At 72.2% G+C, this 55,858-nt stretch carries 54 protein-coding genes, 1 tRNA gene and 1 riboswitch (1 of these 56 cut by a window edge); of the genes, 35 read left to right on the top strand and 20 right to left on the bottom strand.

Translation table 11 applies throughout. The annotated features are described in order from the left end of the window. Positions 1–605, bottom strand: the 5' end (the start) of a protein-coding gene (locus ACFYUS_RS37175) for a YfhO family protein (RefSeq protein ID WP_388862403.1). It extends 1,762 nt beyond the left edge of the window; the window shows 605 of its 2,367 coding nt (coding positions 1–605); its start codon is at positions 603–605; the stop codon falls past the left edge of the window. Positions 606–731: 126 nt separating this feature from the next. Between ACFYUS_RS37175 and ACFYUS_RS37170 the strand changes: the two genes are divergently transcribed. The 3 genes from ACFYUS_RS37170 (at position 732) to ACFYUS_RS37160 (ending at position 3,431) form a co-directional block, all read left to right on the top strand. After that, positions 732–1,715, top strand: a complete 984-nt coding sequence (locus ACFYUS_RS37170) for a glycosyltransferase family 2 protein (RefSeq protein WP_388862400.1) — start codon at positions 732–734, stop codon at positions 1,713–1,715. An 80-nt stretch (positions 1,716–1,795) separates the two neighbouring features. Next, positions 1,796–2,446, top strand: coding sequence for a SurA N-terminal domain-containing protein (locus ACFYUS_RS37165; RefSeq protein WP_388862397.1), 651 nt, complete (start codon positions 1,796–1,798; stop codon positions 2,444–2,446). 19 nt (positions 2,447–2,465) lie between these two features. Beyond that, positions 2,466–3,431 carry a nucleoside triphosphate pyrophosphohydrolase gene (locus ACFYUS_RS37160; protein ID WP_388862395.1) on the top strand — a complete coding sequence of 322 codons (966 nt, stop codon included), beginning with the start codon at positions 2,466–2,468 and terminating at the stop codon, positions 3,429–3,431. Here the strand turns inward: ACFYUS_RS37160 and ACFYUS_RS37155 are convergent. Further along, positions 3,428–4,636 (bottom strand): globin domain-containing protein, encoded by a 1,209-nt coding sequence (locus ACFYUS_RS37155; RefSeq protein WP_388862393.1) that lies wholly within the window; start codon positions 4,634–4,636, stop codon positions 3,428–3,430. The genes ACFYUS_RS37160 and ACFYUS_RS37155 overlap by 4 nt on opposite strands. A gap of 86 nt (positions 4,637–4,722) precedes the next feature. On the opposite strand from ACFYUS_RS37155, the gene ACFYUS_RS37150 reads away from it, so the two are divergent. The 9 genes from ACFYUS_RS37150 (at position 4,723) to ACFYUS_RS37110 (ending at position 15,189) form a co-directional block, all read left to right on the top strand. Continuing rightward, complete coding sequence (locus ACFYUS_RS37150; protein ID WP_388862391.1) at positions 4,723–6,006, top strand: cytochrome P450; 1,284 nt, start codon at positions 4,723–4,725, stop codon at positions 6,004–6,006. A gap of 94 nt (positions 6,007–6,100) precedes the next feature. Beyond that, a complete protein-coding gene (locus tag ACFYUS_RS37145; RefSeq protein ID WP_388862389.1) occupies positions 6,101–7,135 on the top strand; it encodes a transglycosylase family protein in 1,035 nt (344 codons plus the stop codon). A 258-nt stretch (positions 7,136–7,393) separates the two neighbouring features. Next, a riboswitch (cyclic di-AMP (ydaO/yuaA leader) is annotated at positions 7,394–7,568 on the top strand. Between the two features lie 3 nt (positions 7,569–7,571). Next, entirely contained in the window at positions 7,572–8,306 is a 735-nt protein-coding gene (locus ACFYUS_RS37140) for a transglycosylase family protein (protein WP_388862387.1), read from the top strand. Between the two features lie 308 nt (positions 8,307–8,614). Further along, positions 8,615–9,901 (top strand): phosphopyruvate hydratase, encoded by a 1,287-nt coding sequence (eno, locus tag ACFYUS_RS37135; RefSeq protein ID WP_388862385.1) that lies wholly within the window; start codon positions 8,615–8,617, stop codon positions 9,899–9,901. Between the two features lie 90 nt (positions 9,902–9,991). Next, entirely contained in the window at positions 9,992–10,462 is a 471-nt protein-coding gene (locus ACFYUS_RS37130; RefSeq protein WP_388862383.1) for a septum formation initiator family protein, read from the top strand. A gap of 31 nt (positions 10,463–10,493) precedes the next feature. Further along, positions 10,494–11,033 (top strand): DUF501 domain-containing protein, encoded by a 540-nt coding sequence (locus ACFYUS_RS37125; protein ID WP_388862381.1) that lies wholly within the window; start codon positions 10,494–10,496, stop codon positions 11,031–11,033. Next, the gene (locus tag ACFYUS_RS37120) at positions 11,030–11,944 is read left to right on the top strand and encodes an exopolyphosphatase (protein WP_388862379.1); all 915 of its coding nucleotides are present in this window, start codon (positions 11,030–11,032) and stop codon (positions 11,942–11,944) included. The genes ACFYUS_RS37125 and ACFYUS_RS37120 overlap by 4 nt, the downstream gene beginning before the upstream one ends. Before the next feature lie 370 nt (positions 11,945–12,314). After that, positions 12,315–13,700 carry an NAD(P)/FAD-dependent oxidoreductase gene (locus ACFYUS_RS37115; RefSeq protein WP_388862377.1) on the top strand — a complete coding sequence of 462 codons (1,386 nt, stop codon included), beginning with the start codon at positions 12,315–12,317 and terminating at the stop codon, positions 13,698–13,700. Positions 13,701–13,896: 196 nt separating this feature from the next. Continuing rightward, positions 13,897–15,189, top strand: coding sequence for a class I SAM-dependent methyltransferase (locus tag ACFYUS_RS37110; RefSeq protein ID WP_388862375.1), 1,293 nt, complete (start codon positions 13,897–13,899; stop codon positions 15,187–15,189). A gap of 56 nt (positions 15,190–15,245) precedes the next feature. Here ACFYUS_RS37110 and ACFYUS_RS37105 read toward each other — a convergent pair whose 3' ends face one another. Next, complete coding sequence (locus ACFYUS_RS37105; RefSeq protein ID WP_388862373.1) at positions 15,246–17,777, bottom strand: ABC transporter permease; 2,532 nt, start codon at positions 17,775–17,777, stop codon at positions 15,246–15,248. 53 nt (positions 17,778–17,830) lie between these two features. Beyond that, a complete protein-coding gene (locus ACFYUS_RS37100; RefSeq protein WP_388862371.1) occupies positions 17,831–18,601 on the bottom strand; it encodes an ABC transporter ATP-binding protein in 771 nt (256 codons plus the stop codon). A 391-nt stretch (positions 18,602–18,992) separates the two neighbouring features. Here ACFYUS_RS37100 and ACFYUS_RS37095 point away from each other — a divergent pair. After that, positions 18,993–19,077: transfer RNA gene (locus tag ACFYUS_RS37095), tRNA-Leu, on the top strand. Positions 19,078–19,085: 8 nt separating this feature from the next. Here ACFYUS_RS37095 and ACFYUS_RS37090 read toward each other — a convergent pair. Continuing rightward, the gene (locus tag ACFYUS_RS37090; protein WP_388862369.1) at positions 19,086–19,706 is read right to left on the bottom strand and encodes a hypothetical protein; all 621 of its coding nucleotides are present in this window, start codon (positions 19,704–19,706) and stop codon (positions 19,086–19,088) included. 180 nt (positions 19,707–19,886) lie between these two features. On the opposite strand from ACFYUS_RS37090, the gene ACFYUS_RS37085 reads away from it, so the two are divergent. Further along, a complete protein-coding gene (locus ACFYUS_RS37085; RefSeq protein WP_388862367.1) occupies positions 19,887–20,771 on the top strand; it encodes a Bax inhibitor-1/YccA family protein in 885 nt (294 codons plus the stop codon). Positions 20,772–20,888: 117 nt separating this feature from the next. Next, positions 20,889–21,218, top strand: coding sequence for a hypothetical protein (locus tag ACFYUS_RS37080; RefSeq protein ID WP_388862365.1), 330 nt, complete (start codon positions 20,889–20,891; stop codon positions 21,216–21,218). A gap of 40 nt (positions 21,219–21,258) precedes the next feature. On the opposite strand, the gene ACFYUS_RS37075 is transcribed toward ACFYUS_RS37080, so the two are convergent. The 3 genes from ACFYUS_RS37075 to ACFYUS_RS37065 all read right to left on the bottom strand — a co-directional run bounded on the left by ACFYUS_RS37075 (position 21,259) and on the right by ACFYUS_RS37065 (position 24,685). Next, positions 21,259–22,092 (bottom strand): hypothetical protein, encoded by an 834-nt coding sequence (locus tag ACFYUS_RS37075; protein ID WP_388862363.1) that lies wholly within the window; start codon positions 22,090–22,092, stop codon positions 21,259–21,261. A 240-nt stretch (positions 22,093–22,332) separates the two neighbouring features. After that, positions 22,333–23,553: an acetyl-CoA C-acetyltransferase gene (locus ACFYUS_RS37070; protein ID WP_388862361.1), complete on the bottom strand. Its 1,221-nt coding sequence runs from the start codon at positions 23,551–23,553 to the stop codon at positions 22,333–22,335. Positions 23,554–23,683: 130 nt separating this feature from the next. Continuing rightward, on the bottom strand, positions 23,684–24,685 hold the full coding sequence (locus ACFYUS_RS37065; RefSeq protein ID WP_388862359.1) for an SGNH/GDSL hydrolase family protein: 1,002 nt from the start codon (positions 24,683–24,685) through the stop codon (positions 23,684–23,686). A 104-nt stretch (positions 24,686–24,789) separates the two neighbouring features. Between ACFYUS_RS37065 and ACFYUS_RS37060 the strand changes: the two genes are divergently transcribed. From ACFYUS_RS37060 to ACFYUS_RS37050, 3 genes are all read left to right on the top strand, one after another. Then, a complete protein-coding gene (locus ACFYUS_RS37060) occupies positions 24,790–26,178 on the top strand; it encodes a cystathionine beta-synthase (protein WP_388862357.1) in 1,389 nt (462 codons plus the stop codon). 255 nt (positions 26,179–26,433) lie between these two features. Then, the gene (locus ACFYUS_RS37055; RefSeq protein ID WP_388862355.1) at positions 26,434–26,937 is read left to right on the top strand and encodes a hypothetical protein; all 504 of its coding nucleotides are present in this window, start codon (positions 26,434–26,436) and stop codon (positions 26,935–26,937) included. Positions 26,938–26,951: 14 nt separating this feature from the next. After that, positions 26,952–27,797 (top strand): MurR/RpiR family transcriptional regulator, encoded by an 846-nt coding sequence (locus tag ACFYUS_RS37050; protein WP_388862353.1) that lies wholly within the window; start codon positions 26,952–26,954, stop codon positions 27,795–27,797. A gap of 3 nt (positions 27,798–27,800) precedes the next feature. On the opposite strand, the gene ACFYUS_RS37045 is transcribed toward ACFYUS_RS37050, so the two are convergent. The 6 genes from ACFYUS_RS37045 to ACFYUS_RS37020 all read right to left on the bottom strand — a co-directional run bounded on the left by ACFYUS_RS37045 (position 27,801) and on the right by ACFYUS_RS37020 (position 31,767). Beyond that, a complete protein-coding gene (locus ACFYUS_RS37045) occupies positions 27,801–28,172 on the bottom strand; it encodes a hypothetical protein (RefSeq protein WP_388862351.1) in 372 nt (123 codons plus the stop codon). Positions 28,173–28,211: 39 nt separating this feature from the next. Further along, entirely contained in the window at positions 28,212–28,646 is a 435-nt protein-coding gene (locus tag ACFYUS_RS37040) for a roadblock/LC7 domain-containing protein (protein ID WP_388862349.1), read from the bottom strand. Continuing rightward, positions 28,646–29,407: a transcriptional regulator gene (locus tag ACFYUS_RS37035; protein WP_388862347.1), complete on the bottom strand. Its 762-nt coding sequence runs from the start codon at positions 29,405–29,407 to the stop codon at positions 28,646–28,648. Before ACFYUS_RS37035 ends, ACFYUS_RS37040 begins: the two co-directional genes overlap by 1 nt. After that, positions 29,404–29,787, bottom strand: coding sequence for a hypothetical protein (locus ACFYUS_RS37030; protein WP_388862345.1), 384 nt, complete (start codon positions 29,785–29,787; stop codon positions 29,404–29,406). Before ACFYUS_RS37030 ends, ACFYUS_RS37035 begins: the two co-directional genes overlap by 4 nt. Positions 29,788–29,929: 142 nt before the next feature. Then, positions 29,930–30,409: an SRPBCC family protein gene (locus tag ACFYUS_RS37025; protein ID WP_388862343.1), complete on the bottom strand. Its 480-nt coding sequence runs from the start codon at positions 30,407–30,409 to the stop codon at positions 29,930–29,932. Between the two features lie 32 nt (positions 30,410–30,441). Beyond that, on the bottom strand, positions 30,442–31,767 hold the full coding sequence (locus ACFYUS_RS37020) for a diaminopimelate decarboxylase (protein ID WP_388862461.1): 1,326 nt from the start codon (positions 31,765–31,767) through the stop codon (positions 30,442–30,444). A 94-nt stretch (positions 31,768–31,861) separates the two neighbouring features. Here ACFYUS_RS37020 and hutU point away from each other — a divergent pair, with 94 nt between their 5' ends. The 5 genes from hutU to ACFYUS_RS36995 all read left to right on the top strand — a co-directional run bounded on the left by hutU (position 31,862) and on the right by ACFYUS_RS36995 (position 38,064). Next, positions 31,862–33,526 carry a urocanate hydratase gene (gene hutU / locus ACFYUS_RS37015; RefSeq protein WP_388862341.1) on the top strand — a complete coding sequence of 555 codons (1,665 nt, stop codon included), beginning with the start codon at positions 31,862–31,864 and terminating at the stop codon, positions 33,524–33,526. Between the two features lie 86 nt (positions 33,527–33,612). Further along, positions 33,613–34,809, top strand: coding sequence for an allantoate amidohydrolase (locus ACFYUS_RS37010; protein WP_388862459.1), 1,197 nt, complete (start codon positions 33,613–33,615; stop codon positions 34,807–34,809). After that, the gene (locus tag ACFYUS_RS37005) at positions 34,800–36,164 is read left to right on the top strand and encodes a formimidoylglutamate deiminase (protein WP_388862339.1); all 1,365 of its coding nucleotides are present in this window, start codon (positions 34,800–34,802) and stop codon (positions 36,162–36,164) included. Before ACFYUS_RS37010 ends, ACFYUS_RS37005 begins: the two co-directional genes overlap by 10 nt. 103 nt (positions 36,165–36,267) lie before the next feature. After that, a complete protein-coding gene (gene hutI, locus ACFYUS_RS37000; RefSeq protein ID WP_388862337.1) occupies positions 36,268–37,437 on the top strand; it encodes an imidazolonepropionase in 1,170 nt (389 codons plus the stop codon). A 33-nt stretch (positions 37,438–37,470) separates the two neighbouring features. Then, on the top strand, positions 37,471–38,064 hold the full coding sequence (locus tag ACFYUS_RS36995) for an HD domain-containing protein (protein ID WP_388862335.1): 594 nt from the start codon (positions 37,471–37,473) through the stop codon (positions 38,062–38,064). 6 nt (positions 38,065–38,070) lie between these two features. Here ACFYUS_RS36995 and ACFYUS_RS36990 read toward each other — a convergent pair whose 3' ends face one another. The 3 genes from ACFYUS_RS36990 to ACFYUS_RS36980 form a co-directional block, all read right to left on the bottom strand. Beyond that, complete coding sequence (locus ACFYUS_RS36990; RefSeq protein WP_388862333.1) at positions 38,071–38,424, bottom strand: hypothetical protein; 354 nt, start codon at positions 38,422–38,424, stop codon at positions 38,071–38,073. Positions 38,425–38,504: 80 nt separating this feature from the next. Further along, positions 38,505–39,137, bottom strand: a complete 633-nt coding sequence (locus tag ACFYUS_RS36985; protein ID WP_388862331.1) for a phosphotransferase — start codon at positions 39,135–39,137, stop codon at positions 38,505–38,507. 108 nt (positions 39,138–39,245) lie between these two features. Next, positions 39,246–40,121: an RNA polymerase sigma factor SigF gene (locus tag ACFYUS_RS36980; protein WP_388862329.1), complete on the bottom strand. Its 876-nt coding sequence runs from the start codon at positions 40,119–40,121 to the stop codon at positions 39,246–39,248. A 221-nt stretch (positions 40,122–40,342) separates the two neighbouring features. On the opposite strand from ACFYUS_RS36980, the gene ACFYUS_RS36975 reads away from it, so the two are divergent. The 6 genes from ACFYUS_RS36975 (at position 40,343) to ACFYUS_RS36950 (ending at position 45,484) form a co-directional block, all read left to right on the top strand. Further along, entirely contained in the window at positions 40,343–40,711 is a 369-nt protein-coding gene (locus ACFYUS_RS36975; RefSeq protein ID WP_388862327.1) for an STAS domain-containing protein, read from the top strand. Between the two features lie 74 nt (positions 40,712–40,785). Beyond that, the gene (locus ACFYUS_RS36970) at positions 40,786–41,205 is read left to right on the top strand and encodes an ATP-binding protein (RefSeq protein ID WP_388862325.1); all 420 of its coding nucleotides are present in this window, start codon (positions 40,786–40,788) and stop codon (positions 41,203–41,205) included. 118 nt (positions 41,206–41,323) lie between these two features. Next, complete coding sequence (locus tag ACFYUS_RS36965; protein WP_388862457.1) at positions 41,324–42,034, top strand: peptidase; 711 nt, start codon at positions 41,324–41,326, stop codon at positions 42,032–42,034. Further along, positions 42,034–42,906, top strand: coding sequence for a hypothetical protein (locus tag ACFYUS_RS36960; RefSeq protein WP_388862323.1), 873 nt, complete (start codon positions 42,034–42,036; stop codon positions 42,904–42,906). The genes ACFYUS_RS36965 and ACFYUS_RS36960 overlap by 1 nt, the downstream gene beginning before the upstream one ends. Continuing rightward, positions 42,903–43,961 (top strand): hypothetical protein, encoded by a 1,059-nt coding sequence (locus ACFYUS_RS36955; RefSeq protein ID WP_388862321.1) that lies wholly within the window; start codon positions 42,903–42,905, stop codon positions 43,959–43,961. The genes ACFYUS_RS36960 and ACFYUS_RS36955 overlap by 4 nt, the downstream gene beginning before the upstream one ends. 14 nt (positions 43,962–43,975) lie before the next feature. Further along, positions 43,976–45,484 carry a hypothetical protein gene (locus ACFYUS_RS36950; RefSeq protein WP_388862319.1) on the top strand — a complete coding sequence of 503 codons (1,509 nt, stop codon included), beginning with the start codon at positions 43,976–43,978 and terminating at the stop codon, positions 45,482–45,484. 72 nt (positions 45,485–45,556) lie between these two features. On the opposite strand, the gene ACFYUS_RS36945 is transcribed toward ACFYUS_RS36950, so the two are convergent. Further along, a complete protein-coding gene (locus ACFYUS_RS36945) occupies positions 45,557–47,077 on the bottom strand; it encodes a peptide MFS transporter (RefSeq protein ID WP_388862317.1) in 1,521 nt (506 codons plus the stop codon). 426 nt (positions 47,078–47,503) lie between these two features. On the opposite strand from ACFYUS_RS36945, the gene ACFYUS_RS36940 reads away from it, so the two are divergent. Both ACFYUS_RS36940 and ACFYUS_RS36935 read left to right on the top strand, forming a co-directional pair. After that, a complete protein-coding gene (locus ACFYUS_RS36940) occupies positions 47,504–48,181 on the top strand; it encodes a response regulator transcription factor (protein ID WP_388862315.1) in 678 nt (225 codons plus the stop codon). 168 nt (positions 48,182–48,349) lie between these two features. Beyond that, the gene (locus tag ACFYUS_RS36935) at positions 48,350–49,621 is read left to right on the top strand and encodes an ATP-binding protein (protein WP_388862313.1); all 1,272 of its coding nucleotides are present in this window, start codon (positions 48,350–48,352) and stop codon (positions 49,619–49,621) included. A 12-nt stretch (positions 49,622–49,633) separates the two neighbouring features. On the opposite strand, the gene ACFYUS_RS36930 is transcribed toward ACFYUS_RS36935, so the two are convergent. Then, a complete protein-coding gene (locus ACFYUS_RS36930; RefSeq protein WP_388862311.1) occupies positions 49,634–50,149 on the bottom strand; it encodes a GtrA family protein in 516 nt (171 codons plus the stop codon). Positions 50,150–50,337: 188 nt separating this feature from the next. On the opposite strand from ACFYUS_RS36930, the gene ACFYUS_RS36925 reads away from it, so the two are divergent. The 4 genes from ACFYUS_RS36925 to ACFYUS_RS36910 all read left to right on the top strand — a co-directional run bounded on the left by ACFYUS_RS36925 (position 50,338) and on the right by ACFYUS_RS36910 (position 54,234). Continuing rightward, positions 50,338–51,477 carry a 5-(carboxyamino)imidazole ribonucleotide synthase gene (locus ACFYUS_RS36925; protein ID WP_388862309.1) on the top strand — a complete coding sequence of 380 codons (1,140 nt, stop codon included), beginning with the start codon at positions 50,338–50,340 and terminating at the stop codon, positions 51,475–51,477. Positions 51,478–51,496: 19 nt separating this feature from the next. Next, on the top strand, positions 51,497–51,994 hold the full coding sequence (gene purE, locus ACFYUS_RS36920; RefSeq protein WP_388862455.1) for a 5-(carboxyamino)imidazole ribonucleotide mutase: 498 nt from the start codon (positions 51,497–51,499) through the stop codon (positions 51,992–51,994). Then, a complete protein-coding gene (locus ACFYUS_RS36915; protein WP_388862307.1) occupies positions 51,991–53,199 on the top strand; it encodes a dipeptidase in 1,209 nt (402 codons plus the stop codon). Before purE ends, ACFYUS_RS36915 begins: the two co-directional genes overlap by 4 nt. Before the next feature lie 120 nt (positions 53,200–53,319). Then, the gene (locus tag ACFYUS_RS36910) at positions 53,320–54,234 is read left to right on the top strand and encodes a membrane dipeptidase (RefSeq protein WP_388862305.1); all 915 of its coding nucleotides are present in this window, start codon (positions 53,320–53,322) and stop codon (positions 54,232–54,234) included. A gap of 59 nt (positions 54,235–54,293) precedes the next feature. On the opposite strand, the gene ACFYUS_RS36905 is transcribed toward ACFYUS_RS36910, so the two are convergent. Continuing rightward, positions 54,294–55,619, bottom strand: coding sequence for a UDP-glucose dehydrogenase family protein (locus ACFYUS_RS36905; protein ID WP_388862303.1), 1,326 nt, complete (start codon positions 55,617–55,619; stop codon positions 54,294–54,296). Between the last annotated feature and the right edge of the window lie 239 nt (positions 55,620–55,858).

Genomic DNA, 55,858 nt, shown 5'->3' with positions numbered 1-55,858 from the left:
GTCGCCATGTAGGCGGTGTAGAAGTTCGCGAGCCAGCAGACCGCCACCACCAGCGGGCCCAGGAGCGGCCGCCGGCCCTCCCGCGCCCACTCGCCGACCAGGCAGAGCAGCGGGAAGGCGATCAGGCCGTCCAGCCACATCGGGTTGTACGTGCCCTCCGCGAGCGACCAGCCGCACAGCGCGTACGAGGCGCCCAGGACCGACGCCCACCACCAGACGCCCGGTCCGAGGCGGCGCAGCAGGAACGTCATCGCCGCCGCCGCGACCGCCGTCTTCAGGACGGTGATCGCGTACACCGCGTACTCGACGTCCCCGCGCGGGAACAGCGCGACGAGCGGCGCGAAGGGGCTCGACAGATAGGTGCCGTAGTCGGGCAGGAAGCTCGTGCCCCAGCCGGCCCCCCAGTCGAGCAGCGGCCCGCCGTCCGCCCGGCCGTGCAGCAGGTCCCACAGGTGCGCGTGGAACGGTACGAACTGGTTGGCGAGGTCGTTGACGGCCCGGTGGCGCGGCCCGAAGGGGAACACCCGGGCGACGGCGTCCCCGCCGCAGACGGCGAGGGCGGCGAGGAGGGCGGAGAGCAGGTACGAACGCTTGGTCTTCGGCATGACGGATCGAATATGACAGCGGACACAACGGAAATGACCGTCCCGGCGGGCCAGTTCACGTGATGGTCGCCTGCTCGCCATCCACCCGGACCGGCCGGGTCACCGGGCTCCGTTGTCGTGGTCCGCGTGCTGCTCTCGATCGTCGTCCCGTGCTTCAACGAGGAGGACGTCCTCGCCCGCTTCCACGACCACGTGACCGCCGAACTCGCCCATCTCGACGGTGAGTTCGAGCTCGTCTACGTGGACGACGGAAGCCGGGACCGGACCCTCCCGATCCTCCAGGAGCTCGCGGGGCGCGACCCCGACCGGGTCCGTTACCTCTCCTTCAGCCGCAACTTCGGCAAGGAGGCCGCGATGCTCGCCGGGCTCCGGCACGCCGCCGGCGACGCCGTCGTGATCATGGACGCGGACCTCCAGCACCCGCCGGAGCTCGTGCACCGCATGGTCGCCCTGCACGCCGAGGGCTACGACCAGGTCGTCGCCCGCCGCACCCGCGAGGGGGACCGGGTCACCCGCACCCTCACCGCCCGCCTCTACTACCGGGCGATCAACCGGCTCGTCGACGTCGAGCTCGTCGACGGCGTCGGCGACTTCCGGCTGCTCTCCCGCCGTGCCGTCGACGCGGTCCTCGAACTCGGCGAGTACAACCGCTTCTCCAAGGGCCTCTTCTCCTGGGTCGGCTTCCCCACCACGACCTTCTCCTACGAGAACGCCGTCCGTGAGCAGGGCCGCTCCAAGTGGACCTTCGGCAAGCTCCTCAACTACGGCCTCGACGGGCTCCTCTCCTTCAACAACAAGCCCCTGCGGGCCGCCGTCCACCTCGGCCTCCTCCTCACCGTCGTCGCCCTCGGCTACGCGGCCTGGATCGTCGGCGACGCCCTCGTCAACGGCGTCGACACCCCCGGCTACGTCACCCTCCTCGTCACCGTCACCGCCCTCGCCGGCATGCAGATGGTGATGGCCGGGCTGATCGGCGAGTACGTCGGACGCATCTACTACGAGGTGAAGCGCCGGCCGCACTATCTGCTGAAGGAGACGGGCGGAGGTGCGGAACCGGCCGACACCCGGGTGACGGGTGAGTCGTTGTGGGAAACAGTCGCTCCGAAGTAGTGGCTCCGGCCCCGGCGACTCCCTACCATCGATCACCGCAAGGTCGTTCAACTGACGCACGACCAGCCCGGGAGGCTCCTTTGCACCGCCGCACTGCGCTCACCGTCTCCGCCGCCCTCCTCGCCGCGGCCCCGCTGCTCACCGCCTGCGGCAGCGACGCCCACCCAGGAGCGGCGGCCGTCGTCGGCGGCGAACGGATCGAGGTGTCCAGCCTCCAGGCCCAGGTCGAGGACGTGCGGGCCGCCCAGAAGGCCTCGCCGCAGTCCGCCCAGCTGGTGGCCGCCACCGGTGACCTCAGCCGCCGCAAGCTCAACGCCATGATCTTCGACCGGGTCGTCGACAAGGTCGCCGAGGACAACGGCGTCAGCGCCACCCGCGCCGAGCTCCAGCAGACCCGGACCGCCTTCGTCCGCCAGTCCGGCGGCGAGGACCAGCTCGCGGCCGTCCTCCTCCAGGAGCAGGGCGTGGCGCCCGGCCAGATCGACGACGTCGTCCGCCGCAACGTCCTCATGAACAAGATCGCCAAGAAGCTGGGCGTCACCGACGACCCCGCCGGCCAGAAGAAGCTGACCGAGGTCTTCTCCGCCGCGGCCAAGGACCTCGCCATCGACGTCAACCCGCGCTACGGCCGCTGGGACAACGCCCAGATCCGGCTCGACACCGGCTACGACGGCGCGCCCTGGCTCCGCCAGATCAGCCAGGACCCCACGGCCGTGCAGGCGGGCGCCTGACCCGGGGTAGGTTCGAAGGGTGACTTCTGAGAGCCCCGGCCGCATCGTTCTGCTCACCGCCAGCCACCGCGTGGCCCCCGGACTGCTGTCCTGGCCCGCCTGGCAGGCGCTGCACGGGGCCGACCGGGTGCTCTGCCCCGACGAGGACCACCCCCAGCTGCCGTACCTGCGGGAGGCCGGGGTCGCCGTCGAGCACGCCCGGCCCACCGCCGAGGAGCTCGTCGAGGCCTGCGCCGGAGGCCGTACGGTCCTGCTGCTGCCCTCCGGCGAGGGGGACAGGGCGCTGACCGACGGCCTCGCCCGGCTCGCCGGCTCCGGCCGGGTGTCCATGCCCGACCTGGAGCTGCTGCCCGGCTCGTACGACCTGCCCGGCGCCCGGCTCCTGGACCTCGTGCAGGTCATGGACCGCGTCCGCCGCGAATGCCCCTGGACCTCGCGCCAGACCCACCGGGGGCTCGCCAAGTACGCCATCGAGGAGGCGTACGAACTCGTCGAGGCGATCGAGGAGGGCGACCGGCGGGAGCTCCGCGAGGAGCTCGGGGACGTCCTGCTCCAGGTCGTCTTCCACGCCCGGATCGCCGAGGAGGACGCGGAGGAGCCGTTCTCCGTGGACGACGTCGCCGGGACGCTCGTCGAGAAGCTGATCCACCGCCACCCGCACGTCTTCGGCGACGCGACCGCCGAGACCCCCGAGGACGTCCAGGCGCACTGGCAGCGCACCAAGGCGATCGAGAAGCAGCGCGAGTCCCTCACCGACGGGATCCCGCTCGGCCAGCCGGGGCTCGCGCTCGCCGCGAAGCTCGCGGGCCGGGTCCGCGCGGCCTCCCTCGACGTGAAGCTCCCGGCCGGCGACGGCATCGGCTACGAACTCCTCGCCCTCGCGGCCCGTGCCGAGTCCTCCGGCGTGGACCCGGAGGCGGCCCTGCGCGCGGCGGCCCGCACGTACCGGGACGCGATCCGCGCCGCGGAGGGTCTGGAGCCCTAGCCGCGCGGCGCCCGGGCCTCCGGGTCGTGCCAGAGGGGGGCCGGGGGGCCCAGGAGGCGTTCGGCGGCGGTGCCGGGGCGGGTGGTGAAGCGGCCCACGGACGGCAGGGCGTCGTGGTGGATCCGGTCCGGGTCGGTGCCGAGCTCCTCCAGGACCTCGGCGACCTCCGTCACGAAGCCCGGCGGCCCGGCGAGGTAGACGTCGTGCGCGGGCCAGTGGCCGCAGGCCCGCAGGGCCTGGAGGAGCCGCTCGGTCGCCCGGTCCTTGCGCTGCCGGGGCGCGGCCGTGATGTAGGTGACGTTCAGGCCGGGGAGGCGTTCCTTCAGGCGCTCCGCGTCCTCGCGTCCGTAGAGGTACTCCCGCGCGCGGGCCACCACGAACAGCCGCCCTTCGAGCTCCGGCTCGGTCTCGGCGGCCTCCGCGAGCAGCGCCCGCACCGGGGCCCAGCCCGTACCGCCGCATATATAGGTGCGGAGTCCGCCCGGCGCGGTCCGCGCGGTGAGCCCGCCGCCGGGGGCGCTGAGCCGCAGCACCTCGCCCGGCCGCGTCTCGTCGACCAGCGCCGTGCTCATCGCGCCGCCCGCGATCCGGCTCACGTGCAGCTCGACCGTGCCGTCCGGGCGGGGCGCGTCCGCGAGGGAGTAGGTGCGCCAGACGCGCGGGACCCGCAGCGAGCTGACGCCGACGTACTGGCCGGGGAGGTGGGGGAGGGGCTGCCGGGGGCGGAGGGTGAGGACGGCCAGGTCGTCGCCGTACCGCTCGTGCCGGACGACGTCCGCGTCCCACCACGCGGGCTCCCCGGCCGCCTCCGCCTCGGCGGCCCCGGCCAGCATCAGATCGGCGACGAGCCCGTACGCCTCGGTCCAGGCCTTCTCCGCCTCGATGGTCCAGGCCGAGCCGGTGGCGTGCGCGAAGGCGGCGAGCAGGCTCTCCCCGACCCCGGCGTACAGCGCGGGGGAGGCGAGGAACTTGCGGTGGTCGCGGCCCAGCCGGCCGAGGTAGCCGGCGAGAGAGGGGTCCTCCAGGTGGGCCACCACATGGGTGAGCGCGGCGAGGAGCCGGTCCCGCTGGGGGACCATGTCCTCGGGGAAGAGCTCGCGCACACCGGGGTTGTTCCAGAAGAGGTGCGAGTAGAAGAACGCCACGGCGTGCTCGGCGCGTCTCTCGACGACCGCGAACGTGCTTCTGAGCAGCTGGTGATCCACTGGCAAGAATCTAAGGCACGACCCGCACCGCCCGGGTGCGGGTTCTCCCCGGACGTGTCGCCCGGGCCGCCCTGTACGGTCGTGACGTGAGTACGACCCCCGGCCCCGCCCCCGCGCCCGACCTCTTCACCTGGGAGTTCGCGAGCGATCCGTACCCCGCCTACGCCTGGCTGCGGGAGCACGCGCCCGTCCACCGGACGACGCTGCCCAGCGGGGTCGAGGCCTGGCTCGTGACCCGGTACGCGGACGCCCGGCAGGCCCTCGCGGACCAGCGGCTCTCCAAGAACCCGGCGCACCACGAGGAGTCCCCGCACGCGAAGGGGAAGACGGGCATCCCGGGCGAGCGCAAGGCCGAGCTGATGACGCACCTGCTCAACATCGACCCGCCGGACCACACCCGGCTGCGGCGGCTCGTGTCGAAGGCCTTCACCCCGCGCCGGGTCGCCGAGTTCGCGCCGCGCGTGCAGGAGCTGACCGACCGGCTCATCGACTCCTTCGTGGAGCGGGGCAGCGCCGACCTCATCCACGAGTTCGCCTTCCCGCTCCCCATCTACGCGATCTGCGACCTGCTCGGGGTGCCGGCGGAGGACCAGGACGACTTCCGGGACTGGGCCGGGATGATGATCCGGCACGGCGGGGGGCCGCGCGGCGGGGTCGCCCGGTCGGTGAAGAAGATGCGCGGCTATCTCGCCGAGCTCATCCACCGCAAGCGCGAGGAGCCGGGCGACGACCTGATCTCGGGGCTCATCAAGGCCTCCGACCACGGCGAGCACCTCACCGAGAACGAGGCCGCCGCCATGGCGTTCATCCTTCTCTTCGCCGGATTCGAGACGACGGTCAATCTGGTGGGGAACGGGCTCTACGCGCTCCTCCGTCATCCCGAGCAGCGCGCGCGGCTCCAGGCCTCGCTCGCCGCCGGGGAGACCGGACTCCTGGAGACCGGGATCGAGGAGCTGCTGCGGTACGACGGGCCCGTGGAGATGGCGACCTGGCGGTACGCGACGCGGGCGCTGACCATCGGCGGGCAGGAGATCCCGGCGGGCGACCCGGTGCTCGTGGTGCTCGCCGCCGCCGACCGGGACCCGGAGCGCTTCGACGGGCCGGACGTCCTCGACCTCGCCCGGCGCGACAACCAGCACCTGGGCTACGGGCACGGCATCCACTACTGCCTGGGCGCGCCGCTCGCCCGCCTCGAAGGACAGACGGCGCTCGCGACCCTGCTGACTCGCCTGCCGGACCTGCGACTTGCCGCCGATCCGGCCGAACTGCGATGGCGCGGCGGGCTCATCATGCGTGGTTTGCGCACGCTTCCAGTGGAGTTCTCCCCTTCCGTACCCCTCTTGGTTACTGACGAACCATCAGAAATGTGATCTTCGCGTGATCGGCGGTCCATCGACTTGTGACGGACATTCGAATGCGGCTACGTTTCCCGGCAGTCTCAGCCGTCACGCGAAAGGCGCTTCTATGCGTTCCGGGAACGGACGACACCGTCGCCCCCGTCAGGCCCCCGCCCTCGTCGTCGCCGCGGGCGTGACCGGATCCGCCATGGCGCTGCCGCTGCTCGCCACCGGATCCGCCTCCGCCGCCGACGCCTCCACCTGGGACCGGGTCGCCGAGTGCGAGTCCGGCGGCCAGTGGAGCGCCAACTTCGGCAACGGGATGTACGGCGGCCTCCAGTTCACCCAGGACAGCTGGGAGCGCAACGGCGGCCTCGCGTACGCGCCCAGCCCCGACCTGGCCAGCCGCGCCCAGCAGATCGCGGTCGCCGAGAAGGCGCTCGACAGGGGCAGCGACGAGTGGGCCACCTGCGCGCCGATCGCCGGCCTGAAGAACGACGGCAAGGCCACCGGCGTGAACCCCGGCCCGACGGCCGTCCCGACGACCCCCACGGGCCCCCTCCCCGAGTCCAACCGCACCGCGGGGACCGAAGGGGCGGCCGAACGGTCCGCCACGTCCGTGACCCCCGCCACTCCCGCGACCCCGGCCGCGCCGACCGGCCCGGCGCGTTCCGCCGCCTCCGCCGTGCCGGCCACCCCGGCCGCGCCCACCACCCCGGCGGCCCCGGTCACGCACGATGCGTCCGTTACGCCCGGTACGCCGGATTCTTCTGACGCGCCGAAGGGTGACGTGTCGTCGGCCACGCCCGGCACCGGCAAGCACCGGGGCGAGGCCGCCCCGGAGGAATCCGGCAAGGTGGACAGTTCTACTGAATCCGGTCGGCACGCATCGAGCGCGGACAAGGCCGCGGGGGCGCTCGGCACTCCCTCGGCGACCGATGCCGCGAAGGATTCGGGCACAACGGACAGTCAGGGCACTTCGGGCGAATACACCGTGCAGCCGGGTGACAGCCTGTCCGGCATTGCGGAGGAGAACGAACTCCCCGGAGGCTGGGCCGCCCTCTATGACGCCAACAAGAAGACGGTCGGCGTCGACCCGGACCTCATCCTCCCTGGTCAGAGCCTTGACCTGACGGAGGGTTCGACGGCGACGGCAGGTTAGTTCGCGGGCTTATGTCCGGTTCTGGGCAAGTGAGACATGGGTCTCTTCGCCCCAACTGGCGTGCCACGTCCGCAAACTTTGCTCCCGTCACCTCTCACCTGCGCAAACGCCACCCACCGGAGGGCAAGCAGGGGCGATATTTCCGCAATCGGCCTCTTTGAACTTCCGGTGGGTCTGTGTCTACGGTCGTCACCGCTCGCCACCGCGGGCCCCGTCGACCGAAACGCCGAATCCTGCCGTCGGCCGATGGGAACAGTCGTCGCGCAAGCGCCGAAGGCAGGAGTGGGGGACCCAAGGTAAGTGCCGGTCCCGGCCGTTGAGACAGACGGACGGACGACCGGCTTGGGGTGAAGCCGCGTGCCAGGACACGCGGCCGGGCAACTTTCCGGCCCGAACCCGACAGCTCACCTCACAGGCGTCGGTGAGGAGAATCCCCATGCTGTTTTCCGCCAAGGGCAAACACCGTCGTTCCTCCAGGGCCGCCCAGGTCGCCGCGCTCGTCGGCGTCACCGGTGTCGCCGTCGCCGCCCCGCTGCTGACCGCGGGCGCCGCCTCGGCCGCCACCACCTCCGAGTGGGACGCCGTCGCCCAGTGCGAGTCCGGCGGCAACTGGGCCATCAACACCGGCAACGGCTTCTACGGCGGCCTGCAGTTCACCAACTCCACCTGGGCCGCCTTCGGTGGCACCGCCTACGCCCCGCGTGCCGACCTGGCGTCCAAGTCCCAGCAGATCACCATCGCCGAGAAGGTCCTCGCGGGCCAGGGCAAGGGTGCCTGGCCGAGCTGCGGCGTCGGCCTCTCCAGCGCCTCCTACGACGGCGGCGCCGCCGAGAGCACCCCGCAGCAGAGCGCTCCGGAGCAGACCCAGCAGTCCGCCCCGCAGCAGCAGGCCGCCCCGAAGCAGCAGGAGCGTCGCGCCGAGCAGCCGACCACCCGCAGCGAGCACCGCAAGGCCCCGAAGGCCGACGCCAAGAAGACCGTCACCACGCCGACCGGCAAGAAGGTCAAGAAGGGCGACGGCGAGTACAAGGTCGTCACCGGCGACACCCTCAGCAGGATCGCCCAGGCGCACGGCGTCGAGGGCGGCTGGGCCAAGCTCTTCGAGCTGAACAAGGACGTCGTCGAGAACGCCGACCTCATCTACCCGGGCCAGCAGCTCCACCTGAAGTGAGCCCGGCGGCCCGCGTGAGTCCGGCGGCTCACGCGGCCCCGACGACCCTCCCGCGGTGACCACCCCGGTCCGGCGTGCCCTTCCCCCGTGCGCGCCGGACCGGGGTTCCCCTCTTTGGGGGCCCCGACGGTTACCGTCCAGTAGATCTGGGGCCCTTCGTCCCGTGATGCGTGCCCTTGGGTCCTTTTTCGTCCCAGGGGGCGGGCGCGCGGCGGGCCGGAGCCCCCGCGCCGGTTAGGCTCTTGTCGCAAGGCCAAGCGACCCTGCATCGACCTTGCGTCACATCCAGCGTCACATCCCAGAAGGAGATGCTCGTGCCGTCCATCGACGTCGTCGTAGCCCGGGAAATCCTGGACTCCCGAGGCAACCCCACGGTCGAGGTCGAGGTCGGCCTCGACGACGGCAGCACCGGCCGTGCTGCTGTTCCGTCCGGCGCCTCCACCGGTGCGTTCGAGGCCATCGAGCTTCGCGACGGTGACCCCAACCGCTACCAGGGCAAGGGTGTCGAGAAGGCCGTCCTCGCCGTCATCGAGCAGATCGGCCCGGAGCTCGTCGGCTACGACGCCACCGAGCAGCGCCTGATCGACCAGGCCATGTTCGACCTGGACGCCACGGAGAACAAGGGCTCGCTCGGCGCCAACGCCATCCTCGGCGTCTCCCTCGCCGTCGCGCACGCCGCCTCCGAGGCCAGCGACCTCCCGCTCTTCCGCTACCTGGGCGGCCCGAACGCGCACCTGCTGCCCGTTCCGATGATGAACATCCTCAACGGTGGGTCGCACGCCGACTCCAACGTCGACATCCAGGAGTTCATGATCGCCCCGATCGGCGCGGAGTCCTTCTCCGAGGCCCTCCGCTGGGGCACCGAGGTCTACCACACCCTCAAGGCCGTCCTGAAGGGCAAGGGCCTCTCCACCGGCCTCGGCGACGAGGGCGGCTTCGCCCCGAACCTGGACTCCAACCGCGAGGCGCTCGACCTCATCCTGGAGGCCATCAAGCAGGCCGGCTACGTCCCGGGCAAGGACATCGCGCTCGCGCTCGACGTCGCCGCGTCCGAGTTCTACAAGGACGGCAAGTACGAGTTCGAGGGCAAGTCCCGCTCGGCCGCCGAGATGACCGAGTACTACGAGGAGCTCGTCTCCGCGTACCCGCTGGTCTCCATCGAGGACCCGCTGTTCGAGGACGACTGGGCCGGCTGGAAGGTCATCACCGACAAGCTCGGCTCCAAGGTCCAGCTCGTCGGCGACGACCTCTTCGTCACCAACCCGGAGCGCCTCGCCCGCGGCATCGAGGAGGGCACCGCCAACGCCCTCCTGGTCAAGGTCAACCAGATCGGCTCGCTGACCGAGACCCTGGACGCCGTCGAGCTCGCCCAGCGCAACGGCTTCAAGTGCATGATGTCGCACCGCTCCGGCGAGACCGAGGACGTCACCATCGCCGACCTCGCCGTCGCCACCAACTGCGGCCAGATCAAGACCGGCGCCCCGGCCCGCTCCGAGCGCGTCGCCAAGTACAACCAGCTCCTGCGCATCGAGGAGATCCTCGACGACGCCGCGGTCTACGCCGGCCGCAGCGCCTTCCCGCGCTTCAAGGGCTGAACAGGCCTGACGCTGTAGATACGTCCGTCCCCGCACCCGGTCCCGTACCGTGTGCGGGGACGTACGCGTGAACAGGGGAGGCGACACGACATGGCCGCGAAGGACCGGGACCGGTTCTCGACCGCGACCCGGATCAGACTGCTCGGCGAGCAGACAGCCGCCCGTGTCTACCGCTCCCAGACCCGCCGCCAGGCCCGCCGCTCGCGGCTCACCGGCCGCGCGGCCTTCCTCGCCCTCGTGGTCTGCTCCCTCGTCGTGGCGCTCGCCTACCCGATGCGGAGCTACGTCTCCCAGCAGGGCGAGATCGCCGAGCAGGAGCGCCGGGCCGCCGAGGCCGCCCGGCGGGTCGAGGAACTGAAGGACGAGAAGGCCCGCCTCCAGGACCCGGCCTACGTCCGCCGCCTCGCCCGCGAGCACCTGCACTACCTGCTCCCCGGCGAGACCGGTTTCACCGTGAACGACCCCGACGCGGAGCAGCGGCCCCGCGCCGACCAGGGCGCGGAGGACCGCCCCTGGTACGACAACCTCTGGGACGGCGTCGACCACGCCGACCGCCCCTGACCCTCCTCCGCGACACACGAACAAGGCAGACATGGACACGCCCCCTCCGCAGACCGACCGCACCGAGCCCACCGAGACGGACATCGCGGCCTTCGAGCTCCAGCTCGGCCGCCCGCCCCGCGGCCTGCGCGCCATCGCGCACCGCTGCCCGTGCGGCAACCCGGACGTCGTCGAGACCGCGCCCCGGCTCCCCGACGGCACGCCGTTCCCGACCACGTACTACCTGACCTGCCCGCGGGCGGCCTCGGCCATCGGCACCCTCGAGGCCAACGGGGTCATGAAGGAGATGCAGGCCCGGCTCGCCACCGACCCGGAGCTCGCCGCCGCCTACCGGGCCGCGCACGAGGACTACATCGCCCGCCGTGACGCCATCGAGGTCCTGGAGGGCTTCCCGAGCGCCGGCGGCATGCCGGACCGGGTCAAGTGCCTGCACGTCCTCGTCGGCCACTCGCTGGCCGCCGGACCGGGCGTGAACCCGTTCGGCGACGAGGCGCTCGCGATGCTGCCGGAGTGGTGGGCGAAGGGCCCGTGCGTGAACCCGTGCACCGACGAAGGGAAGTCCTCCGAATGACCCGGGTCGCCGGAATCGACTGCGGCACGAACTCCATCCGCCTCCTCGTCGCCGACGTCCACCCGGAGACGGGTGACCTCGTCGAGCTGGACCGGCGGATGACGATCGTCCGGCTCGGGCAGGGCGTCGACAAGACGGGCCGGCTCGCCCCCGAGGCGCTGGAGCGGACCTTCGCGGCCTGCCGCGAGTACGCCGAGGTCATCAAGGAGCTGGGCGCCGAGCGGCTCCGCTTCGTTGCCACCTCCGCCTCCCGCGACGCCGAGAACCGCGAGGACTTCGTGAACGGGGTCGTGGAGATCCTGGGCGTGGAGCCCGAGGTCATCACCGGCGACCAGGAGGCCGCGTTCTCCTTCACCGGCGCCACCGGCGAGCTGCATGGCGACGACCGCCGGCTGGTCGTCGACATCGGCGGCGGCTCGACGGAGTTCGTCGTCGGCAACAAGCACGTCGAGGCCGCCCGCTCCGTCGACATCGGCTGCGTCCGGCTCACCGAGCGGCACGTCCGCCACGACCCGCCGACCGCCGAGGAGGTCGCCGCGATCCGCGCCGACGTCCGCACCGCGCTCGACCTGGCCGCCGAGACCGTCCCGATCGGCACCGCCGAGACCCTCGTCGGGCTCGCCGGCTCCGTCACCACGGTCGCCGCCATCGCCCTCGGGCTCCCGGAGTACGACTCCGAGAAGGTCCACCACTCCCGGATCTCCGCCGAACAGGTCGCCGAGGTGACCGACCGCCTCCTCGCCTCCACCCACGACGAGCGGGCCGCGATCCCCGTCATCCACCCCGGCCGGGTCGACGTGATCATCGCCGGGGCGCTCGTCCTGCGCGAGATCGTGGAGCGCGTCGGAGCCCGCGAGGTCGTCGTCAGCGAGCACGACATTCTCGATGGGATCGCCCTATCCGTGGCATAGCGGGCGGCTATCGAGCCCTTCCGGGACGGTCTTTCGATAGAAGTTCGTGAAGTTCTTCACAAGGAAAAGGGCCCTGATGGCGCCGGAGGAAGGTCTTTAGGCCCTCCGAGGGGCGTCTCAGGGCCCTTTCGCAGGTGCGAGGGCTACTTCGCTCGCTGTTTCCATCGCGTGAACGCACCGTGCGGTTCGAGGTGAACAGGCCCTCTCCAGGCCAGTTCACAAGGGGTGAACAACGTTCGCCCTTGCACCCTGGTTCCTTTGCAACACCATGACATGGATCACGTGGGCGGCGGAGTGTAGCAGAGGTGTCTCCGAACCTTGTGAAGGGGCGCACGAGCACCCCCCTCAGGCGGGGTGGATACTCGATCCCATGAGCACCACGGAGCGTCCCAGGATCCTCGTAGTAGGCGGCGGGTACGTAGGCCTGTACGCAGCTCGGCGCATCCTCAAGAAGATGCGCTACGCGGAGGCGACCGTCACGGTCGTCGACCCGCGGTCGTACATGACCTACCAGCCCTTCCTGCCCGAAGCCGCCGCCGGCAGCATCTCGCCGCGTCACGTCGTCGTCCCGCTGCGGCGCGTCGTGCGTGGAGCGGAGGTGCTCACCGGCCGGGTCACCACCATCGACCAGGACCGCAAGGTCGCCACGATCGCGCCGCTCGTCGGCGAGTCGTACGAGCTGCCGTTCGACTACCTGGTCATCTCGATGGGCGCGGTCTCGCGCACCTTCCCGATCCCCGGCCTCGCCGAGCAGGGCATCGGCATGAAGGGCATCGAGGAGGCCATCGGCCTGCGCAACCACGTCCTCGAGCAGCTCGACAAGGCCGACTCGACCACCGACGAGGAGGTCCGCCGGAAGGCGCTGACCTTCGTCTTCGTCGGCGGTGGCTTCGCCGGCGCCGAGACGATCGGCGAGGTCGAGGACATGGCCCGCGACGCCGCGAAGTACTACCAGAACGTGTCGCGCGAGGACATGCGCTTCATCCTGGTCGACGCGGCCGACAAGATCCTTCCCGAGGTCGGCCCGAAGCTCGGCCAGTACGGCAAGGAGCACCTGGAGTCCCGCGGCATCGAGATCTACCTCGAGACCTCCATGGACTCCTGCGTCGACGGCCACGTCGTCCTGAAGAACGGCCTCGAGGTCGACTCCAGCACGATCGTCTGGACCGCCGGCGTGAAGCCGAACCCGGCGCTCTCCCGCTTCGGTCTGCCGCTCGGCCCCCGCGGCCACGTGGACTGCAACGAGAAGCTCCAGGTCAACGGCATGGACTACGTCTGGGCCGCTGGCGACAACGCCCAGGTCCCGGACATGGCCGCGATCAAGGCCGGCGTCCCGCGCGAGCGCGCCTGGTGCCCGCCGAACGCCCAGCACGCCCTGCGCCAGGCCAAGGTCCTCGGCGACAACGTGGTGGCCGGCATGCGCGGCTTCCCGCAGAAGGAGTACAGCCACGCCAACAAGGGCGCGGTGGCTGGCCTCGGCCTGCACAAGGGCGTCGCGATGATCGTCATGGGCAAGATGAAGATCAAGCTCAAGGGCCGTCTCGCCTGGTACATGCACCGTGGCTACCACGGCATGGCGATGCCGACGTTCAACCGCAAGATCCGCGTCTTCGCCGACTGGACCCTCGGCATGTTCCTCAAGCGCGAGGTCGTGTCGCTCGGTGCCATGGAGACGCCGCGCGAGGAGTTCTACGAGGCGGCCAAGCCCGCCCCGGCGCCGGCCGCCCCGGCGCAGGAGAAGGCCAAGGCCTCGTAAGACCCCCGCAGGAGCAGTACCAGCAGGACCAGCAGTACACGCAAGGCCGTAAAAGGGCCGTCCGCCATCCGTGGTGCGGACGGCCCTTCGCGTGTTTTGCCGACTTGTTGCGCGGTGGCGGGACTGGAAACGCCTACGGACGGTGTTCCCTTGGTGACGAGCATTTCTGGGGCACGAGATCACGGAGGTGTGCACCATGGCCGACGCCGCGTCGCGGCTGACGACTCTCGCCGAGGAACTCCTCGGGGGACCGCTCCCGGTCCGTCTGCGAGCCTGGGACGGCAGTGAAGCAGGCCCCGCGGACGGCCCCGTCCTGATCGTCCGCGACCGCCGGGCCCTGCGGAGGATGATCTGGAAGCCCGGCGAACTCGGCCTGACCCGCGCCTGGGTGGCCGGCGAGATCGACGTCGAGGGAGACCTCTACGCCCTCCTGGACCGCCTCTCGGGCCTCCTGTGGGAGCGCGACGGGGAGACCAGGAGCCTGCTCGACTCCGTGCGCGATCCGAGGCTCCGGGCCGCCGCCCGCGGACTGCTGCGGCTCGCCGGGCCCCTGCCGCCGCCGCAGCCCCCGGCCGAGGAGATCCGCGGCCGCAGCGGCAGCCGGCACAGCAGGCGCCGCGACAAGCAGGCGATCAGTCACCACTACGACGTGGGCAACGACTTCTACGAGCTGGTCCTCGGCCCCTCGATGGTCTACTCGTGCGCGTACTGGACCGAGGACGGCACCCTGGAGGACGCCCAGCGCGACAAGCTGGACCTCATCGCCCGCAAGCTGCACCTCAAGGAGGGCGACCGGCTCCTCGACGTGGGCTGCGGCTGGGGCTCCATGGCCCTCCACGCGGCCCGCGAGTACGGCGTGAAGGTCGTCGGCATCACCCTCTCCCGCGAACAGGCGGCCTACGCCCGCAAGCGGATCGCCGACGAGGGACTCACCGACCTGATCGAGATCCGCGTCCAGGACTACCGCGACGTCACCGACGGTCCGTACGACGCGATCTCCTCGATCGGCATGGCCGAGCACGTCGGCACCGCGAAGTACCGGGAGTACGCCGACGACCTGTACGGCCTCCTCAAGCCCGGCGGGCGGCTCCTCAACCACCAGATCTCCCGGCGCCCCGAGCCCGACGAGGAGGCCTACGAGGTCGACGCCTTCATCGACGCGTACGTCTTCCCCGACGGCGAACTCGCCCCCATGGGCCGCACCTTGACGACCCTGGAGGACGCCGGCTTCGAGGTGAGGGACGTCGAGGCGATCCGCGAGCACTACGCGCTCACCCTGCGCCGCTGGGTGGCCAACCTGGAGGCCGACTGGGACCGTGCGGTCCGGCTCACCTCGCCCGGCCGGGCCCGGATCTGGCGGCTCTACATGGCGGCCTCGGCGGTCTCCTTCGAACGCAACCGGATCGGCGTGAACCAGTTCCTCGCGGTGAAGACCCCGGTCTCGGGGGCGAGCGGGACGGCGCTGCGGCCGCGCGTCTGGCAGGAGTGAGAATGCGCGAAGGGCCGGTCTCCCCGACGGGGAGACCGGCCCTTCGCGCATCCGTACTACTCGGCCTTGATCGCGGAGAGCATGTTCAGCTTCGCCGCGCTGCGGGCCGGCCACAGGGAGGCGAGGACGCCGACCAGGGCGGCCAGGACCAGGAAGAGCCCGATCCGGTCCCAGGGCAGGACCAGGGCGTAGCCCGGCAGGCTGCTCTTGACGGTCTCGCCGATCGCCCAGCCGAGGAACGAGCCGAGGCCGATGCCGACGACCGCGCCGAACACCGAGATGACCACGGCCTCCAGACGGACCATCCGCTTCACCCGGCGCCGGTCGAGACCGATCGCCCGCAGCATGCCGATCTCCTGCTGGCGCTCGAAGACGGACATCGCGAGGGTGTTGACGACGCCGAGGACGGCGATGATCAGGGCCATGCCGAGCAGGCCGTACATGACGTTGAGGATCATGTTGATCGGGCCGCCGAAGGCGTCACGGATGTCCTTCTTGTCCATCACGGTGATGGCCGGGTTGTCGCCCATGGCCTGCGACAGGGCCTTCTCGCCGGCGGCGGAGGCGCCGCCGTCCATCTTGACGAAGATCTGCGGGACGTACGGCTGCTGCTCGTGCGCGTCGAGGAGCTTCTTGTCCATGAGGACGGGCGAGACGAAGTCGCTGCTCTCGTAGATCGCGCCGACGGTCAGCCTGGCCTTCTGCTTGTCCATGTACTCCACGGGGACCGCGGCGCCGACCTTCAGGCCGCGCTTCTCGGCGGTCTTGCTGTCGACGGCGATCTGCCCCTTGGCGAGGGAGTCCATCGAGCCGTTGACGACGTCGATCTTGAGGACCTTCTCGATGGCGCCGGGGGTGACGCCGGAGGCGGAGGTGAACTTGCCCTTGATGTCGAGGGCGCCGGACTGCTGCGGGGAGACCGCCGTGACGCCGGGGGCCTTCTCCAGGGCCGTCAGGGCCTCGTCGCTGAGGCCGGTGCCGCTGGCCATGGTGACCATGTAGTCGGCCTTGATCTGGTCGGTCGTCGCCTTGTCGAGGGCCGAGCCGACCGTGGCGCCGAGCACCGAGAGGCCGGTGACCAGGGTCAGGCCGATGGCGAGCGCGGAGGCGGTGGCGCCGGTGCGGCGCGGGTTGCGGACCGCGTTCAGGCCGGCGAGCTTGCCGGAGACCCCGAAGACCGACACGAAGAGCGGGCGGATCAGGGCGATCACGGGCCGGGACAGGAAGGGGATCAGGACGATCACGCCGATGAGGGTGGCGAAGGCGCCGCCCGCGATCAGCATGCGGCCCTGGTCGCCGCCCTGGCCGGCGCCGAGCACGATCAGGACGGCACCGATCGCGGTGAGCACGGCGCCGATGGAGTTCCGCACGACGAGCGACTTGGTGCTGGCGGTGGCGTGGACGCTGCTCATGGCGGCGACCGGCGGGATCTTCGCGGCGCGGCGGCCGGGCAGCCAGGCGGCGAGCATGGTGATCAGGACGCCGACGCCGAAGGCGGCGAGGGCGGGGGCGGCTTCGAGGACCAGCGGGCCGTCCGGGACCTTCAGGTCGAAGGCGGTCATCGCGGAGCGCAGGCCGACCGCGAGGCCGACGCCGCAGGCGTAGCCCACGGCGGAGGCGACCAGACCGACGAGACCGGCCTCGGCGAGGACGGAGCGGGTGATCTGCTTGCGCGAGGCGCCGACCGCGCGCATCAGGGCGAGTTCCTTGGTGCGCTGGGCGACCAGCATCGTGAAGGTGTTGGAGATCAGGAAGACGCCGACGAAGAGCGCGATGCCGGCGAAGCCGAGGAGCACCTGGTTGAGGGTGCCCATGCCGTCCTCGATCTGCCGGGCCTGCTCGTCGGCGAGGGCCTGGCCGGTCTGGGCGGTGGCGGCCTTCGGGACGACGGTGAGGACCTCGTCGAGGAGCTTGTCGGCGTGCGCGCCGGAGGCGGCGACGACGTTCAGGTCGGAGAAGTAACCCGGCTTCAGGTAGAGCTTCTGGGCGACCGGGGTGTCGAACAGGACCAGGCTGCCGCCCGCGTTGACGGCGCCGTCCTCGGTCGTGAAGACGCCGGAGAGGGTGTACTCCTTCACCGGGCCGTTGGTGGCGACGCGGACGGTGTCGCCGACCTTGTAGCCGCCCTTGTCGGCGGTGGCCTTGTCGAGGGCGATCTGGTCGGCCTCGACCGGGCCGTCGCCGGACGCGAAGGCGTACGCGGCGTCCTTGCCGTCCTTGCTGGGGGCGAAGTTGGCGCCCTTGTTGGCCCAGCCCAGGCCGATCAGCTTGCCGTTCTTGTCGGGCACGCCGGCGAAGCCGTCGACGCGGGGGGTGACGGAGGCGACGCCGTCGAGCTTCGCGACCTTGTCGACGACCTGCTGGGAGAGGCCGGGGGTCTTGCGGGCCTCCTCCGGGTCGGGCCGCAGGCTGACGGCGACGGCGACGTCGTCGTAGCTCTTGGCCGACTGGTTGCGGAAGGCGCTGGAGAGGGTGTCGGTGAAGACGAGGGTGCCGGAGACGAAGGCCACGCCGAGCATCACGGCGAGGACGGTCATCAGCAGCCGCGCCTTGTGCGCGAGGACGTTGCGCAGGGCGGTACGGAACATGGCGGGGTCCTGAAGTTCGGGAAGGCGGAGGGCGGGAGCGGCTCGGGGCCGCGTCAGCTCGTACGGCCCTTGGCGTCGAAGGCCTTCATGCGGTCGAGGACGCCGTCCGCCGTCGGGCGGATCATCTCGTCGACGATCCGGCCGTCGGCGAGGAAGATCACGCGGTCCGCGTAGGAGGCGGCCGTCGCGTCGTGGGTGACCATGACGACGGTCTGACCCAGCTCCCGCACCGAGTTGCGCAGGAAGCCGAGGACCTCGGCGCCCGAGCGGGAGTCCAGGTTTCCGGTCGGCTCGTCGCCGAAGATGATCTCGGGGCGGGAGGCGAGGGCGCGGGCCACGGCCACGCGCTGCTGCTGGCCGCCGGAGAGCTCGGAGGGGCGGTGGCTGAGCCGGCCGGAGAGGCCGAGCATGTCGATGACCTGCTGGACCCACTGCTTGTCGGGCTTGCGGCCCGCGATGTCCATCGGCAGCGTGATGTTCTCCAGGGCCGTCAGCGTCGGCAGCAGGTTGAAGGCCTGGAAGATGAAGCCGATCTTGTCCCGGCGCAGCTGGGTGAGCTGCTTGTCCTTCAGGGTGGAGAGCTCCGTCTCGCCGATCCGGACCGAGCCGGAGGAGAAGGAGTCCAGGCCGGCGACGCAGTGCATGAGCGTCGACTTGCCGGAGCCGGAGGGGCCCATGATCGCGGTGAACTCGCCCTGGCGGAAGTCCACGGTGACATGGTCGAGCGCGACCACCTGGGTCTCGCCGTGACCGTAGACCTTCGTGAGATCCGTGGCGCGGGCGGCCACCGCGGTGGCGCGGGACACGGTGGGGGTGGTGGTCACGGGAGGACTCCTGTCACTGCGACTGCGATTCGGGAACCCCTCCATCGTGTCGAGCGTTCCGCTTCGGGTCGTCCGCCCACGTGCCCGTTCTGGGGGCAGTCTCGAGTCTGACCGGAGGTCCGGTCTCTCCTCCTTTGGGATGACGGGAGCCCCGAGTCCGTCCGGCGGGGAACCCGCCGGACGGAGGTGACAGACCTGCGGCGACTTTTCGTCATTCCAGCGGGTACGGCTTTGCGCCTGCGACCCCCGTCACAGTTTGGCGAAAGGCCTCCCACCTGCGCTGACGCACCCTCAGACGTCAATAAAATAAGACAACATCGGGACGACGTTCCGCTGATCGGGGGAAAGCGTCCCGATAGGCTCATGTGCCGACGCGGAGCTTCGCGGCGACGCCCGGATGGTGGAATGCAGACACGGCGAGCTTAAACCTCGCTGGCCTTCGGGCCGTGCCGGTTCGAGTCCGGCTCCGGGCACCACGGTGTCGCTAGGACGGCAGGCGCTCCAGCAGCCAGGAGCCGTACTCCTCGGAGAGGAGCGCGCCGCTCCCGTCCGCCTCGCCGGTGATCACGTCGTCGGCGATCTCGTCGTCCTTGCCCAGCCCGTCGTCCACGCCGCTGTCGACCATGCGCAGGAAGAGCGGCCGCTGCGGACGCCCGCCCGTGCGGTCCAGCTCGGCCTCGTCCTCCAGCGCGGGGGCGGCGCCGTCGTGGGAGAAGTGGACCGAGGTCTGGTGGTCGATCCGCTGGTACTCCATGGTCGCGAGGCCGTAGCGGGCGGCGAGGGCGCCGTGGCCGGTGCCGCCGACGACGAGCGGGGCGGAGCCGTACCGCTCGGCCGTCGCGCGCAGGACCGTGTTCTGCACGGCGCCGCCGTCACCGGTCATGGAGCCGCCCTCGGAGAGGGCGAGCAGGATCAGGTCGTGGCCGCGCGCGTGGAGTTCGGAGCGGAGGGCGTACGCGTCGTGGTCGGCGGCCTCGGTGAGGGTGGCGAGGTCGGTGCCGGAGTCGCCGACGAGGATCACGGGCTTCGTGAGGTGCTCGCCCGCGAGGAAGACCCACGCGGTCGCGTTGCGCAGGGTCCAGACGGCGTTCGGTACGGCGGTCATGTGGCTCTCCTGGGGAGGGGTTCCTGACAGGGGCGAGCCTGGTGGAGCGGGACCGGCCGTCGTCGACGAAGATCGAAAAATGACGGGAAAAGATCCTCCTGGAGCACTAGGGAGTTTCTTTTGCCTACCCATTACCCTTGACGCAGGGCCGCGCCGTGCGGTCCGCCATGGAGGAGTGAGATGAGGAGCAGCAACCCGGTCTTCTCGCGACGGGGGTTCAGCCGCGACGCCGGCTACGCCGGTTTCAACGCGCAGCAGCCGCAGGCCGGGGGCCCCGCCGTCGGAACCAACCCGTACGCCCAGGGCGCGGCGAACCCGTACGCGACCAACCCGTACGCCCCGCAGGACGTCCAGCTCGGTGCCCCGCAGCAGGCCCGCGGCAACGTGATGACGATCGACGACGTCGTGAGCCGTACGGCCATGACGCTCGGCACGGTCGTGCTCACCGCCGTCCTGTCCTGGCTGCTGCTGCCGGTCGACCCGGCGAACCTCGGCAAGTCGTACGGCATCGCCATCGGCGCCGGCCTGGTCGCCATGGTCCTGTCGCTGGTGCAGTCCTTCAAGCGCAAGCCGTCGCCCGCGCTGATCCTGGGCTACGCGGCCTTCGAGGGCGTCTTCCTCGGCGTGCTCTCCGCGGCCGTCTCGACGTACATCGCCGACGGCGTGGTCGTCCAGGCGGTCCTGGGCACGATGGCGGTCTTCGCCGGTGTGCTCATCGCCTACAAGATGGGCTGGATCCGCGTCACCCGCCGCTTCTACGGCTTCGTGATGGCCGCCGCCATGGGCTTCGTGATCCTCATGGCCGTCAACCTGCTCTTCTCGGTCTTCGCCGGCGGTGACGGCCTCGGCTTCCGCAGCGGTGGCCTCGGCATCGTCTTCGGCATCGTCGGCATCATCCTGGGCGCCTGCTTCCTCGCCCTCGACTTCAAGCAGGTCGAGGACGGCGTGACCTACGGCGCGCCGCGCGAGGAGGCCTGGCTGGCCGCCTTCGGTCTCACCATGACCCTGGTGTGGATCTACCTGGAGATGCTGCGTCTGCTGTCGATCCTCCAGGGCGACGACTGACGCGTCGCGCTCCGAACGACGGAAGGGCCCGTCCGGCTTCGCGCCGGGCGGGCCCTTCCGCATGTCCGGGAAGGGGCGTGTTGGCACGGGTGCCGGGCGGGCGCGTAGGGTCGCGGCGTGCACGATACGAGTGAATTGACCGCCGCCGTCGAGCGGTTCGCCGACCGGCTGCGGGCGGCCCCGCACAGCCGCCTCCAGAAGGGTGCGGCGGCCGAGGGGCTGGCCCTCGCGAGGGAGTTGTCGGTACGCGCCCAGCGTGCCGAGAACCCGGACCGGGAGCCGAGGACCATGCCGGACGCGGGCCTGTTCGCGGTGGGCGACCAGCTCACCGTCGCCGGGAACGATCTGGCCGAGATCCTGCGAACGGCCCCGGCCGGCTCCCACGAGGGGGAGCTGGACGAGGCCGTGAGGCTGGTGCGGGAGGCGACGGAGCGCTCGGGGCTGTAGGGGGACGGCTCCCTGGGGCCCCTGGGGGGCTTGCGGGGGCTTACAGGGAGGCGATGACGCGGTCCGCGAGGATGTAGACGTTCTCCTCGTCCGAGTCGCCGTACGAGAAGGTCAGGGCGAAGGCGCCCGAGACGCCCGAGCCGCCGAGCAGGACCGGGGTGCGGCCCGCGCGCAGGGCCTCCGCGAGGCGCTCCGCGGTCTCGCGGTGCCCCGGGGTCATACAGAGCGTGGTGCCGTCCGCGAAGACGTACACGTCGAGGGTCCCGAGCGGGCCCGGACGCACGTCCGTGAGCGCGGTGCGGGTGTCCGCGAGCTCCTCCAGGCGGGCCACCGTCCGCTCGTGGTCGGTGACGACCGGCGTCTGCACCGGCACGAAGTCCGGGTGCGAGGGGTGGCGGCGGCGGGCCGCGGCCAGCTCGGCCGAGTCCTCGGGGTACTCGTCGAAGGCGTCGAAGGCGTCCAGCGGGTCGGGGCCGTCGAGCGCGGCGGCCTCCGCCTCCATGGCCTCCAGGGCCATCGCCTCCAGGCCCACGAAGTCGGCCTGGCGCGGCACGAAGAAGGCGCCCTCGTCGGCCGGGCCGACCGGACCGCCGAGCAGGGACGGGGCGTCGGCCGCGTCACGGGCCTCCTGCGCGGCCCAGAAGGCGCGCGCCTCGGCGAGCTCGCGCTCGCGCTCCTCGGCCAGCGCCTCGGCGACCGCGGCCCGTATCTCCGCGGCGGGCGTGGCGCGGGCCGCGGGGACCGTGGCGCCGTGACCGGCGGCCAGCTCGCCCCGCAGGGCGCCGACCTCCTTGCGGAGACCGTGGACGGCGTGCAGGGCAGCAGCGCCCACGGCCGTGGCAGCGGCCGTGGTCAGCAGCAGGGCAAGAGACATGGCGCTCACTGACGTACTCCCGATTCCGAGTCGATCCCCCGACTTCCTACATCAGCTTGTCCCGGGGCGGTGCCCGCTGTCAGTGCATTACGTCACGAATTGGACAGGTATTTCTACCAGGTGTTTAGTCCCGGAACTGCTCTGACCTGGGAAAACGAACTCCCCCGGGATATAGGTCACATCCTGGGGGAGATTCGGTCACGGCTCGGACGCGGTGCGGTTGACGCACCCGGCCATGGGTTAGCTGAGGCGCTCGATGACCATCGCCATGCCCTGGCCGCCGCCGACGCACATGGTCTCCAGGCCGAACTGCTTGTCGTGGAACTGGAGGCTATTGATCAGCGTGCCGGTGATGCGGGCGCCGGTCATGCCGAAGGGGTGGCCGACGGCGATGGCGCCACCGTTGACGTTCACCTTGTCCAGGTCCAGGCCCAGGTCCTGGTAGGAGGGGATGACCTGGGCGGCGAAGGCCTCGTTGATCTCGGCGAGGTCGATGTCGCCGATGGTCAGGCCGGCGCGCTTGAGGGCCTGCTTGGAGGCCTCGACCGGGCCCAGGCCCATGATCTCGGGGGAGAGGCCGGAGACGCCGGTGGAGACGATGCGGGCCAGCGGGGTCAGGCCGAGCTCGCGGGCCTTGGTGTCGGACATGATCACGAGCGCGGCGGCGCCGTCGTTCAGCGGGCAGCAGTTGCCGGCGGTGACCAGGCCGTCGGGGCGGAAGACCGGCTTGAGCCCGGAGACGCCCTCCAGGGTGACGCCGGCGCGCGGGCCGTCGTCCTTCGACACGACCGTGCCGTCGGGGGTCGTGACCGGGGTGATCTCCCGCTCCCAGAAGCCGTTCTTGATGGCCTGCTCGGCGAGGTTCTGCGACCGGACGCCGAACTCGTCCATCTCCTGGCGGCTGATGCCCTTCCAGCGGGCCAGGTTCTCCGCGGTCTGGCCCATGGCGATGTACGCGTCGGGGACGAGGCCGTCCTCGCGCGGGTCGTGCCAGGTGGAGCCCTCGGACTCGGCGACGGCGGCGGTGCGGGCCTCGGCCTCGGCGAAGAGCGGGTTGTGCGTGTCGGGCAGCGAGTCGGAGTTGCCCTTCACGAAGCGCGACACCATCTCGACACCGGCCGAGATGAAGACGTCGCCCTCGCCCGCCTTGATCGCGTGCATGGCCATGCGGGAGGTCTGCAGGGAGGAGGAGCAGTACCGGGTGATCGTGCAGCCCGGCAGGTGGTCCATGCCCATCTGCACGGCGACGATGCGGCCCAGGTTGTTGCCCTGCTCGCCGCCGGGCAGGCCACAGCCCAGCATCAGGTCGTCGATGTCCCGCGGGTCCAGCTCGGGCACCTTGGCCAGGGCGGCCTGGATGATCGTGGCGGTGAGGTCGTCCGGCCGCAGGTCCTTCAGGGAGCCCTTGAAGGCCCGGCCGATGGGCGAACGGGCGGTCGAGACGATCACGGCTTCGGGCATCACGGCTCCATGAGGGTGCGGAGGGGGCGGACTGAACAGGAAGTTACCCGTACGTACCGCACGGGTCACCGCCCGGACGGTGTGACGCGGACCTCTTTTCTAAGCGTACGCTCAGGGCGGTGCCCCGCGGCTACGCCTGGGCGTCCTCCGGGGCCGGGGCCGGAGTCTCCGCGGCGGGGAGGCGCCGCCGGCGGCGGTGCTTGAGGAGGGCCCAGGGGGCGCGGGCCCCCGTGACCTCCGTGCCCGCCTCGCGCGCCGCCTCCGCCGCCGCCTTCGCCACCGGCAGCATGTTCTCCCGCCGGTCCGGCTCCAGGCGGTCCGGCTCCGGCCAGACGCCCAGCGAGGCGCACAGCGTCGGCAGGATCGCCATCGCCGCCGTCGCGTACCCCTCCGCCGAGGGATGGAAGTTGTCGATCCCGAACATCTCGCGCGGGTTCGCCGCGAACTCGGGCCCGAGCAGGTCGCCCAGCGAGACCGTCCGCCCGCCCTGCTCCACCACCACGATCGTCTGCGCCGCCGCCAGCTGCCGCGAGGCCCGCCGGGCGAGCCAGCGCAGCGGCTGGTAGACCGGCTCGATCGTGCCGAGGTCCGGGCAGGTCCCGACGACCACCTCCGCGCCCGCCGTCCGCAGCCGCCGCACGGCCGAGGCGAGGAGCCGCACGGACTCCGTCGGCGCCAGCCGGTGCGTCACGTCGTTCGCCCCGATCATGATCACGCACACGTCCGGGGGCCCGAGCGGCTGCGCGAGCAGCAGCGAGACCTGCCGCTCCAGGTCGTCCGAGCGCGCCCCCGACAGGGCCACGTTCCGCAGCACCACCGGGCGCTCCGCGACCGCCGCGAGCCCCGAGGCGAGCAGCGCGCCCGGGGTCTGACCCGAGCGGCGCACCCCCTGCCCGGCGGCCGTGGAATCACCCAGAAGGGCCAGCCGCAGCGGGTCGTCCGTGCCGAACGCCCGGCCGTAGAGGCCGTCCGCCCCCGGCGGCAGCGGTGCCGGCACACCGTAGACCGAGCGCTTCGCGAGCTGTGCCTCGGCCAGGAGGAGGCCCACCGCCGCCACCCCGATCAGCCCGATGCTCCCGCCGCCGTACGCCGCACCCGCGGCGATCCGCCGCGCCACCCTCGCCCTCGACATGGGGGCCGTCACCTCCTTCAAGCCGTTAAGGGTCTAACTGCCCCGTAAGGCGTCCCGACTACGCATACGCTGGCCACACCATTACGGAGACCCCGGAGATTACGGTGCAATTCCACGACTCGATGATCAGCCTCGTCGGCAACACCCCGCTGGTGAAGCTCAACAACGTCACAGCGGGCATTCAGGCGACCGTTCTGGCCAAGGTCGAGTACTTCAACCCCGGCGGCTCGGTCAAGGACCGGATCGCCGTGCGCATGATCGAGGCGGCCGAGGCGAGCGGCGAGCTCAAGCCCGGCGGCACCATCGTCGAGCCCACGTCGGGCAACACCGGCGTCGGCCTGGCGATCGTGGCCCAGCAGAAGGGCTACAAGTGCATCTTCGTCTGCCCGGACAAGGTGTCGCTCGACAAGATCAACGTGCTGCGGGCCTACGGTGCCGAGGTCGTCGTCTGCCCGACGGCCGTCGACCCGGAGCACCCGGACTCGTACTACAACGTCTCGGACCGGCTCGTCCGCGAGACGCCGGGCGCCTGGAAGCCCGACCAGTACTCGAACCCGAACAACCCGCGCTCGCACTACGAGACCACCGGTCCCGAGCTGTGGGAGCAGACGGACGGGAAGATCACCCACTTCGTCGCGGGCGTCGGCACCGGCGGCACCATCTCCGGCACCGGCAACTACCTCAAGGAGGTCAGCGGCGGGAAGGTCAAGGTCATCGGCGCGGACCCGGAGGGCTCCGTCTACTCGGGCGGTTCCGGCCGTCCGTACCTGGTCGAGGGCGTCGGCGAGGACTTCTGGCCGACCGCGTACGACCGGAACGTCACGGACCGGATCGTCGCGGTGTCCGACAAGGACTCCTTCCAGATGACCCGCCGCCTCGCCAAGGAGGAGGGCCTCCTCGTCGGCGGCTCCTGCGGCATGGCGGTCGTCGCGGCCCTGGAGGTCGCCAAGGAGCTCGGCCCCGACGACGTCGTCGTCGTGCTGCTCCCGGACTCCGGCCGCGGCTACATGTCGAAGATCTTCAGCGACGAGTGGATGGCCGGCCACGGCTTCCTGGAGGACACCACCACCGCCACCGTCGCCGACGTCCTGCGCCACAAGGAGGGCGGCATGCCCTCCCTCGTCCACATGCACCCGGACGAGACGGTCGGCCAGGCCATCGAGGTGCTGCGCGAGTACGGCGTCTCCCAGATGCCCATCGTGAAGCCCGGCGCCGGCCACCCCGACGTCATGGCCGCCGAGGTCGTCGGCTCGGTCGTCGAGCGCGAGCTCCTCGACCACCTCTTCACCAAGAAGGCCTCCCTGGAGGACCCGCTGGAGCAGCACATGAGCGCGCCGCTGCCGCAGGTCGGCTCCGGCGAGCCGGTCGCCGACCTGATGTCCGTCCTCGGCGAGTCCGCCGACGCGGCGATCGTCCTGGTCGAGGGCAAGCCGACCGGTGTCGTCAGCCGTCAGGACCTGCTGGCCTTCCTGGCCAACGGCGGCTCGAAGTAAGCGGTACGAAGCAGTTCGTGCGAATGGTACGAGGGCGACACGTACCCGCAGCACCCGCTTAACACGCGTCCGGCACATTGGTGTCTGTCGGCGTCACGGACCTCCGGAGCGGCTCCCGGGCCTCCACAGACGCCGCGGACGCGGTGACCGGCCCTGACCCGGGCCCGTGTCCCCCGCGGGGACCGCCGTCGTCCCGCCCCCCGGTGACGGGGGTGCGGCGGTCCCCGCGTCCACCCCTCCTCAGGTCAGGACGCCGTGAACACGGAGCGAAGAGGCAGGACCGCGCCCTGGGGCAAGGCCGTGGCCGCGGTCCTGCTCGCCCTCCTCGTGACGCTCGTCGCCCTCGTCACCGTCTCCCGTCTCCAGGAGTCGGCCAGGGAGCGGAACGCCTTCGAGGCCACCCGCGCGGACGCGGACCGGTTCGCCGACGTCCTTGCCGCCGAGGGCGCCACCCCCTCCGAGCAGGACGTACGGGACGCCTTCGACGCGTTCGCCGGCGGGAGCCCGCAGCTCGGGACGGTCGTCGGGGTGCGCCCCACGGGGCACGGCACCCGGGTCCTCGTCCTCTTCTCCCGTCCCTATGAGCGGACCCAGCCGCTGTTCGGTCCGGCCGACGCCATGGCCACCCGCTGCTTCACCATCGATCTCCCGGGGGCCGGCCGGACCCGGCCCGTGGTCACGGCCCACGGTCCGGAGGAGTCCTGTACGGGGACGGCCGCGGCTGCATATCCTTATGCAGAGTCTTCCGTGAGTGAATAGGTGAAGGGGGCGGCATGAGCGACAGCCCGGCCGGTCGGCTGCAGGCGCTCTTCGAGGGGCACCGGCTGACGCCGACGCAGCGGAGGATCGCCCACTCCATGGTCCGGCGGGCCAATGACGTGCCGTTCCTGTCCAGCGTGGAGCTGGCCGAGCTCGCCGGGGTCAGCCAGCCCTCCGTCACGCGCTTCGCCGTCGCCCTCGGGTTCGACGGCTATCCGGCGCTCCGCCGTCACCTCCGCGAGGTCGCGCCGCCCGAGCCGGGCGCCGGCGAGGGGGAGGACGAGGCGCTCAACGAGTACCAGCAGGCCGTCCTCGCCGAGATCCAGAACCTCCGGCACCTCGCCGGGCTCCTCGCCGACCCCGCGCCCGTCGAGCGGGCCGGGCGGCTCCTCGCCGGGTCCCGGACGCTGCCCGTGCTCGGACTGCGGGCCGCCTCCTCGCAGGCGCGGGGCTTCGCCTACTTCGCCGCGAAGGTGCACCCGGACGTCCGGCTCCTCGACGAGGGCGGCTCGATGCTCACGGACCGCATCGACGCGGCCGTACGGGCCGGGGCCACGGCCCTGCTCTGCTTCGCGCTGCCCCGGCACCCCAAGGAGGTCGTCGAGGCCCTGGAGTACGCGCGCAAGGCCGGGCTCACGGTCGTGACCGTCGCCGAGTCGGCGTTCGCGCCCGTCGCCCCCCACAGCGACCTGCTGATCCCGGCCGCCGTCGGCACCGGGCTCGCCTTCGACACCGCCTGCGCGCCGATGCTGCTCGGCCGGGTCCTCCTGGAGGCCATGGCGGACGAACTCCCCGACGCGCAGGCGCGTCTGGAGGAGTTCGACACGAAGGCGGCGGCCCGGGGCCTGTTCGTCGAGTAGCCGTCAGACCTCGAGCTCCGCCTCGATCTTCTTCAGCTGGTGGCGGGCCATCGCCAGGTTCGCGCGGCTCTTGTCGAGCGCCAGGTAGAGGAAGAGGCCGTTGGTGCCGCGCCCCTTGAGCAGCCGGATCAGGTGGTACTGGGAGCCGAGGGTGATCAGGATGTCCTCGATCTCCTCGTTGAGCCCCAGCATCTCCATCGCCCGGACCTTGGCGCGGACGACGTCGGTGTTGCCCGCCGCGGCCATGTTGAGGTCGAGCTCCTTGCCGCCGCCGATCGTGCCGAGCGCCATGCCGCTGGTGTAGTCGACGAGGGCCGCGCCGATCGCGCCTTCGATCGTGGTCGCTTCCTTGAGGGAGGTCTCGGTGTTCGCCATGGTGTCGTACTTCTTCCTTCTCGGTGCTGTTCGGACGGTTCAGTTCAGGTCTTTGCGTTCCAGCGCGCCGTCGACGAGCTCCCCTATCCGGGCGCCGGACCTGCGGGCCTCCAGGTGGAGCCGGCCGACGTTGATCCGGGGTTCGGCGAGCAGGGTCAGGACGGCCGAGCCGCCCGCCGCGTACGTCGCCACATAGCCGTTGTCGCCGCGTACGAGCAGTTCGAGGAAGCGGCCCTGCCCGGTGGTGTCGGTCAGCCGCTGTCCGACGCCGAGCGCCGCCGCGGTCAGCGCGGCCACGGTCTCCGCCTCGCCGTCCGCCGTGTCGTGGGCGAGGACGAGCCCGTCGGCGCTGGCCGCCAGGGCTCCGGTGAGCTGGGGCAGCCGGGCCCGCAGTCGTCTGAGCTCGCCGAGGACCTCGGCTTCTGCGGTCATGAGCTGTCTCCTCTCGGCGCGCATGCGCAGGGCACGCCTCATCACAGGTGTGCCTCCAGGGCGTCACGGAGCCGGCGCAGCAGGGCGATGTCGGGGTCGGCCACCGGCGGGGCGGGTAAGGGCGCCGGCGGTGGCGGTACGGGTTCGGGTTCGGGTTCGGGCGGGGTCTCGACGAGCCCGGCGGCGGCGAGGCGCCGCACGTCGAGGAGCGTGTGGAAGGCGGGCCGGCCGAGCAGCCGGGCCAGCTCCGCCGGGGTCCGCCGCCCGTCGGCGGCGGTGAGCAGCGCGCGCTGCCGGGCCCCCACGGTCTGGCCGGGGGCGGCGGGGCGCGGCACGACGGGGGCGGTGTCGACGGAGGCGTACGGCCAGACGGCGTCGAGGAGTTCGCGGCGGCGGACGGTCTCGCGCTCGACGGCCTCGGCGGAGACCGGCCGCACCGTCCCGAACCAGTGCCCCACCCCGTACCGGAAGCGGGTCGGCCCGCTGGTGGGGGAGAGGGCGAAGAAGGCCGCGTCGAAGACGGCGCCGAGGTGGCAGATCTCCAGCTCGCCGTCGTGGATCCGGCCGCTGTCGACGAGGAAGCGGCCGACCGCGCGGTGCGCCCCGGCCCGGTCGACGGCCTCGTCCCAGCCCTCGCGGGGCAGCCGGCCGCCGGTGGTGAGGAGGACGTCGACGCCGGGGGCGGCGGGGGACTCGGCGTGCACGACGCGGCCGTCGACGAGGTAGAGCGTGCCGTGGTCGCGGAGCAGGGCGCCGGTGGCCTTCTCGGCGGCGAGCCGGACCAGCATGGGGGAGACGCTCATCCGAGGACCAGCTTGTCTGCGAGGTCGCGGAGCCGGAGCCGGGCGAGGGCGAGGTTGCCGGAGTCGCGGTCGAGCCAGAGGTGGAGGAAGACGCTGCTGTCGAAGGAGGTCTCGACGAAGCGGAGGACGTGGTAGCCGGCGCGGGTGGTGACGATGAGGTCCTCGACGGGCGCGCCTTCGGTCTCCCCGGCGGTGAACGAGTCGAACTCGGCGGCCGAGCGGGCGAGTTCGGCGGTCTCGGCGGCCGTCGTCTCGTGGTCGCCGACCGGTGAGTCGCCGGCCGTCCCGAGCGCCAGCCCACTGGTCCAGTCGACCAGGGAGGCGCCCCGGGCCCCGGGCAGGGCCATGGCCTCAAGCAGGCACTCGTCGATTCCGGGCACGCGGATTCCCCTCCCGATACGGCGTGCGGGCGTGCGGCAGTGACGGTGACGCTACTGAACGTTCCGGCCCGGGGGAGGCGTTCTGGCATTTTCCATCGGAACATGCCGCTGTCTGACGTGAATTGATCCGGAAGGATCCGGATCAGCCGCGCGACTCCACCGCGGCGGCGATGTCGGACAGGTCCTTCGTGAGCGCCCTGGCGACCGCCTTCGCCCCGAAGCGGGCGAGCAGGCGGGCGACGGGCCCCGGGGCGCGGCCGGCGGCGGGCCGGGCGGAGAAGGCCATGCGCAGGGTGGTGGCCCCGGTGCCGTCGGGGGTGAGGGTGAGCTCGGAGACGTAGTGCATGCCGTGCGAGTCGGCGACCGTGACGTACCGGTCGGGCGGCTCGCACTCGGTCACGGTCATCTCCTCCGTGGCCTCCTTGCCCAGCATCCGCCGGGTCTCGCGCCAGCGCGTGCCCACGTCGAAGACGCCCTCGGTGAGCACCTCCACCCGGTCGACCCCGGAGAGGACCCGGGGCATGTCCCGCAGGTCGGTGATCGACTCCCAGACCCGCCCGGGGGAGGCGGCGACCCGGCGTTCGACGACGACGGAGGTGGTGTCCGCACGCGTTCCAGTCATGGCCTCATCGAAACCGGGCCGCCCCCGAAGCGCTACCGGACCAGCGCGTCCGCGTGCGCCCCGCCCGCCTCGGCGACGATCTCGTCGAGCGTCTGGGCCTTGCGCACGGTCGTGAAGGTCACCGCCCCGTCGCCGTCGACGGTGAAGCCGTGGACCGCGGGCCGGGGCAGGCTGTTGTACGCGTAGTGGTGGGCGAAGCAGTACGCGCCGGTGTCCGGGACCGCCACGACGTCCCCGGGGCGCAGCAGCGGCAGCGCGCGGCCCCGGGCGAGGAGGTCCCCGGCGAAGCAGGCGGGGCCCGCCACGTCCTGGACGGTGACGTCGCCGGCGCGGGGCCGGCCCTCGGAGTCGTACGCGAGGACGCGCAGGGGCCAGGCCTCGGGGGCGTAGACCGTACGGGTGGCCAGCTGCACGCCCGCGTGGGTGAGGGCGATCGGGCGGCCGCCGGAGGTCTTCGTGTACTCCACGCGGGCGAGGACCGTGCCGTGTCTGGCGAGCAGGGAGCGCCCGAACTCGGTGACGAGCCGGTAGCGGCCGTCGAAGAGCCCGGGGACGGTGTCGGCGAGCAGCCGGGCGTACGCGGCGTACGACGGCGTCTCCTCGTCGGAGGCGAAGTTCACGGGCAGGCCGCCGCCGATGTCGAGGGTGTCGACCTGCTGCCGTCCGGCCGCCCGGTTGATCTCCTCGGCGAGCGCGTACGCCTCCCCGACCCCCTCGGCCATGAGGGCGAGCGGGATGCCCTGGGAGCCGGTGTGGGTGTGCAGCCGGGTCAGCCAGGGCCGCTCCAGGTAGGCCTGCACGACGGTTTTGCGGGCGCCCTCGTCGCGGAGCGCCACGCCGAACTTGGAGGTGGCGGTCGCGGTCGAGAGCGCGCCGATGGAACCGGCTCCGACCTGCGGGTTCACCCGGATCCCGAGGGGCGAGGCGGTGGGGGCGGAGGCGACGAGCGCGTCGAGGCGGGCCAGCTCCTGGAGGTTGTCGGCGTTGACGGCGATGCCGAGCGCGAGGGCCTGGCGGAGCTCGGCCGGGGTCTTGGCGGGGGAGTCGAGGACGGTGCGGCCGGGCGGGACGCCGGCGGCGCGGGCGAGGGCCAGCTCGCCGGGGCTCGCGACCTCGACGCCGAGCCCCGCCTCGTGGAGCAGGCGCAGGACGGGGACGAGCGGGGCGGCCTTCACGGCGAAGGCGTGCAGCACGTGGGCGTCGGTGACGGCGGCGAAGGCGCTGGTCAGGGCGGCGGCGGAGGCGCGGATGCCGGCGGTGTCGAGGAGGGCGACGACCGGTTCGGCGGGGGAGAGGAGTCCTTGATCGACGGTGGCTCGGACGGCGAGATCGCGACGGGAGGAGGCCATGCGGCCCATCCTCGTCCATCGCCCGTCCGGCACGCCCTGTTGACTACAACTATTCAGCAGTCCAGGATGTGAATATCTGAACGACATTCGAGGAGGCACCCCCATGTCAGGTCCCCGCCCCGTGCGAGCCGCCCGCGGTACGGAACTCAGCGCCCTGGGATGGCAGCAGGAAGCCGCCCTCCGGATGCTCCAGAACAACCTCGACCCCGAGGTCGCCGAGCACCCCGACAAGCTCGTCGTCTACGGCGGCACCGGCAAGGCCGCCCGCGACTGGCGCTCCTTCGACGCCATGGTCCGCACCCTGCGCACCCTCAAGCAGGACGAGACGATGCTCGTCCAGTCCGGCCGCCCCGTCGGCGTCATGCAGACCCACGAGTGGGCCCCGCGCGTCCTCATCGCCAACTCCAACCTCGTCGGCGACTGGGCCAACTGGGAGGAGTTCCGCCGCCTGGAGAAGCTCGGCCTCACCATGTACGGCCAGATGACGGCCGGCTCCTGGATCTACATCGGCACCCAGGGCATCCTCCAGGGCACCTACGAGACCTTCGCCGCCGTCGCCGCGAAGAAGTTCGACGGCACCCTCGCCGGGACGATCACCCTCACCGCCGGCCTCGGCGGCATGGGCGGCGCCCAGCCGCTCGCCGTGACGATGAACGACGGCGTCGCGATCTGCATCGACGTCGACCCGCGCGCCATCGAGCGCCGCATCGAGCACCGCTACCTGGACGTCAAGGCCGACAACCTCGCCCACGCCCTCCAGCTCGCCGTCGAGGCCCGCGACGCCCGCCGCCCGCTCTCCATCGGCCTCCTCGGCAACGCCGCCGAGCTGCTCCCGCAGATGCTCGCCGAGGGCGCCCCGATCGACATCGTGACCGACCAGACCTCGGCCCACGACCCGCTCTCCTACCTCCCGGTCGGCGTCGCCTTCGAGGACATGGCCGACGCGGCCGCCAAGGACCCGGCCGGCTTCACCCAGCGCTCCCGCGAGTCGATGGCCAAGCACGTCGAGGCCATGGTCGGCTTCATGGACGCCGGCGCCGAGGTCTTCGACTACGGCAACTCGATCCGCGGCGAGGCCCAGCTCGCCGGCTACGACCGCGCCTTCGCCTTCCCCGGCTTCGTCCCGGCGTACATCCGCCCGCTGTTCTGCGAGGGCAAGGGCCCCTTCCGCTGGGCCGCCCTCTCCGGCGAGGCCTCCGACATCGCCAAGACCGACAAGGCGATCCTCGACCTCTTCCCCGAGAACGAGTCCCTGCACCGCTGGATCAAGATGGCCGGCGAGCGCGTCCACTTCCAGGGCCTGCCCGCCCGCATCTGCTGGCTCGGCCAGGGCGAGCGCGACAAGGCCGGCGACATGTTCAACGACATGGTGGCCGACGGCACCCTCGCCGCCCCGCTCGCGATCGGCCGCGACCACCTCGACTGCGGCTCCGTCGCCTCCCCGTACCGCGAGACCGAGGCGATGCTCGACGGCTCCGACGCCATCGCCGACTGGCCGCTGCTCAACGCCATGGTCAACGTCGCCTCCGGCGCCTCCTGGGTCTCCATCCACCACGGCGGCGGCGTCGGCATGGGCCGCTCCATCCACGCCGGCCAGGTCTCCGTCGCCGACGGCACCAAGCTCGCCGGCGAGAAGATCCGCCGCGTCCTCACCAACGACCCCGGCATGGGCGTCATCCGCCACGTCGACGCCGGCTACGACATCGCCGAGCGCGTCGCCGACGAGAAGGGCGTCCGCGTCCCGATGCGCGAGGGTGACTCCGAGTGACCTCGTCCCACGACGCCGCCGAGGCGCCCCGCGGCTCCGCCCGGGCCGCCTCGGCGGGGCGGGGGGACTCCCCCTCGTTCCACGCCATGTGGCGCAGCCTCCACGGAATCGGCCGCAACGCCGCCTCCGGCGGCTACCGCCGCTACGCCTGGACCCAGGCCGACGCCGACTGCCGCCTCTGGTTCCGGATGCAGGCCGAGGCCCGCCGCCTGGACGTCGAGACCGACCGCAACGGCAACCAGTGGGCCTGGCTCGGCGACCCCACGGCCGGCGACGCCGTCGTCACCGGCTCCCACCTGGACTCCGTCCCCGACGGCGGCGCCTTCGACGGTCCCCTCGGCGTCGTGTCCTCCTTCGCCGCCCTCGACGAACTCCGCGCCCGCGGCGTCTCGTTCAAGCGGCCCCTCGCCATCGTCAACTTCGGCGACGAGGAAGGAGCCCGCTTCGGCCTCGCCTGCGTCGGCTCCCGCCTCACCGCGGGACGGCTGACGAAGGAGCAGGCGTACGAGCTCCGCGACGCCGACGGGATCAGCCTCCCGCAGGCCATGGAGAAGGCCGGGTACGACCCTGCCGGGATCGGCGCGGACCCCGAGCGACTGGCCCGCATCGGCGCCTTCGTCGAGCTCCACGTCGAGCAGGGCCGCGCCCTGGACCTGTCCGGCGACCCCGTCGGCATCGCCTCCTCCATCTGGCCGCACGGCCGCTGGCGGTACGACTTCGCGGGCGAGGCCAACCACGCGGGCACCACCCGCCTGGTCGACCGCCGCGACCCGATGCTCACCTACGCCGAGACGGTCCTCGCCGCCCGCCGCGAGGCCGAACTCGCGGGCGCCGTCGCCACCTTCGGCAAGATCGCGGTCGAGCCCAACGGCGTCAACGCCATCCCGTCCATGGTCCGCGGCTGGCTCGACGCCCGCGCCGCCGACCAGGGCGCCCTGGACCAGGTCATCGCCGGGGTCGAGGCCGCGGCCCGGGAGTACGCCGACCGCCACGGCATCGACCTCGCCGTCGTCCAGGAGTCCTCCACCCCGATCGTGGAGTTCTCGCACGCCCTGCGCGACGAGCTCTCCCGCATCCTCGGCACCACGGGCAAGGTGCCGGTCCTCGGCACGGGCGCGGGACACGACGCGGGCATCCTGTCCGAATCGATCCCGACCGCCATGCTGTTCGTACGGAACCCCACCGGCGTCTCGCACTCCCCGGCCGAGTTCGCCGCCGAGGACGACTGCGTCGCCGGAGTCCTCGCACTCGCCGACGTACTGGAGGAACTGGCGTGCCGCTGACGACGTACTGGCTGGAACACGCCTGGCTCGGCGTGAACGTCGAGCCGGGCGTGGCCCTGACCGTGTCCATCGGCGGCTCCGCCGCGGGCACCTCGGACGGCCGCATCGAAGCCGTGCGCACGGGGGTGGAGGCCCCGCCCCCGGGCGCCGTCGTCCTCCGCGGCCTCACGATCCCCGGCCTGGCCAATGCCCACAGCCATGCGTTCCACCGCGCCCTGCGCGGCACCGTCCAGGTCGGCTCCGGAACCTTCTGGACCTGGCGCGAGGTCATGTACGCCGTCGCCCAGCGCCTCACCCCCGACAGCTACTTCGCGCTCGCCCGCGCGGTGTACGCGGAGATGGCGCTCGCCGGCATCACCTCCGTCGGCGAGTTCCACTACCTCCACCACGCGCCCGGCGGCAGCCCGTACGCCGACCCCAACGCCATGGGCGAGGCCCTGATCGCGGCGGCCGGCGAGGCGGGCATCCGCATCACCCTCCTCGACACCGCCTACCTCTCCTCCGGCTTCGGCGCCGCCCCCGAGCAGCACCAGCTCCGCTTCACCGACGGCACCGCCGAGCAGTGGGCGCAGCGGGTCTCGGCCCTCAAGGACCGGGACGGCGTACGCATCGGCGCGGCGATCCACTCCGTACGGGCGGTCCCGGCCGACCAGCTGTCGACGGTGGCGCGCTGGGCGGAGGACCGGCAGGCCCCCCTCCACGTCCACCTCTCCGAGCAGACCGCCGAGAACGAGGCCTGCCTCGCGGCCCACGGCATGACGCCGACCCGGCTCCTCGCGGAGCACGGCGTCCTGGGCGCGCGGACGACCGGCGTCCACAACACCCACCTGACGGACGAGGACATCACCCTCCTCGGCTCGTCGACCACCGGCACCTGCATGTGCCCGACGACCGAGCGGGACCTCGCCGACGGCATCGGCCCGGCCGTCGCCCTCCAGCGGGCCGGCTCCCCGCTCTCCCTCGGCAGCGACAGCCACGCCGTCATCGACCTCCTCGAAGAGGCCCGGGCGATGGAGCTGGACGAACGCCTGCGCACCCGCACCCGCGGCCACTGGACGGCCGCCGCGCTCCTCCGCGCCGCCACCGCCGACGGCCACGCGGCCCTCGGCTGGGCCGACGCGGGCACCCTGGAGCAGGGCGCCCTGGCCGACTTCACCACGATCGCCCTCGACTCCGTCCGCACGGCCGGCCCCGTCCCGCGCCTCGCGGCCGAGACGGCGGTCTTCGCGGCGACGGCGGCGGACGTGCACCACGTGGTGGTGGGCGGCCGGACGATCGTCGAGGACGGCGCCCACGCCTCCGTACCTGACGTGGGCGAGGCCCTCGCGACCGCGATCGCAGCGCTCAGGAGCTGAGCGGGACCCCGGGTTGTGGGCCATCGTTCCGCAGGGCGGAACGGGTGGGCACAACCCGGCCACCGGCCCGCACCCGAACCACCCGCCCCCACCGGAGAGCACCATGACGACGACGCTGATCACGAACATCGGCAGCCTGGTAACGAACGACCCCACCCTCGGCGAAGGCCCCCTGGGCCTGATCAAGGACGCCGCCCTCGTCCTGGAGGACGAGAAGGTCTCCTGGGCGGGCCCGGCGTCGGCGGCCCCGGCCGCCGACCAGGCCGTCGACGCGGCCGGCCGCGCCGTCGTCCCCGGCTTCGTCGACTCCCACTCGCACCTCGTCTTCGCGGGCGACCGCACGGCCGAGTTCAACGCCCGCATGTCGGGCCAGCCGTACAAGGCGGGCGGCATCCGCACGACCGTCGCCGCGACCCGGTCCGCGAGCGACGCCGAACTCTCCGCGAACGTGGCCAAGTACATGTGGGAGGCCCTCCGCCAGGGCACCACCACCTTCGAGACCAAGTCCGGCTACGGCCTCACCGTCGAGGACGAGGCCCGCGCGCTGCGCATCGCCGCCGAGCACACGGACGAGGTCACGTACCTCGGCGCGCACATCGTGGCGCCGGAGTACGCCGACGACCCGGCCGCGTACGTGAAGCTGGTGACCGGCGAGATGCTCGACGCCTGTGCCCCGCACGCCCGTTGGGTCGACGTCTTCTGCGAGAAGGGCGCCTTCGACGGCGACCAGGCCCGCGCGATCCTCAAGGCCGGCATGGCCAAGGGCCTCCAGGCCCGCGTCCACGCCAACCAGCTCACCTACGGCCCCGGCGTGCAGCTCGCGGTCGAACTGGACGCGGCCAGCGCCGACCACTGCACCCACCTCACGAACGCGGACATCGACGCCCTGGCCCAGGGCAACACGGTCGCCACGCTGCTCCCCGGCGCCGAGTTCTCCACCCGCGCCGAATGGCCGGACGCCCGCCGCCTGATCGACGTGGGCGTCACCGTCGCCCTCTCCACGGACTGCAACCCGGGCTCCTCCTTCACCTCCTCGATGTCCTTCTGCGTCGCGCTCGCGGTACGGGACATGCTGATGACCCCGGACGAGGCGATCTGGTCCGCCACGGCGGGCGGCGCGGCGGCCCTGCGCCGCACGGACGTCGGCCGGCTGGGCGTCGGCGCCCGAGCGGACCTCGTCGTCCTCGACGCCCCGTCCCACGTCCACCTGGCGTACCGCCCGGGCGTCCCGCTGATCGCGGAGGTCTGGCGCAAGGGCGTGCGGGCGGTCTGAACGGTGGGCCGGGCCACCCCGTAGCCTGGTCCGATGCGACCGTCGGACGACGAACTGGCCCGAGCACTGCACGATCCCGCGGATCCGCCACTGCACCCGCTCCCGCAGGCGGTGGCGGACCTCCTGCGCACCCTGGACGCGCCTCCGCGCCTGGCCGCCCATCTGCGTGCCGTCCACGATGTCGCGCGGAGCCTGGTCGTGTGGGTGGAGGCGCACTGTCCGGGCCCGGTCGTCGACCGGGAGGCCGTCCTGTTCGGAGCGGCGACCCACGACATCGGCAAGGTCGTGCACCCCGCCGAACTGTCCGGGCCCGGCTCGCTCCATGAGGAGGCGGGCCGGGAGCTCCTCTCGGCCCACGGCTTCCCCCGGGACCTGTGCCGCTTCGCGGCGACCCACGCCCTGTGGACGGACCCGGGGGCGACCCTGGAGGACCTCCTGGTCAGCACGGCCGACAAGGTCTGGAAGAACAAGCGGGTCCCGGACCTGGAGGACCTCGTCGTGGCCCGGCTGGCCGAGGCGACCGGCAGGCCCCGCTGGGAGGAGTTCCTCGCCCTCGACGAACTCCTCGGACGCCTCGGCGCCGACGCGGACCGCCGCCTCGCCCACCAGGCGTCGTTCAGGCCCTGAGCGCCGTCACCGGAACTCGTGGACGACCTCGATCCCGCCCACGATGTGCGCGTTGAACTCGTCCAGCTCCTCCGCCGGCACCCACAGCTCCAGGATCGTCCGTCCGCCCGCCTGCCGCACCGGGTACCTGCGGAGGAACTCCGTGTCGACCTCGAAGCGGGTGACGAAGCCGGCGCCGCTGTGCTTGACGTTCCAGTCCCGCGCGATCTTCACCGCGTACTCCTCGTCGAGCACCGGATAGAAGATCGGCTGCTCCGGAAGCCGCGGCGGCCAGGCCCTCCATCCCGACTCCCGTACGAGCTCCAGCTCGACGGGGCCCGTGGGGCGCCACAAGGTGGTCGTCGGTCGCTGCGTGGACATGGCTTCGCTCTCTGTCTCCGTACGGGGGGCGGCTGTCGGGGCCCGACGGTACCGACGGCGATGCCGCGGCAGCCAATGGATTACGCGGACAGCGCCCGGATCAGCTCCGCCGCCGCCCCCAGGGCCGCGACCTCCGCCGCCGTCAGGTTCGGGTCCTTCGCGCGGCGTTCGCGGGCCGCCGGGAGGTGGGGGAGGGCCGGGGTGCGGAGGGCCGGCAGGAGGCCCGCGAGGATCGCGCGGGCGCCGGCGGCGTACGGGGCCGGGGAGACGGCCGCCTCCGCGAGGATCAGCGCGGACATGGCGCAGTCGAGGCCCGGCGGACTTCCCTCCTCCGCCGTCTGCCAGTCGATGACGACGGGGCCGCGGGCCGCCGTGAGGATCACGTTCCCGGGGTGCAGGTCCAGGTGGACCACGCCGTCGCCCGGTAGCGCGTGCAGCCGGGACAGGAGGTCCGCGATCAACTCGCCCGCCGGTCCCGGCTCGTACGCCCCCGTCAGCAGCGCGTCCATGAGCGACGGTCCCGTCAGGCGTTCCATCACCAGGTCCGTGCCCTCCGCGTGGAGGACGGCCGGGACCGGGTAGCCCCGGTCCGCGAGCCGGGTCATCACCACCGCCTCCCGGGTCGCGTCCCAGCCGTCCCGGTACCGCCGCAGCACCCGCCCCTCGTCGAGCGCGTGCACGTCGGCCGTTCTGCCCTGCCCGATGATCTCCAACTCGCCATCCCCTTTCGCCCCTTGGTCGCGGAAAGGGCCCGTCCCCCGGTCGTCAGACCGTGAACGGGCCCTTTCCGCGGCCATCTTGGAGCTTCGGCGGTGCCGGTGTCACTCTTCCAGCGTCAGGCCCCGGCGCAGCCGGGCGAGGGTGCGGGCGAGGAGCCGGGACACGTGCATCTGCGAGATGCCCAGTTCCGCGCCGATCTCCGACTGGGTCAGGCCGGAGACGAACCGCAGCGAGAGGATCCGCCGCTCGCGCGCGGGCAGCGAGGCGATCATCGGCTTGAGGGAGGCGACGTACTCGATCCCGGTGAGCCCGTCGTCCTCGTAGCCGAGCCGGTCGGCGAGCGCGGCCTCGCCGCCGGCGCCGTCCTCCTCGTCGGGCCGCGCGTCGAGCGAGGTCGCGGTGTACGCGTTGCTCGCGGCCATGCCCTCGACGACCTCCTCCGGCGTGATGCCGAGCTCCTCGGCGAGCTCGGCGACGGTCGGGGCGCGGTCGAGGCGCTGGGCGAGCGCCTCGCCGGCCCTGGCGAGGTCGAGCCGGAGCTCCTGGAGCCTGCGGGGCACGTGCACGGACCACGAGGTGTCGCGGAAGAAGCGCTTGATCTCGCCGATGATCGTCGGCATCGCGAAGGTCGGGAACTCGACGCCGCGGGTGAGCTCGAAGCGGTCGATCGCCTTGATCAGTCCGATCGTGCCGACCTGGACGATGTCCTCCATCGGCTCGCTGCGGGTGCCGAACCGGGCGGCGGCGAACCTCACCAGGGCGAGGTTCAGTTCGATGAGGGTGTTGCGGACGTACGCGTGGTCGTGGGTGCCCTCCTCCAGCTCGGAGAGCCGGGCGAAGAGCTGTTTCGACAGGGCGCGGGAGTCGACCGGTCCGATCCGGTCGAGCGGCCCGTCGGGAAGGTCGGGGACAGGGGGGAGGGGAACTGCTGCCGACGGCGCGTCGGGGGTACGCGGGGCGTCGAGCCGGGGTGACATGAGTCTCCTTCGGGTGCTTCTCGCTGCGGTTTGCGGCGCCTCCAGAGCCGGTCGGGTCGGACGTTCCTTCTAGCCCTACCCGCTCGACCCGGATGGTTGCAAGTGGCAATAATCCGTTTCGTACCGATAGGGGAAGAGCCTCGTGTGCACCGGCGGGCGCTCGACTTGTAGGGTTCGAGGCACGTAAGTCGGCATCCGCGAGAGCGAGAAGAGGCACGGCCATGGACCGCGAACACATCGGCAGCGCGCCGCCCGCGCGACTGCGGGTCGAGGTCCGCGACGTGGCCGGGAGCGTGCTCCTCACGCCCGTCGGCGAGCTCGACCACCACACCGCCGAACTGCTGCGCACCCCCCTGGACGCCGCCCTCGACGCGGACCGCGCCCGGCTCGTCGTCGACTGCTCGGGCCTGGAGTTCTGCGATTCCACCGGGCTCAACGTGCTGCTCGGCGCCCGGCTGCGGGCGCAGGCCGCCGGTGGGGGCGTCCATCTGGTCGGGATGCGGCCCGCGGTGGCCCGGGTGTTCCACATCACGGGCGCGGACGCCGTCTTCACCCTCCACGAGACGCTCGCCACGGCGCTCCCCGACTGAGACCGACGTCATACGCCGTCCCCCCCCGTACGTCCTGTCCCCTCTGTCCCGTCGATCGGTGAGGTGAAGCGTTGATGGACCAGGCTTCCGACGTCCGTACGCTCGCCCTCGGCGAGACCAGCGGCACCGTGCCGCTCGCACGCGACTTCACCCGGTCGGCCCTCCACGAGTGGGGCTGGCTCCCGGCCGCCACCGCCGACCGCAGGGCCGCCGCCGAGGACGTCCTCCTCGTCGTCTCCGAACTCGTCACCAACGCCTGTCTGCACGCCGAGGGCCCCGAACGCCTCCGCGTCCTCCGCCTGCCCCGCACCCTCCGCCTCGAAGTCACCGACCGCGGCGCCGGCCAGCCCGCCCCCCGCACCCCGCACCGCTCCGGACGCCCCGGCGGGCACGGCATGTTCATCGTGCAGCGGCTCTGCCTCGACTGGGGCATCGAGCGCACCCCGGGAGCCCCCGGCAAGACGGTCTGGGCCGAACTGGCCGCACCCGCATAGGACTTCCACAACTTCACCCGTTCCCCTGCCTTCCCTCCTCAAGGCCCCGGGCGTACCTTGACGGCCAATCTGAAAGACCGTCAGTTTCGTTGCGGTGAGGGGTGCTCGGGTGTCCAAGGTGCCGAACCGGAGGAGAACGACCGCCGCGCTCACGGCCGCGGTCGCGATGGCGGGCGCGGCCGTGCTGGCCGGGGCGCCGGTCGCCCAGGCGGAGGTCGTCGACGTCAACTACGCCTGTGAGACGAAGATCGGGCCCAAGAGCGCCGTCTCGCCCGTCGACATCAAGGCGGTCAAGAGCGGCAGCGGCTACACGATCACCATGTCGTTCGAGAAGGGCGTCTCCGACAGCCCGGTCGAGCTCCCCAAGGGCGTCATGACCCCGCGCGCCGAGCTCGTCCTCGGCGGCGACGCGAGCGGCACGGTGAAGGTCACGGGCTCGCCGAACACGGCCGCCATCCCGCCCGACACCCCCATCAGCATCGGCACGCTCACCGGCACCTTCACCCCGAAGAAGAACGGCAAGGTCACCTTCACCGCCGGGGTCCTCACCGTGCACGCCCTCGGGATGGACGCGGCCGTCTGCACCCCGAAGAACAACCCGAAGCCCTCGCTGGAACTCCAGGTCACGGGGGTCTCGGGCGGAGGCTCGGACGGCGGTTCGGGAGGCGGTTCGGGCGGCTCCGACACCCCGCCGCCCGCCGGCGACGGCGACCAGCTGCCCAAGACCGGCCCCCTCGACTCCGCCGTGGCCCTCGGCACCCTCGGCGGCACCGTCCTGCTGACCGGCGCCGCCGGAGTCCTCTGGCTCACGCGGCGCACGGCACGCTGATGCGTACGGCGGACCGGGCCGGACGGCGTGCGGCGACGCCCTCCGTACGGCGCCCAGCCGCCCGCACCGGGCTCCTCGCCGCCGCGGCCGCCCTCCTCGGCGCGGTCGCGGCGGCGCCCCCCGGTGCCCGCGACTGGACGGCGGCGCCCGCCGCGGGGCGGCCGTACGCGTACCTGGAGGGCCCGGCGGGCAGCGTCCTCCAGGACACCCTGTCGGTCACCAACCCGGGCACCGCGCCGCTCACCGTGCGCCTCACCGGCCAGGGCGGCGCCCCGGTGTCCTTCGCCGCCCGGACGGTGACCGTGCCGGCCAGGACCCGGGCCGACGTGCCCTTCGCCGTGACGGTCACCGCGGACACCCCGCCGGGGGAGCACCGCGGCACCGTGCGGGCCGCGGCCGCCGGCCGGGAGGTGAGCGTCGACCTGCGGCTGCGGGTCAGCGGACCGCACCTCGCCGCGCTCACCGTCGAGGACGTCCACGTGGACGGGGACACCCTCCGCTACACCCTGGTCAACCGCGGCACCACGGTCCTCGCCCCCCGCCTCGCGGTCCGCGCCGAGGGCCTCCTCGGCACCGTCCTCGACCGGCCGGACCGCCCCCTGCCGCTCACCCTGCGCCCCGGCGAGCGGGCCACCCGGACCGAACCCTGGCCCGACCCGCCCGCCCTCGACTCCGTCACCGTCCGGCTGACGGCCACCGCGCCGGGCGCCGCCCCCGCCACCGCCCGCGCCGAGGCCTCCTTCGCCTCGGGCCCCGCGCTCACCGGCACGGCCGGGCTGCTCCTGGCGGCGGCGGGCGGCGCCGGGTACGCGGCACGGCGGCGCCACGGCAGGTCCCGTACCCAGCGAGCCTCGGCGGGAGCCACACCATGAGGACGATCCGTACCGCCGCCGCCCTGCTCACCGCCCTCGCCCTCGTCCTGCTGCCCACCGCCCCGGCGGCGGTCGCGGCCCCGGGGCCCGTGGTCGAGCTGTCGACGACGGAGGGCGGCAAGGGCGGCGAGATCACCGTCAGCGGCAGCGGCTGGAAACCCGGCGCCCTGCTCATGCTCCTGATCTGCGGCCAGGGAGCCCCCGGCAAGGGCGTCATCGGCGGCACCAACTCCTGCGCCAACACCGAGGGCCGGGCGGCCACCGTCGACGAGCGGGGCGCCTTCAGCACGAAGCTGCCCGTCGCCGAACCGCCCAAGCCCTGTCCGTGCGTGGTGCACGTCGCCGGGGTCACCGGCCAGCAGGACGCCGTCGACAAGGCCTTCACCGTCGCCGGGCACCCCACCGCCCCGCTCCCCGAGCCCTCCGGCGACGGGCGCCTCGCCGTCCTCGCCGCCGTCCGCCTCGACGGCTCCAGCGGCGTCCTCGTCTGGTTCGGCGCGCCCCCGCGCCGCGAGGTCGTCTTCACCGTCGGCAACCTCGGCCCGGCCCCCGTCAAGGACCCCGTCTTCGAGGTCGGCACCAGCCACGGCGTCTTCGCGCCCCAGTACGAGGAACGCCAGTGGCGCGGCACGATCGCCCCCGGCGAGAAGGCCCTGATCCGCCTCCCCGCCGAGCTCACGGCCGGCGCCCACGGCGACTACCAGGTCTCCGTGAAGTACGCGGGCAAGATCCTCGTCGAGCAGCCCTGGGGCGTCGGCCGCCCCTGGGGCGTGACCCTCTTCTGGGCGCTCCTCGCCGTCGTGGTGCCGGCCGCGCTGTTCCGGATCGGCATGGCCGTGGTCGACCGCGCGCGGCCCGCTTCCGGCGCGGGCCGGGCCCGCGCCCCCAGGACCCGGACGGGGCCGCGCCCGCGTCGCCGCGCCCCGGCCCGTACACCCGCTTCCGCCCCCGCTCCGGGGGACGGGGAGACGACCGCGGCCCTGCCGTGGTTCAGCCCTGACTCCGCACCGTCAGCGCCAGAGAGCAGCAGCCCGACGACGAAGGGACATGCGTGAGTACGCAACGGAGGATGAGCGCGGCCGGGGTCGCGCTGATGCTCGGCGGCGCGGGGATCCTGTATGCCGCCGGCCCCGCCCAGGCCGCCGAGACCAGTTACGCGACGGAGTGCATCCCGCCGTCGATCTCCGGCCTTCCGCCCGTGCAGGGCACCACGAAGGTCCTCATCACCGCGCCCGCGGAGGCCAAGGTCGGCGACGAGGTCGAGATCGTCTGGAAGACGGTCCAGGCCGCCTCGAAGAACCCCGACGTCCTCGACCTCGACAAGGACACGGTGAAGCCGTCCGGCGTCCTCACCGTCGGCGGCGCGGCCAGCGGCACCGTCACGATGGAGGGCCCCCGGCAGAACCCGCCGATCCCCAAGAACAGCCCGATGATCCTCCCCGACATGAAGGGGAAGCTGAAGCTGGACAAGGCGGGCGAGATCACGCTGACGCCCGGCAAGTACACGATCAACGTCTCCAAGCCCATCTCCACGGACACCAAGTGCTCCCCGAAGGAGACGGTCCCGGTCGGCGCGACCATCAAGGTCACGGACGGGGGCGGCGGGACGACGACGTCGGGCGGTACGAGCACGTCGGGCGGTACGACGACGTCCGGCGGGACGGGTTCCACGGGCGGGGGCACGAGCACGACGTCCGGTGGCACGAGCACCACGGGGGGAGGCGCGAGCACCACGTCCGGTGGTACGGCCTCCACGGGCGGCGGTACGAGTTCCACGTCCGGTGGTACGACGACCACGTCCGGTGGCGCGAGCACGACGTCGGGCGGTACGAGCACCACCTCCGGCGGCACGGCGGCCGGCGGCGGCACGGCGTCCACCGGGGGAAGCTCCGGCGGGTCCGGCGGTTCCGGTGGGCAGACCGACTTCCCCGGCAAGGAGGTCTCCGTCGCCTTCGCCTGCGAGAGCCCCGGACCGCCCGACATCTCCTCCAAGGTGACGATCAACGCGAAGAAGAACGGCGAGGTGTACGACCTGACGGTCAAGACGGCCAAGGGCGTCATGGACAGCCCCGCCGACCTGCCCAAGGGGGCCCTGAAGCCCTCCATGGCGGTGAAGATCGACGGGGCCGACAACGGCACGGTGAAGGTCACCGGCGCGGCCAACCCCACCCCCCTCACCAGGGGCGCCCCGGTCAGCCTGGAGGACATGAAGGGCACGTACCGGCCCGGCGCGACGGGCAAGTCGACGCTCAGCCCCGGCACGCTCACGATCACGGTCACCCTCGGCACCGTGAACATGGACATCCCCTGCCAGGTCAAGGGCGCCGTGAAGGCCTCCCTGGAGCTGGACACGAGCAAGCAGGCCGGCGGGGTCTCCGGCGGTTCGGACGGCGGGACGACGGCGGGCGGCGGCACGGGCTCCGCCACCGGCGGATCCGGCTCCAGCGGCGAGAACCTCGCCCACACCGGCGCCGACGGCGACGGCGCCCTGCGCGCCCTCGCCCTCGTCGCGGGCACGATCATCCTGGTCGGCGGCGCGGTGTTCACCTTCACCCCCTGGGCGCGGCTCAGGAGGTGAGGCACCGGGACACGACGGAGGGCCCGTCGCACCGGTGCGGTGCGACGGGCCCTCCGTGCGGGGCGGGTGACGTCAGTGGACGTCGCCCATGAGCGCCTTGACCTTCTTGCGGTACATGAAGACCGCGACGGCGGCGACCGTGACGGCCACGGCCTGCAGCGCGATGATCCCGGTGCCGTTCAGGTCCACGCCCGCGAGGGAGAGCAGACCCGTGGTGCAGTCACCGGCGGTGACGGCGAGGAACCAGACGCCCAGCATCTGCGAGGCGTACTTCTGCGGCGCCATCTTCGTGGTGACGGAGAGGCCGACCGGGGAGAGGCACAGCTCGGCGACGGTCTGGATGAAGTAGATCCCGACCAGCCACATCGGGCTGACCTTGGTGTCGCCCGTGGCCAGGCCGATCGGGGCCAGGAAGACGAAGAACGAGATGCCGATGCCCACCAGGCCCAGCGAGAACTTCACGATCGTGCTCGGCTCCTGGTTGCGGCGGGAGAGCCACAGCCACAGCCAGGCGAAGACCGGAGCCAGCGCCATGACGAAGAGCGGGTTGAGCGACTGGAACCAGGTGGCCGGGAAGCTCAGCGGACCGATGTGGTCGGAGGTCTTGCTGTCCGCGAAGAGGGACAGGGTCGAGCCGCCCTGGTCGTAGATCATCCAGAAGACGGCCGCGGCCACGAAGAACCAGATGTAGCCGGTGACCTTGGACTGCTCGGCCTTGTCGAGGTCCTTGTCGCGCTTGATGCGGACGATCACGGCGATCGGGATGAGCAGACCGGCGAGGGTGATCGGGACGAGCGCCCAGTTCAGGGTGTACATGCCGGCGGCGACGACGATGCCGTAGAAGACGGCGACGACGGCGATCGTGGCGCAGACCTTGACGAGGACCGACTTGCGCTCGGCGGCGGACAGCGGGTTCGGGACCACGCTGCTCTTCTCGTTCAGGTGCTTGGTGCCGAGCAGGAACTGGCCCAGGCCGACGGCCATGCCGATGGCCGCGAGCAGGAAGCCGAGGTGCCAGTTGTAGCTCTCGCCGACGGTGCCGATGACCAGCGGGGCGAGGAAGGCGCCGAGGTTGATGCCGACGTAGAAGAGCGTGAAGCCACCGTCACGGCGCGGGTCGTCCGGGCCGTCGTAGAGGTGGCCGACCATCGTGGAGATGTTGGCCTTCAGCAGACCGGAGCCGGCCGCGACCAGCGCCAGACCGACGAAGAACATCGCCTGGCCGGGGATGGCCAGCGAGGCGTGACCGGCCATGATCACGAAACCGGCGATGGTGACGGTCTTGCGAGCGCCCCAGACACGGTCACCGAACCAGCCGCCGGGCATGGCCATCAGGTAGACCATCGAGACGTACACCGAGTAGATGGCCGTCGCCGTGGCCGCCGTCATGGCGAGGCCGCCACCCTGGGAGCCGGTCGCGGCGTCCGCGCCGCCGGAGACCAGGTACAGGACCAGAAGGGCCCGCATGCCGTAGTAGGAGAAACGCTCCCACATCTCGGTCATGAAGAGGGTGGCCAGACCACGGGGGTGGCCGAAGAACGTCTTCTCGGAACCAGAGGTTCCGGTCGAAGTCGTCGTCAGGCTGGACGCCATGTCGATCCTTGCTCTGTCGGGACGCACGCCTTGTGAGCGTGGTGCGCCCGGTGGGGGAGGCCGGCACCGGGGGAATCGTGGAACTCCGCCGGGATCCACGCCCCGGGAGACGCGTCTACGCGCCCCGGGACCCGGCCCACAGGTCATTCACCGTCTCCAGGTTCGACCGAGCCGAACCTAAGCAGAAAGAGGACCTTGGCCCGCGAAGCTGGCTAAAGGTCCCCGATTACCGCTACTGACGTATCGCCACCATACGACACGACAGTGCCGGATATGGAAGGACTTGAGAGATGGATCACAGGTGACGAAGGAACCACGCGCCGTCATTCGAAGGTCGTGAACAAGATGCTCACAAGATCCCCAGGGGCCGTCCCGGCCCGGTGGATCCCGCCCCGGCCCGGGCGCCGTGCGGACTACCATCACCCCATGACCCGTGTACTGCTCGCCGAGGACGACGCATCCATCTCGGAACCGCTGGCCCGCGCTCTGCGGAGAGAGGGGTACGAGGTCGAGGTCCGCGAGGACGGCCCGACCGCCCTCGACGCCGGACTCCAGGGCGGAGTCGATCTGGTCGTGCTCGACCTGGGCCTGCCCGGCATGGACGGCCTGGAGGTCGCCCGCCGGCTGCGCGCCGAGGGCCACACCGTCCCGATCCTGGTCCTCACCGCCCGCGCGGACGAGGTCGACACCGTCGTCGGGCTCGACGCGGGTGCCGACGACTACGTCACCAAGCCCTTCCGGCTCGCCGAGCTCCTCGCCCGCGTCCGGGCCCTGCTCCGGCGCGGCTCCACCGAGCCCAGCGCCGCCCCCACGACGCACGGCGTGCGGATCGACGTCGAGTCGCACCGGGCCTGGATGGGCGACGAGGAGCTCCAGCTCACCGCGAAGGAGTTCGACCTGCTCCGGGTCCTGGTCCGGGACGCCGGCCGGGTCGTCACCCGCGACCAGCTGATGCGCGAGGTCTGGGACACCACCTGGTGGTCCTCCACCAAGACCCTCGACATGCACATCTCCTGGCTGCGCAAGAAGCTCGGCGACGACGCGGCGAACCCCCGCTACATCGCGACGGTCCGGGGAGTCGGCTTCCGCTTCGAGAAGAGCTGAGTCTTCGAGAAGCACTGAGTCTTCGAGAAGCGCTGAGCCTTCGAGGAGAGCCGAGGCTTCGAGGAGAGTCGAGTCTTCGAGAAGCGCCGAGTCTCCGAGAAGCGCCGAGCCGCCGCCCCACCCTGTTCGAAGTCCGAAGTTCGAAACGAGCCGAGCCACCGTTAAGCCATGCGCCGCCGTCTGATCAACTCCACGCTCGCCGTCGTCCTCGTCGTCATCGCCGTCTTCGGCGTCTCCCTCGTCATCGTGGAGACCCGCACGATCTCCAGCAGCGCCCAGGAGAGCGTGGACTCGGAGGCGCTGCGGATCGTCTCCATCGTCGACAGCCGGCTGATCGGCGGCGAGCCGGTGAACCCGGACATCCTCGCCGAGCAGAGCGGCGCCAAGCGGTACGCCCAGATCCGCATCCCCGGCCGCGAGCCCATCGAGCTCGGCGTCCGTCCCGAGGGCGAGGCCATCCGGGGCTTCGCCACGGGCGAGCGCGGCGAGACCGTGTTCGTCGAGGAGTCCCGGTCCACGGTGACCGCCGAGGTCGGCCGCACCCTGCTGATCATCGGCGCGGTGGCCCTGCTCGCGGTCGTCGCCGCCGTCCTCCTCGCCGTACGGCAGGCGAACAAGCTGACGTCCCCGCTCACCGACCTCGCCGAGACCGCCGAGCGGCTCGGCTCCGGCGACCCGCGGCCCCGGCACAAGCGGTACGGGGTGCCCGAGCTGGACCGGGTCGCGGACGTCCTGGACGCCTCCGCCGAACGGATCGCCCGGATGCTGACCGCCGAGCGCCGGCTCGCCGCCGACGCCTCCCACCAGCTCCGCACGCCCCTCACCGCGCTCTCCATGCGCCTGGAGGAGGTCGCCATGGCCGACAACCTCGACTCCGTCAGGGAAGAGGCGACGATCGCGCTCACGCAGGTCGAGCGGCTCACCGACGTCGTCGAGCGGCTCCTCACCAACTCCCGCGACCCCCGTACGGGCTCCGCCGTCGCCTTCGACCTGGACGAGGTCGTCAAGCAGCAGATCGAGGAGTGGCGCCCGGCCTACCGCAGCGCGGGGCGGGCCATCGTGCACTCGGGCAAGCAGGGGATGCGGGCGGTCGGCACCCCCGGCGCGGTCGCCCAGGTCCTCGCCGCCCTGATCGAGAACTCGCTCATGCACGGCGGCGGCACGGTCGCCCTGCGCACCCGCGTCACCGGCAACCAGTCGGTGATCGAGGTCACCGACGAGGGCCCGGGCGTCCCCCCCGACCTCGGCGCGCGGATCTTCGAGCGGGCGGTGAGCGGGCGCAGCTCGACGGGCATCGGCCTGGCGGTGGCCCGGGACCTGGCGGAGGCGGACGGCGGCCGTCTGGAGCTGCTCCAGCAGCAGCCGCCGGTCTTCGCGCTCTTCCTGAGCCGGGAGGTCAGGAGCGTCGCGGAGCCGCCGCGGGAGCGCCCCGTACGCTAGGAGAAGAGCAGGTCAGACCCGGTCGGGCTGGCGGCGGGCCGCCTGTCGCGGAGCCTGCTCCAGGAACGATTCGGCGGTCTGCACGGCCTCCTTGGCGGGCAGCGCGCGGAACACCCAGGTGCGGTACGACCAGAAGCGGAACAGGGTCGCGACGCCGATGCCGAAGAACTTGAAGAAGTTGCTCTGCAGCGGGCTGTCCCAGCCGAAGCCGTACGTCGCCGCGTACAGCAGACCGTTCTGGATCACCAGGCCGACCAGGCTGAAGACCAGGAAGAGGGTCAGCTCCTTGGCGCGGCTGCTCTTGTCCCGGTCCCGGTAGGTGAAGTACCGGAAGCCCAGGTAGTTGAAGACGATCGCGACGACGGTGGCGATGACGCTCGCGCGCACGACCGGCAGGTCCGAGAAGTGGCGGACGAGGTTGAACACCCCGAGGTCGACCAGGACCCCGACGGCGCCGACGGCCCCGAACTTGGCGACCTCCCGGAAGAGCCCCTGGAGTCGCATGCGCAGCGCGCCGGGTTCACTCATGGTGATTGCTCTGTCCCGTCCGTCCGGATGACGTCCGGGCGACGTCAACCCAACCATGCTAACCAGCGCCCCTGTCACCCGCCTGTGTACCGCGCAAACCTGTGGAGAACCCGTACTCCACCTGCTCGGGGCTTGTGCCAAAACACAGCCGGACGAGTGTTCCCCGATGGTGCGGATACCCTAAGAGGGTGACGTTCCCCGTGGTAGGCATGGTCGGAGGCGGGCAGCTCGCCCGTATGACCCACGAGGCGGGTATCCCCCTCGGCATCAAGTTCAAGCTCCTCAGCGACACCCCGCAGGACTCCGCGGCCCAGGTGGTCGGCGAGGTCGTCATCGGCGACTACCGCGACCTGGACACGCTGCGTGACTTCGCGCGCGGCTGCGACGTGATCACCTTCGATCACGAGCACGTGCCCGCGGAGCACCTGGAGGCCCTGGAGGCGGACGGCGTCGTCATCCGCCCCGGCCGCGCGGCCCTCGCGCACGCGCAGGACAAGGGGGTGATGCGCGCGAGGCTCGACGAGCTGGGCGCGCCGAGCCCCCGGCACCGCATCGTGGCCGACCCGGCGGACGCCGAGGCCTTCGCCGCCGAGGTCGGCGGCTTCCCGATCATCCTCAAGACCGTGCGCGGCGGCTACGACGGCAAGGGCGTCTGGTTCGTCCGTACGCCCGAGGACGCCCGCGAGGCCTTCCTCGCCGGGGTCCAGGTCCTCGCCGAGGAGAAGGTCGACTTCGTCCGCGAGCTCGCGGCGAACATCGTCCGCTCCCCGCACGGCCAGGCCGTCGCCTACCCGGTCGTCGAGTCCCGCCAGGTCGACGGCGTCTGCGACACCGTCATCGCGCCCGCGCCCGACCTCGACGAGGAGCTCGCCGGCCAGGCCCAGGAGCTGGCGCTGCGGATCGCCAAGGAGCTGGACGTCGTCGGCCACCTCGCCGTCGAGCTGTTCCAGACCGCGGACGGTCGCGTCCTCGTCAACGAACTGGCGATGCGCCCGCACAACTCCGGCCACTGGACCCAGGACGGGGCGATCACCTCGCAGTTCGCCAACCACGTCCGGGCGGTTCTCGACCTGCCCCTCGGCGATCCGCGCCCCCGTGCGCGGTGGACCGTGATGTGCAATGTCCTGGGCGGCGACTACCCGGACATGTACTCCGCGTACCTGCACTGCATGGCCAGGGACCCGCAGCTCAAGATCCACATGTACGGCAAGGACGTGAAGCCCGGTCGCAAGGTGGGCCACGTCAACACCTACGGCGACGACCTCGACGACGTGCTGGAGCGCGCCCGTCACGCCGCCGGCTATCTGCGAGGAACCATCGTTGAGTAATCCGCTCATTGGCATCGTCATGGGATCCGACTCCGACTGGCCCGTGATGGAGGCCGCGGCACAGGCCCTGGACGAGTTCGAGATCCCGTACGAGGTCGACGTCGTCTCCGCCCACCGGATGCCGCGCGAGATGATCGCGTACGGCGAGGAGGCCGCGGGCCGCGGGCTCAAGGCGATCATCGCGGGCGCCGGCGGCGCCGCCCACCTGCCGGGCATGCTCGCCTCCGTCACCCCGCTGCCGGTCATCGGCGTGCCGGTGCCGCTGAAGTACCTCGACGGCATGGACTCGCTGCTCTCCATCGTGCAGATGCCGGCCGGTGTCCCGGTCGCCACGGTCTCCGTCGCCGGCGCCCGCAACGCGGGCCTGCTCGCGGCCCGGATCCTCGCCGCGCACGACCCCGACCTCCTCGCCCGCATGACCGAGTTCCAGCAGGAGCTCAACGACCAGGCCACGGAGAAGGGCAAGCGGCTCCGGGCCAAGGTCGAGGGCGCGGCGTCCTTCGGCTTCGCCAAGTGAGCGCGGCCCTGAGCGCGGCGGACCGTCTCGACGAGGCCAGGGAGCTCCTGGCCTCGTCGCCCGTGGTCGACGGCCACAACGACCTGCCGTGGGCGCTGCGCGAGCACGTGCGCTACGACCTGGACCGGATGGACATCGCGTCCGACCAGTCCGCCTCCCTCCACACCGACCTCGCCCGGCTCCGGGCCGGCGGCGTCGGCGCCCAGTTCTGGTCGGTGTACGTGCCGTGCCGGCTGGCCGGGGACGACGCGGTCAGCGCGACCCTGGAGCAGATCGACGTCGTCGACCAGCTCCTCGCCCGGTACACCGCCGACCTCGCCCCGGCCCTGACGGCGGACGACATGGAGGCGGCCCGGAAGCAGGGCCGCATCGCCTCGCTCAAGGGCGCCGAGGGCGGCCACTCGATCAACAACTCCCTCGCCACCCTGCGCGCGCTGCACGCCCTGGGCGTGCGCTACATGACGCTCACGCACAACGACAACAACGACTGGGCGGACTCGGCGACCGACGAGCCGCGGGTCGGCGGACTGACCGCCTTCGGCCGCGAGGTCGTCCGCGAGATGAACCGCTCGGGCATGCTCGTCGACCTCTCGCACGTCGCCGCGACGACGATGCGGGCCGCGCTCGACGCCTCGGCGGCGCCGGTGATCTTCTCGCACTCCTCGTCCCTCGCGATCTGCGACCACCCGCGGAACGTCCCGGACGACGTCCTGGAGCGGCTGCCCGCCAACGGCGGCGTCGCGATGGCCACCTTCGTGCCCAAGTTCATCCTCCCCGCGGCCGTCGAGTGGACCGCGCGGGCGGACGAGAACCTCCGGGCGCACGGCTTCGACCACCTCGACACCACCCCCGAGGCGATGAGGCTGCACCGCGCCTTCGAGGAGGCCGACCCCCGCCCGATCGCCACCGCCGCCACGGTCGCCGACCACCTCGACCACATGCGCGAGGCCGCCGGCATCGACCACATCGGCATCGGCGGCGACTACGACGGCACCGCCTTCACCCCGGCCGGCCTCGACGACGTCGCCGGCTACCCCAACCTGATCGCCGAGCTCCTCCACCGCGGCTGGTCCCGCCCGGACCTCGCCAAGCTCACCTGGTCCAACGCGGTCCGCGCCCTGCGGGACGCCGAGGCCGTCTCCCGCGATCTGAAGAGCCGCACGGCCCCGTCGAACGCCACGATCGAGGCGCTCGACACCCCGTAGCCCGCTCACCCGGACGGCCCACTCCACCGAGCCCCCCACGGGGGCCGGTGGCACGGTGGACGGTACTGCCCCGCCGAACTCGGCGGGGCGGTACTGCATCGCCGAGTTCGGAGTAAGACCATGGCGGAACTGCTAGACGACCATCCCCCCACCACCACCCTCCCGACCGTGCCCGCCGCCCCGGAGCCACCTCCGCCGCTCGACGAGACAGCACGCGCCCGGGCCCTCCTCGCCGCCCAGCCCGTCACCGAGGGCCACACCGAACTCCCCGGGTCCCTCGACCCCGAGGACCTGCCGCCCGTCCGCGCCGCGGAGGCCGGGGCGCAGCTCTGGTCGCTGCACGTCGAGACGGACGAGGGCGTCATCGGGACCCTGCGGCGGATCGACTCGGTCCGCGCCCTCGTCGCGGCCTGCCCCGAGGACCTGCGGCTGGCGTACACCACGTCGGAGCTGGCCCACGCCCGCAACTGCGGCCGTGTCGCGGCCCTGCTCGGCCCGGTCGGCTGGACGGCTCTCGGCGGCTCGGCCGCCACGCTGCGGGCGTACCACGCGCTGGGCGTGCGGGCCGTGAACCTCACCCGCTTCGACCGCTTCGCCCGTGACGCGGTACGGGAGATGAACCGCATCGGCCTGGCCGTGGACCTCTCCGGCGCCGACCCGGACACGGTCCGCCGCGCCCTCGCCGTCACCCGCGCCCCGGCGCTGCTGACCCGGGCCGACCCGGAGGCCCTGCCGGACGACGTCCTCGGCCTCCTCGGCGAGAACGGCGCCGTCCTCATGGTCACGGTCACCGACGACCCGGCCGCCGTCGCCGACGTCCTCGACCGGGTACGGGCGCAGGCGGGCCCGCACTGCGCGGGCGTCTCCCACACCACCGCCCCGGACGCCGGCTACGTACCGCTCTTCGCGGAGCTGCTCCGCCGGGGCTGGACCGCCCAGGAGCTGGTCGGCCTCGCCCACGCCAACGCCACCCGGGCGCTGCGCGAGACGGAGTTCCTGTCCCGGACGAACCGGATCAGGCCGGCCGCGGCCTGACCGTACGGACGGACGGAGGGGCGCACCGCGCGGCGGTGCGCCCCTCTCGTCGTCCGGGATCAGGCCGTCGGGCGGCCCATCGCCCGGTACGTCCAGCCGGCCGCCCGCCACCGTGCCCCGTCGAGGGCGTTGCGGCCGTCGAGGATCACGCGCGAGCCGGCGACCGAGGCCAGCTCCGCCGGGTCGAGCTCGCGGAACTCGCGCCACTCGGTCAGGTGCAGGACCACGTCCGCGCCGCGCACGGCCTCCAGGGCCGAGCCGGCGTAGCCGAGGGTCGGGAAGACGCGGCGGGCGTTCTCCATGCCCTTCGGGTCGTAGACGGTCACCTGGCCGCCCTGGAGGTGTATCTGGCCGGCGACGTTGAGCGCGGGGGAGTCGCGGACGTCGTCGGAGTCCGGCTTGAAGGTGGCGCCGAGGACGGCGACCCGGCGGCCGAGGAAGGTGGAGCCGCCGAGGGCCTCGCGGGCCATCTCGACCATCTGGCCGCGCCGCCGCATGTTGATCGAGTCGATCTCGCGGAGGAAGGTCAGGGCCTGGTCGGCGCCGAGCTCGCCCGCGCGGGCCATGAAGGCGCGGATGTCCTTCGGGAGGCAGCCGCCGCCGAAGCCGATGCCGGCGCGCAGGAACTTGGCACCGATGCGGTCGTCGTGGCCGATGGCCTCGGCGAGCTTGGCGACGTCGCCGCCGGCGGCCTCGCAGACCTCGGCCATCGCGTTGATGAAGGAGATCTTGGTGGCGAGGAAGGAGTTGGCGGCCGTCTTGACCAGCTCGGCCGTCGGGAAGTCGGTGACGACGAAGGGAGAGCCCTCGCCGACGGGGACCGCGTACACCTCGCGGAGCGTCTTCTCGGCCCGCTCGCCGCGCACGCCGACGACGATCCGGTCCGGGTGCAGGGTGTCGTCGACGGCGAAGCCCTCGCGGAGGAACTCCGGGTTCCAGGCGAGCTCGACGCCCTCGGGGAGGAGCCGCGCGAGCCGCTCGGCCGAGCCGACGGGGACGGTGGACTTGCCGACGACCAGGGCCCCTTCGCGGACGACTCCGGCGAGGGAGGTGAAGGCGGCGTCGACGTAGCTCATGTCGCAGGCGTACTCGCCGTGCTTCTGCGGGGTGTTCACGCAGACGAAGTGCACGTCGCCGAAGGCGCCGACCTCCTCCCAGGAGGTGGTGAAGCGCAGCCGGCCGCTCGATCCCTCGATGCCGGCGACGTGCTTCGCGAGGAGTTCCTCCAGGCCCGGTTCGTACATCGGGACGCGCCCGGCGGACAGCATCTCGATCTTCTCGGGGACGACGTCCAGGCCGAGGACCTCGAAGCCCAGCTCCGCCATGGCCGCGGCGTGGGTGGCGCCGAGGTAGCCGGTGCCGATCACGGTGATCTTGAGGGCCATGCGGGTCTCCAGTGAGCGTCGGGCGGAATGCCTGCCCGAGCATAGTCGGGCCCTGGCCGGGGGCCCGGTCACGGCCTACCCTTTGTGTTACTTAACGGTAGTTAGCAAGCGTGGGAGTGAGTGAACGTGTCAGGTTCTGCTGATTTCGACCTGTATCGGCCCTCCGAGGAGCACGACATGCTCCGGGAGTCGGTGCGTGCCCTCGCGGAGGCGAAGATCGCCCCGTTCGCGGCGGCGGT

The sequence above is a fragment of the Streptomyces sp. NPDC004284 genome (genome assembly GCF_042874035.1).
In the GTDB taxonomy this organism is placed as follows: Bacteria; Actinomycetota; Actinomycetes; order Streptomycetales; family Streptomycetaceae; genus Streptomyces.
The sequence above is the reverse complement of the archived record's forward strand: the minus strand, read 5'-3'. Positions and strand labels throughout refer to the sequence as shown.

Coding starts and splice junctions, on each gene's coding strand:
- ACFYUS_RS36960 (WP_388862323.1), top strand. CDS start 42,034: ATGCGTACGGCGGACCGGGCCGGACGGCGTGCGGCGACGCCCTCCGTA.
- eno (WP_388862385.1), top strand. CDS start 8,615: ATGCTCGTGCCGTCCATCGACGTCGTCGTAGCCCGGGAAATCCTGGAC.
- ACFYUS_RS37090 (WP_388862369.1), bottom strand. CDS start 19,706: ATGACCGCCGTACCGAACGCCGTCTGGACCCTGCGCAACGCGACCGCG.
- ACFYUS_RS37065 (WP_388862359.1), bottom strand. CDS start 24,685: ATGTCGAGGGCGAGGGTGGCGCGGCGGATCGCCGCGGGTGCGGCGTAC.
- ACFYUS_RS37035 (WP_388862347.1), bottom strand. CDS start 29,407: ATGAGCGTCTCCCCCATGCTGGTCCGGCTCGCCGCCGAGAAGGCCACC.
- ACFYUS_RS37145 (WP_388862389.1), top strand. CDS start 6,101: ATGCGTTCCGGGAACGGACGACACCGTCGCCCCCGTCAGGCCCCCGCC.
- ACFYUS_RS37070 (WP_388862361.1), bottom strand. CDS start 23,553: ATGCCCGAAGCCGTGATCGTCTCGACCGCCCGTTCGCCCATCGGCCGG.
- hutU (WP_388862341.1), top strand. CDS start 31,862: ATGTCAGGTCCCCGCCCCGTGCGAGCCGCCCGCGGTACGGAACTCAGC.
- ACFYUS_RS36940 (WP_388862315.1), top strand. CDS start 47,504: ATGACCCGTGTACTGCTCGCCGAGGACGACGCATCCATCTCGGAACCG.
- ACFYUS_RS37045 (WP_388862351.1), bottom strand. CDS start 28,172: ATGGCGAACACCGAGACCTCCCTCAAGGAAGCGACCACGATCGAAGGC.
- ACFYUS_RS37050 (WP_388862353.1), top strand. CDS start 26,952: ATGAGCGACAGCCCGGCCGGTCGGCTGCAGGCGCTCTTCGAGGGGCAC.
- ACFYUS_RS37085 (WP_388862367.1), top strand. CDS start 19,887: ATGAGGAGCAGCAACCCGGTCTTCTCGCGACGGGGGTTCAGCCGCGAC.
- ACFYUS_RS36970 (WP_388862325.1), top strand. CDS start 40,786: ATGGACCAGGCTTCCGACGTCCGTACGCTCGCCCTCGGCGAGACCAGC.
- ACFYUS_RS37075 (WP_388862363.1), bottom strand. CDS start 22,092: ATGTCTCTTGCCCTGCTGCTGACCACGGCCGCTGCCACGGCCGTGGGC.
- ACFYUS_RS37130 (WP_388862383.1), top strand. CDS start 9,992: ATGGCCGCGAAGGACCGGGACCGGTTCTCGACCGCGACCCGGATCAGA.
- ACFYUS_RS36905 (WP_388862303.1), bottom strand. CDS start 55,619: ATGGCCCTCAAGATCACCGTGATCGGCACCGGCTACCTCGGCGCCACC.
- purE (WP_388862455.1), top strand. CDS start 51,497: ATGGGATCCGACTCCGACTGGCCCGTGATGGAGGCCGCGGCACAGGCC.
- ACFYUS_RS37040 (WP_388862349.1), bottom strand. CDS start 28,646: ATGAGGCGTGCCCTGCGCATGCGCGCCGAGAGGAGACAGCTCATGACC.
- ACFYUS_RS36930 (WP_388862311.1), bottom strand. CDS start 50,149: ATGAGTGAACCCGGCGCGCTGCGCATGCGACTCCAGGGGCTCTTCCGG.
- ACFYUS_RS37120 (WP_388862379.1), top strand. CDS start 11,030: ATGACCCGGGTCGCCGGAATCGACTGCGGCACGAACTCCATCCGCCTC.
- ACFYUS_RS36950 (WP_388862319.1), top strand. CDS start 43,976: ATGAGCGCGGCCGGGGTCGCGCTGATGCTCGGCGGCGCGGGGATCCTG.
- ACFYUS_RS37140 (WP_388862387.1), top strand. CDS start 7,572: ATGCTGTTTTCCGCCAAGGGCAAACACCGTCGTTCCTCCAGGGCCGCC.
- ACFYUS_RS36990 (WP_388862333.1), bottom strand. CDS start 38,424: ATGTCCACGCAGCGACCGACGACCACCTTGTGGCGCCCCACGGGCCCC.
- ACFYUS_RS37105 (WP_388862373.1), bottom strand. CDS start 17,777: ATGTTCCGTACCGCCCTGCGCAACGTCCTCGCGCACAAGGCGCGGCTG.
- ACFYUS_RS36945 (WP_388862317.1), bottom strand. CDS start 47,077: ATGGCGTCCAGCCTGACGACGACTTCGACCGGAACCTCTGGTTCCGAG.
- ACFYUS_RS36975 (WP_388862327.1), top strand. CDS start 40,343: ATGGACCGCGAACACATCGGCAGCGCGCCGCCCGCGCGACTGCGGGTC.
- ACFYUS_RS37025 (WP_388862343.1), bottom strand. CDS start 30,409: ATGACTGGAACGCGTGCGGACACCACCTCCGTCGTCGTCGAACGCCGG.
- ACFYUS_RS36980 (WP_388862329.1), bottom strand. CDS start 40,121: ATGTCACCCCGGCTCGACGCCCCGCGTACCCCCGACGCGCCGTCGGCA.
- ACFYUS_RS37110 (WP_388862375.1), top strand. CDS start 13,897: ATGGCCGACGCCGCGTCGCGGCTGACGACTCTCGCCGAGGAACTCCTC.
- hutI (WP_388862337.1), top strand. CDS start 36,268: ATGACGACGACGCTGATCACGAACATCGGCAGCCTGGTAACGAACGAC.
- ACFYUS_RS36935 (WP_388862313.1), top strand. CDS start 48,350: ATGCGCCGCCGTCTGATCAACTCCACGCTCGCCGTCGTCCTCGTCGTC.
- ACFYUS_RS36910 (WP_388862305.1), top strand. CDS start 53,320: ATGGCGGAACTGCTAGACGACCATCCCCCCACCACCACCCTCCCGACC.
- ACFYUS_RS37125 (WP_388862381.1), top strand. CDS start 10,494: ATGGACACGCCCCCTCCGCAGACCGACCGCACCGAGCCCACCGAGACG.
- ACFYUS_RS37010 (WP_388862459.1), top strand. CDS start 33,613: ATGTGGCGCAGCCTCCACGGAATCGGCCGCAACGCCGCCTCCGGCGGC.
- ACFYUS_RS36995 (WP_388862335.1), top strand. CDS start 37,471: ATGCGACCGTCGGACGACGAACTGGCCCGAGCACTGCACGATCCCGCG.
- ACFYUS_RS36955 (WP_388862321.1), top strand. CDS start 42,903: ATGAGGACGATCCGTACCGCCGCCGCCCTGCTCACCGCCCTCGCCCTC.
- ACFYUS_RS37020 (WP_388862461.1), bottom strand. CDS start 31,767: ATGGGCCGCATGGCCTCCTCCCGTCGCGATCTCGCCGTCCGAGCCACC.
- ACFYUS_RS37115 (WP_388862377.1), top strand. CDS start 12,315: ATGAGCACCACGGAGCGTCCCAGGATCCTCGTAGTAGGCGGCGGGTAC.